This window comes from Rhodococcus sp. NBC_00294 (assembly GCF_036163995.1).
Classification (GTDB): domain Bacteria; phylum Actinomycetota; class Actinomycetes; order Mycobacteriales; family Mycobacteriaceae; genus Rhodococcoides.
On the sequence record NZ_CP108043.1, the window covers coordinates 3,271,450 to 3,328,695 of the forward strand.

A 57,246-nucleotide genomic window follows, 5' to 3' on the forward strand; every position below is an offset into this window, starting at 1 on the left:
CCAGGCCCGCCCACTCGTCGAGCACCGTGAAGAACGGCGTACCGGCGCCCACCAGAACGGGATGCGTCATGATCACGTACTCGTCGATCAGCCCGGCCCTCATCGCCGCCGCGGCCAGTGTGGCGCCGCCGATGTCCATCGGGCCACCGTCGCCGGCCTTCAGACGGACGATCTCCGCCACGGCGTCACCTGTGACGAGCCGCGCGTTGCCCTCCACCGCGTCCAGGGTCGACGAGAACACCACCTTGGGCATGTCGCGCCACCGACGGGCGTACTCGACGTGCGCGGGCGTCGCCCCTGGCTGCCGATCGGCCGTCGGCCAGTGCGCGTTCATCGCCTCCCACAGCCTCCGCCCGTAGAGCGTGAGGCCCGTCGAGTCGACGCGGTCGGACCACCACTGGAACGCCTCGTCGCTCGGCACGCTCCAGCCGAGGTCGCCATCGGGCGCCGCGACGTAACCGTCCACACTCGTGTTCATCGCGAATCTCAGTGTGCGCATGACGTTTCCCCGTCAACGGCGCACATCGAACACCTGCTTCTGGACACCGTTGCCGTAGACCTCGTGCTCGACGAGCGTCAGCACCGTGGTGTCCTTGTCCGTGTCGCTGAACAGGCGCAGTCCGGCGCCGAGCAGCAACGGGAACACCAGCAGGTGGTACCTGTCGACCAGCCCGGCGTCGGCCAACGCACGTCCCAGCGTCGCGCTCCCGTGCACGAGGATCGGTCCGCCCTCGGTCTCCTTCAGCGCGGCGACGTCGTCGAGTGATCGAAGAACCGTTGCAGGCCAACGCGAATCATCATCGTCGAGCGTCGTCGATACCACGTACCGCGGCATGGCGTTGTATCCGGCGAAGTCCTCCATCGTGGGCCACACGGGCGCGAACGCCTCGTAGGACCGGCGACCGAGCAGCAGCGCGGCGGCCTCCCCCTGCTCCCGCCCCTTGATCTCGTACGCGGCCTCGTCGAACTCGACGTCCGTGAAGGTCCAGCCCGCATTGCGGTATCCGGCCTCTCCACCAGGCGCCTCCATCACGCCGTCGAGCGAGACGAACGCGGTGACGATCAACGTGCGCATGTGCACTCCTTCGTTCCCGGTGGGCGCTGGTCGGCCCACGAACACTCTGACCGACGCGCACCCCGAAAGTCATCGGTTGCGCCACACCCCGGATCGCCTGTAGTACTTACCCTTATGGCTAACCATACGGCAGAACTCGACGCCGTGCTCACCGCCCTCGGAGATCCGACGCGGCGAGCAGTCGTCCGGCGTCTCGGTGCCGGTCCGGCAAGCGTCGGTGAACTGGCGGCGCCGTTCCCGATCGCGCTTCCCACCTTCCTCAAACACGTCCGCAGTCTCGAGTCGAGCGGGCTCATTCGCACGGCCAAAGTAGGACGCGTCCGGACGTGCACTCTGCACAGGGAACGACTCGACCTCGTCCAGGACTGGCTCGACGATCAACGACACCTCTGGGAGAGCCGCACGGATCGGCTCGAACAACTCGTCACCTCCCCGACTCCGACGGAAGAAGACTCATGACCGCGCTCCCGATCGATCCTGCCCTCGACCTCGTACTCGATCGCGTCATCGCGGCTCCTCGTCACCGCATCTGGGAGGCATGGACGAACTCGTCGTTGCTGTCACAGTGGTGGACACCGGCACCCACCGTCACTCGGGTGGACCACCTGGAGGTGCGACCGGGCGGGGCGTTCGTCACCGAGATGAGCGACGACGGAACGACATTCGTGCCCCACACCGACGCCGTGTTCCTCGTCGTCGAGCCCGACACCCGGCTGGTGCTCACCAACACTCTCGACAGCGGGTGGCGCCCCGCGTCGCCGCAGCCGGTCGCGATGTCAGCGGAGATCACGCTGACCGACCACCCGCGCGGCACTGCTTACCGGGCCGTCGTCCGTCACGGAGATCCGACGACACGCGATCGTCACGCGAGCCTCGGGTTCGCGGAAGGGTGGGGCTCGGTCACCGCAGCACTCGCCCGGCTGGTCGAGTAGTCGGGCGGCTGTAGCGTGTCGGGCGTGAACTCCTCTCGTACCCTCGGTGTCCTGCTGGCCTCGTCCGCGTCGCTCGTCCTGGTGCTGTCCGGATGCAGCTCCGACAACGACACGCCATCTGCCGCCACCTCCTCCAGCGCCGCATCCTCGTCCGCGGGGTCGTCGTCGACCGCAGCTGCCGAGTCGTGCCCCACCGCGGCGCCCGAGTCCGGTGCCGCGGCCGAGTGGGACCTCGACGGTGACACGGGCAGCATCGCGGTGACCGGGTCCACCGACGATGCCGCTCCCCTGGTCACCGTCGAGGCACCCTTCAGCGTCGCGGAGACGCAGGTGCAGACATTGCAGGCCGGCGACGGCCCCGTCGTCGCGGCGGACGCCACCGTCTCCGTCTGCTACATGGGCGTCAACGGACGCGACGGATCCACCTTCGACAGCAGCTACGAGCGCGGCGCCCCGGTCGAATTCCCCCTCGACGGTGTCGTGGCCGGTTTCCAGAAGGCCATCGCCGGCCAGACCGTGGGATCGACGATCGGCGTCGCGGTGACCTCCGCGGACGGTTACCCCAACGGTCAGCCGCGCGCGGGCATCCAGCAGGGCGATTCTCTGATCTTCGCGATCAAGGTTCTCGGCGTCAGCTGAGCAGCATGACGAGGGACGTGCCGGTCGACCGCGGACCGCTGTTCGACGGTGTCCGCATCGGCCGGCCGGCGACCGGTGCGTTGATGACGCGGGGTATCGCACGGTGCAGCCTCCCGGCGAACCTCGCGACTTTGTCCGCGCTACACGGAGTGGGGCCGTCCGCGATCAGGCGGTTGGCCGAGGCACGCGACGATCGGCGATGAGGGGAACCTCGCCAGAATCGACGCGGCACTGCGGCACCGCAGGCGGAGACTCCGCACAACGATGCGCGAGAGGAGATCTGGGCGGTTCTGGGCGAGATCCTCGTCGACCGCCTCGTCGCGAACGTGTCGGCCGGCGAGCTGGCGTCGTCGCTGCGTGAAATCGACGAGCTCTGCGACCGAGTGGAGTCGTCGTGGACGGTGATCGATGCTCCCGATCTCGTCGCCGACCTCTGGACTGTGCCGGCGTACCTACGCCACTGCGCACCCTGGCTCGACGACGATGACAGGGCGGCGGTCCGCAGGAACGTCGGGTCCCCCTGGACCACAGCAGATCTCCCGGTCTTCGATGTCGCTCGTCGCCGCCTCGGCGATCCACGGGCGACGGCGATGCGCGCGCGCCGCGCTCGTGCCACGCTCGGTGCGCACCACCGGCGTGGGCGTCCGGCACGCCGACGTCGACGACCTGGCGGCGGTGCTGGACGAGCGGGCCGCGACGAGTGAGGGTGTGGCCTGCGTCATCGGGATGCCGTCTCTACCGGACACCGCGAGGATCCGATCGTCGAGCGCACGATCGGCGAAGGGCCTCGGGTTCGATCTCGTCGACCGGTCGAGTGCGGACAGCGCCGTCGATCGCTACGTGGCGATGACCCGCGCGACCCAGCAGCTCGTCGTACTCCGTTGATCAGCTGTCGAGGGTGATCACGACACGCACGCCCCCCTTGTCGGAGACCACCGCCTGTGCGCTCCCCCGATGCTGGTCCCCCGCGATGTCGACGGTCACCGGGGCGGGATCGGGATGGAAGTTGCGCCACCATGCCTTCTGACTCGGCGCTGCGACCATCACGGTCACCGTCTCGCCCGATCGCCGGTAGGAGACGGGCAGCGAGATCGCACGGCCCGACCGTCGACCGGTATAGGTGATGGTGGCCAGGCCACGCCCGAGAACGGCGGACAACACGGGCAGTCGCATCAACGGTCGAACGACCTGGTTCGCGGCGTTGGCGACGGTCTGGAACGCGGTCATCTTCGTACCCCCTGCGAGCGTTGGATGTCGCCTCGCATCATGCCCCCGCGGGGGCCGGACGACACGCCGTTCGACCGGTGTTCGCGCCCCGTTTCCTGACTCATTCCAGAAAAGTCGTGCATACTGTTCGACGTGAGCCCATCGTCGAACTACCCGGAGATGCTGCGTGGTGCCGCGCTCCGAGTCACCCGCCCCCGTCTGGCGGTGCTCGACGCGGTGCACGAACATCCGCACGCCGACACCGACACCGTCTACGGAGCCGTTCGGGCCACCCTGCCCGATGTCTCCCGCCAGGCCGTGTACGACGTGCTCCACGCTCTCACCACCGCAGGACTGGTACGGCGCATCCAGCCGTCCGGCTCGGTCTCGCGGTACGAGAGCAGAATCGGCGACAATCACCACCATGTCGTGTGCCGCGCGTGCGGCACCATCGCCGACGTGGAATGCGCCGTCGGCGAGGCTCCGTGCCTCACTCCGTCGGAGGCCCATGGTTTCGTCGTCGACGAAGCCGAGGTCATCTACTGGGGCGTGTGCGAGAACTGCTCCACCAGCGTCAGCCCCTGATCTCGAGGCGCGAAGGCGCCGCGGAATCAGTTCATTCATCTTCTCTTGGAGGGAAACTCGTGTCCGAGGACCACACAACACGCGAAAAAGAGATGAACCAGGACCAGCCGCAGGACGCATCCGGCGGCTGCCCTGTCATGCACGACAAGATGCCGATGCCGGTCGAGGGTGGCAGCAACCACGAGTGGTGGCCCAAGGCGCTGAACCTCAAGATTCTGAAGAAGAACCCCGCCGTCGGCGATCCGATGGGCGCCGACTACGACTACGCGGCCGAGTTCAACTCGCTCGATCTCGCCGAGGTCAAGCGCGACATCGAAGCCGTCATGACGAACTCGCAGCCCTGGTGGCCCGCGGACTTCGGCCACTACGGCCCCTTCTTCATCCGCATGGCGTGGCACGCTGCCGGCACGTACCGCAAGCAGGACGGACGCGGCGGGGCCGGAGCCGGCATGCAGCGCTTCGCACCGCTGAACAGCTGGCCGGACAACGCGAGCCTCGACAAGGCTCGTCGCCTGATCTGGCCCGTGAAGCAGAAGTACGGCCGCAAGCTCTCCTGGGCCGACCTCATCGTGCTCACCGGCAACGTCGCCATCGAGTCCATGGGACTGCCGACCTACGGCTACGCCGGCGGTCGCGTCGACGCCTGGGAGCCGGACGAGGACGTCTACTGGGGCCCCGAGCAGACCTGGCTGGGCGACGAGCGCTACGACGGTGATCGTACGAGCCTCGAGAACCCGCTGGCCGCCGTGCAGATGGGCCTGATCTACGTCAATCCCGAAGGCCCGAACGGCAACCCGGATCCCGTGCAGTCCGCACTGGACATCCGCGAGACCTTCGGCCGCATGGCCATGAACGACGTCGAGACCGCAGCACTGGCCGTCGGCGGACACACCTTCGGCAAGACCCACGGTGCGGCCGACCCCGATGCGCACATCGGAGCCGAGCCCGAGGGCGCCCCGATCGAGCAGATGGGCCTGGGCTGGAAGAACAGCTTCCAGAGCGGTGTCGGCGCGGACGCGATCACGAGTGGTCTCGAGGTCATCTGGACCCCGACCCCGACGCAGTGGGACAACACCTTCCTCGAGACGCTCTACGGCTTCGAGTGGGAGCTCTACAAGAGCCCCGGCGGCGCACACCAGTGGCGTCCGAAGAACGGTGAGGGCGCGGACCTGGTTCCCGACCCCGCCGACCCGACGAAGCGTCGCCATCCGTCGATGCTGACCTCGGACATCGCGATGCGCGTCGACCCGATCTACGAACAGATCACCCGTCGCTGGCTCGACCACCCCGAGGAGCTCGCAGAAGAGTTCCAGAAGGCGTGGTTCAAGCTCACCCACCGCGACATGGGACCGGTCAGCCGGTACCTCGGACCCGAGGTGCCGTCGGAGACCCTGCTGTGGCAGGACCCGATCCCGGCCGTCGACCACGAACTGATCGACGATGCACAGATCGCCGAGCTCAAGTCCACCATCCTCGATTCCGGACTGAGCACCGAGCAGCTCATCTCGACCGCGTGGGCCGCAGCATCGTCCTTCCGCGTCAGCGACAAGCGCGGCGGCGCCAACGGCGGTCGCCTGCGCCTGCAGCCGCAGGCGGGCTGGGAGGTCAACGAGCCTGACGAGCTGGCACAGGTCATCCGCGTGCTCGAGGGCATCCAGGAGTCGTTCTCCGGAACGGTGTCGTTTGCCGACCTCGTCGTCCTCGGCGGCGTCGCGGCACTCGAGAAGGCATCGGGCGTCAGCGTTCCGTTCACCCCGGGCCGCATGGACACCACGCAGGAGCAGACGGACGTCGATTCGTTCTCGGACCTCGAGCTGAAGGCCGACGGCTTCCGTAACTTCCTCGGCAAGGGCCAGAAGCTGCCGGCGGAGTACTCCCTCGTCGACCGGGCGAACCTGTTGTCACTCAGCGCACCCGAGCTGACCGTCCTCGTCGGTGGTCTGCGTGTTCTCGGCGCCAACTACCAGAACTCGTCGCACGGCGTTCTGACCGACAAGGTCGGCACACTGTCCAACGACTTCTTCGTGAACCTTCTCGACATGGGCACCGAGTGGGTTCCCACGTCGGAGGACGGCATCTACGAGGCCAAGGATGCTGCCACCGGTGAGACGAAGTGGACCGGCACCCGCAACGACCTGGTGTTCGGCTCGAACTCCGAACTCCGCGCCATCGCCGAGGTGTACGCCTGCGACGACGCGAAGGACAAGTTCGTCCAGGACTTCGTCGCCGCGTGGGACAAGGTCATGATGCTGGATCGCTTCGAACTGGCCTGATCTCGCTCCTGAACACCACACCACCCCCGCACCGAGTCCTCGGTGCGGGGGTGGTGTCGTCTCAGCGTCGGGTGCGGCGGACGGAGATGGGGAGCCCGGTCAGCGCTCTCGCCGCCGAGCCTGCCATGGCCAGATAGCCCGCGGCGCTGCGCCACGACGCCGCCACCGAGAAGACGGTCCTGGTGGCCGCGGGTCCCGGTCGGCGCCCGGCGAACCGGTCGTCGAGCCATCGGAGCGTCAGCGGGACCGACAGCGGCAGCAGCGTGATGTGTTCGCTGGTCCGGTCTCGGATGTACTGCACGGAGGCACCCGCGTCCCGGTAGCGCGTCACCTGCCCGTCGACATCGTCCACGGCGATGATCTGATCGTGCGTGGCCTGCAGGACGAGCAGCGGGAACCCGGGCGCCGAGCGGCCCGGCTGGATCTCCTCGAAGATCGTCACCATCTCCGGACGAGCCATGACGTCGGCGATGGGAATGGTCGAGTAGTCGTCGAGGTCGAATCCGCGAAGCGCGATGATGGCCTGCATCGTGGTCATCTTGTTCGTCGACGCCAGCAGCTCGAGACCCTCCTCGGTGACGAACTCCTGCATGACGTCGTCCAGGGCCGGGTAGGTACGCCGCAGACCCTCGATGACGAGAGTCGGCAGCGCGGCGTAGCGGGTGGCGTTCAGCCGGAAGAACGCCGACGCCGGATCACCCACCGGCGACCCGAGAACGGCTCCGACGACCTCGATCTCGGGTGCGTACTCCCCCGCGGCCTCCGCCGCCCAGGACGACGCGAGCCCGCCACCCGAGTATCCCCACAGTCCGACCGGTGTGGTCGTGTCGAGACCGAGCTCGTCGAACGAGAGCGCGGCCCGGACGGCGTCGAGAGTGCAGTACCCGGGCTCGAGCGGAGCACCCCAATGCCCCTCGGCGCCTTCGTGATCCGGGATCGAGACCGCCCAACCCAGACGCAGGGCGTGCAGGACGAGCAGGAACTCGTACTGCGGCACCGTGCCGCGCGCCCGTGACCCGAGCCGGAGCGCGTACGACGGGAACGATCGACCGGAGACGGCGTCGATAGCGCACTGATACGACAGGAGTGGTCGCGTCGCGTCGGGGACGGCTCCGGCGGGCAGCAAGACCGTGGTGACACTCACGCGTGGCACGCGCTCGAGGTCCTCGGTGCGATACAGCAGCTGCCAGGCCTGCACGCGCTGCCGCACCCGACCGAACACACCGATGCGCACGGGTCTGGTGCGCAGGACGTCGCCGCACGCGGCACTCTCGAAACCGTCGGGCGCGACGTAGAACGGGTCCCGCTCCGGGGTGGTGACCGGGCCCTCGGACCAGTGCTCGGTCTCGGGCGGGCCGCCCCCGTCCCTGTCGTACTGCTCGATGCTCATGCCCACGGTTACCCCTGTCGTCGGGTCACACTAACCTTCCGGCCCGTGAGCAGGACCGATCAGCCCTCGACGGTGCCGGCGCGGGTGGCCGGATCGTCGTCCGAGGCCCGTGCGAGCACCGGGACGAGCGCGTCCACCGCGTACGGAAGGCTGAGGGGGCTGGCGAAACCGAGTGCGGCCGGCACGGTGGTCCCGAATTCGCCGACGTAGACGGTGCGGTCCTCCTTCACCACGTTCAGGCTCTGCAGCAGCGGATCACCGGCGACGTCCTCGGGAGTGACGCCCAGCAGCACGAGAGTCTGCTGATCGAGCAGGTCGTAGCGCTCCGGGCTCACCGTTCCTGTGGTCTCGGGCGTCGCGAAGCCGAGGTCGGTGAAGAACCTGTTCCGCGGGTCACCGCTGTCGAGGATGTAGAAGGTGCCGTCGAGATAGAGCGCGACCGCAGCGGTGCGGCCGGCGAAGGACGGGTTCTGGGTCGTGGCGTCTACGAACGTCGCGTCGACCTCGTCACGCACGGCCTCTGCCTCGGCCGTCTTGCCCAGGGCGGTTCCGTACGCGGCCAACTGGTCTCGCCACGACGGGGTCTCCGACCCGTCCGAGCCGGGGATGTCGCCGACCGTCGTGGCGATCTGTCCGAGCTGCTGGTACTCGGACTCCTCGAGGTAGGCGTACGTCGCCATGATGAGGTCGGGCTCCGCGGCCGCGACACCTTCGAGATCGAGTGTGTCGCTTCCCACCTCGGGAATCGTGGCACCGTTCAGCTGCTGCTGGGCCCACGGTCGGGTGGTGTAGTCGTACCCCGTGAATCCGCGGGTGGCCACGGGTGTGACACCGAGAGCGAGCGCGAAGTCCTGGTCGTTGTACCCGGCGGTCACCAGACGCTCCGGCGCACCCTCGACCGTCACGGTCCCGAACTTGTCGGTGACCTCGGCCGGGAAGGCTCCCGACGCGTCCGCGGCCGGCGCCGAGTCCGTGTCCGACGAGCTGCACGCCGCCGTTCCGAGCAGAAGAACGGTGGCCGCGACGGACACACCGACGGAGACGCGCATGAAGAACCTTTCGGGGACGACTGGTGGAGCAGGCTTGCGGTAAGGCTACCCTCAGCTCAACGGGAGAGCTCGAGGGCCTCACCCAGTCGACGCCAGTCGTCCACCGGCGGAACGTTCATCGCGGATCCGAGGACCTGGACGAGGACGCTGGTGGCTCCCGCCTCGATGTGCTCGCGCACTCGGGCCACAGTCGCGTCGAGTCCGCGCGTCACCATCGCCTCGGCGAGCTTCTCGCTGCCGCCGCGGACGAAGTCGTCCTGCCCGAAACCCAGACGCTCCCAGTTGTTCCGGTAGTTGGGCAGCCCGGTGTAGATGTTCAGATGCGCGTGCGCGCGTTCGGCCCACACCTCCGCGTCGGTGTCGGCGACCGGGTCCACCACCGCCGCCTGCTCGACGACCAGTTCCGGGCGCTTCTCGCCGTCTCCGGCATCGAGGATCTCGCGGGCCGTCGCCGTGTGCTCCGGTGTGACGAGGTACGGATGCGCCCCCGCGGTGCGATCGCGGGACAGCTCGAGCATCTTCGGACCCAGCGCCGCCAGCAGTCGTGGTGGGTTCTGCTCTTCCCCCGCCACTGCCGCGGGTGCGTTGTCGAGTGCGTCGAGATACTCCCGCATCGCCGCGACGGGCTTGCCGTAGTTGTGACCGCGCATGCGCTCGACCAGCGGAGCGTGCGACACGCCGAGTCCCAGGACGAACCGACCACCCGAGACGGCATGCAGGGTACGTGCCGCCGATGCGGTCGCCACGGCGTCGCGGGCGTAGATGCTCGCGATGCCGGTACCGACGATCAGCGACGACGAGGCGCCGAGGTACATCTGCGCGGCGGTGAGCGCCTCGCGGCCGTAGGCCTCGCCGAACCAGAGCGAGTGCCAGCCCTGCGACTCCACCTCCCCCACCACGTCGGGAACCGCCGAGGCGGAGACCCCGTCGAGCGTTCCGGTCCAGATGCCGATCGTCGCGTGTGCCGTCATGGCGTCCAGTGTGCCCGCACTCGCACCCTACGAATCCGGGGGACCGTCGACGGTCTGCCGGAGCCGTTCGAGGGTGGCCGCGATGTGGTCGCCGTTGACCGTGGCGCGGTCGCGGACACCCGTCGCCAGTCCGCCGACGCCGACGAACCACCGCGGACGCCGGTCCCACATCCGCTCGGTCACCGTGGTCTCGCCGCCGTCGCCACCGCCGTCGATGTCGTAGCGCCAGTGCGCGATCGGCAGCGAGAACGGGCCGTAATGCACGTCGAAGGCGAAGGTTGCTCCGGGGTCGGCGGCGGTCACGGTGCATGTGGTCGACCATCGATGCATACCGTTGCGGTTCCGACCGACGAAGGACGCACCCGGACGGGCGCCGGAGCTCCCCACCCACCGCATCGAGTGCGTCTCGTCCGCCAGATCGGCGAGTCGGTCGAGATCGGTCAGGAGGGCGTACACGTCCTCGGCATCGGCGCGGACCGTCACGGATCCGGACGCGAGCGGAGCGGTCGAGTCAGGCGTCACCGGTGCACCGTAGCGACCCGACAGCCTCGATACGGGCGATCGACGACGGTGTCGCCTGAAGTCAAGAACGACGGCCCGCCGTCCGCGATGATCGAGACGTTGGTACCGCCGAGCTCAGGAGTTGTCATGTCGTCCTTGCCCCCCTTCCGCTTTCACGGCGCCACCGCGCTCGTCACCGGCGCCGCCAGTGGCATGGGTGAGCAGATGGCCCACGAGCTCGCGCGACGGGGCACCGATCTGATCCTGCTCGACCGGGACGCCGATCGGCTCGCCGACGTCGCACGCGCCATCGAGTCCGCCTCACCGGCACGCAGCGTCGACGTCGTCGTCGCGGACCTCTCCGACCTCGACGCGCTCGGCGTGGTCATCGACGGTGTGATCGAGCGGCACGAGCGCATCGACCTGCTGATCAACAACGCCGGTATCGCGTTCGGCGGCTCGTTCGAGCAACTCACCGCCAAGGACTTCGACTCGGTGATGACCATCAACTTCCATGCGCCGGTCGACATCACCCGTCGTCTGCTGCCGACCATGCGTCGATCCACGGGCGCGCACATCGTCAACGTGTCGAGCCTGTTCGGCATCGTGGCGCCTCCGGGGCAGTCGGCCTACTCGTCGTCGAAGTTCGCCATCCGCGGGTTCACCGAGTGCCTGCGCCACGAACTGGCGCCGACGATCGGCGTGACGTCGGTGCACCCCGGCGGCATCAAGACCCGCATCGCCGAGACGGCCGGTTCGGCCGCCGGTGCGACGGACAAGGAGATCGCGGACGGCAAGGCCACCTTCGCCAAACTGCTCACCTATCCCGCGGACAAGGCTGCACTCCGCATCCTCGACGGGGTCGAGAAGCGCAAGGGACGGGTCCTCATCGCCGCGAGTGCCCACACGGTCGACATCCTCGCCCGCGTGTTCCCGTCCGCTTACTACGCCGTGATGCGCCGCGGCATGTGACGGACGCGCTGCCGCTCTCAGGACAGATCGAGAGCGGCAGCGAGGTCGGTCTCCACCTGGTCCCTCGTCACGCCGAGACCACTGAGCAGCCCCGTCCCGTTCTCGAACTCCAGCATCGCGAGCAGCACGTGTTCGGTGCCGACGTAGTCGTGGCCGAGGCGCAGCGCCTCGCGGAACGTCAGTTCCAGAATTTTCGCCGTCGCAGCATCGAACGGAACGAGTGCCGGCGGCTCACCGTGCTCCCCCGCGGACGAACCTCGTGCCGAGACGGCGGCGCGTACGTCGTCGGGCGTCACCGATTGTGTCGCGAGCAGACGGGTGCCGAACGAGTCGGGGTCCTGCACCAGTCCGATCACGAGATGGTCGGGAGTGATCGACGACACCCGTTGCGCTCGGGCCTCGGTCTGCGCCGCCACCACGATGTTCTTCGCGCGCTCTGTGAAACGAGCGAAACCCTGGCTCGCGTTCAACGCCTCGTCGGCGTGCGGCCTGGCCACGAACTTCTTCTGCACGGCCTGTTTGCTCACTCCCATACTGCGGCCGATGTCGGTCCAGGACGCCCCGGACCGACGTGCCTGGTCGACGAAGTGTCCGACGAGGTGGTCGGCCACGTCGCCGAGGCGCTCGGCGGCGACGACGGCTCGCGAGAGCTGGATCAGAGGGTCGGTGTCGGTGCGGGAGACAGCGACGATCAAATCGTCGAGGCGCACACCGGGCGCGGGATCGGTGTCGGTCATGCGTCGACCGTAGAATGACGACCACCCATCGTCAACCCTGAGTTGACGATGGGTGGTCCTGTGCGTTGCGGGTCAGGCGACTCCGGCGGCGCGTCGCACCGACCGACGCGGCGTTCCCGAGAGGGTCTTGCCGAGGTCGCCCCGCAGCGTGGTGATGGAGTCGAGGATGTAGTTCTGACGCACCAGCCACGGGCCGTGATCGCCCTGCCGGGGAAAGGCGTCGATCGAGCGCTGGACGTAGCCGGACTGCAGGTCCAGCAGCGGACGCTCCTCGAGCGGGCCGTCGGGCTGCGGGACGATGGACGCGAAGTCCTTGTCGTCCATGTAGCCGAGCACGCGGCACACGAGACGCGACGTCAGATCGGCGCGCAGAGTCCACGACGCGTTGGTGTATCCGATGCAGATGGCGAAGTTCGGGACACCTGTCATCATGGCGCCCTGCCACACGAACTGCTTCGACAGATCGACGGTCACGCCGTCCACCTTGGGCTCGATGCCGCCGAAGGCGAGCAGTTGCAGCCCCGTCGCCGTGACGATCACGTCGGCGGGCAACGAGGCGCCCGACTGCAGGTCGATGCCGTCGGGGCGCACGGAGGCGATGCGGTCGGTGACGACCGACGCCTTCCCCTTCTTCATCGCCTTGAACAGATCGGCATCGGGGACGGCGCACAGTCGCTGATCCCAGGGGTTGTACTCGGGCGTGAAGTGCTCGGCCACCAGCTTCTCGTCGCCCAGGATCTTGGTCGAGAGATTGGTGAGGAGCCGCCGTGCCGCCTGCGGACGACGCCGACAGAACTGGTAGAAACCGGTGCTGAACAGAATGTTCTTGACGCGGATCACGCTGTGCGCCAAACCTGCCGGGAGAAGATCACGGATCTTGTCCGCCTGCTTGTCCCGTCCGGGGACCGCGCTGATCCAGGTGGGTGAACGCTGCAGCATCGTGACGTGACCGGCGTCGCGCGCCATCGACGGCACGAGAGTCACCGCGGTGGCGCCACTGCCGATCACGACGACGTTCTTGCCGGCGTAGTCCAGATCGTCGGGCCAGAACTGGGGATGCACCACGGTGCCCTCGAACGTGTCGAGTCCCGGGATGTCGGGGTTGTAGCCCTTGGCGTAGTCGTAGTAGCCCGAGCAGCAGTACAGGAAGCCGCAGGTGATCTGCTGCTGCGAGGTGCCCGACTCGTCGGTCACGTCGAGAGTCAGGGTCCAGCGAGCCTCCGCGGTGGAGAAATCTGCGCCGACGACGCGGGTCCCGTACCGGATGTGCTCGTCGATCCCGAACTCCGCAGCGGTCTCCTCGATGTACTTCAGAATCGAGTGCCCGTCGGCGATGGACTTCGCCTCGCGCCACGGCTTGAACTGGTAGCCGAGCGTGTACATGTCGGAGTCCGAGCGCACACCCGGGTAGCGGAACAGATCCCAGGTGCCGCCCATCGAGGACCGCGCCTCGAGGATGGCCCACGACTTGCCGGGATGCTCCGTCGACAGGCGGTAGCCCGCACCGACGCCGGAGAGCCCGGCGCCGACGACGATCACGTCGAGATGCTCGAGGGTGGTGTCGGTCGGGGACGAGTCGAGTCGATCGGTGGTGGACGTCATGACTCCAGTGTCCTCGTGCCACCACCCGATGGCTTGACACCACACGACAACTAGTTGACTTCAGACGACAGCTGACCCAAGGTGAGCGCTGTGCCCGCCATCCGCTCCGCCGGTCTCCGCGGCTTCCGCGCGACCGTGGCCGAACTGGGCGGGGACGCCGAGGCGTACGCGGTCGCGGCGGGGCTGCCCGTGGACGCGCTCGACGCCGACGACCTCCTCGTCGAGGACGTCGCCATGGCCGCGGTTCTCGAGATCGCCGCGGCGGAGCTGGCGTGCCCCGATCTGGGGTTGCGCATCGCACGGCGCCAGGATCTCGGCATGCTCGGGCCGCTCGCACTCGCGATCCAGAACTCCTCGACCGTGGGCGAGGCACTCGAGTGCACCGAGCACTACCTGTTCATCCATGCCCAGTCGCTCAGCCTGCGTGCCGAACCCGACCCGTACGGGACGCCGGGGATCGTCGCGCTGCGGTACGGAACGAAGCCCGGGGTCGTTGCGCCCGTCCAGGGCACCGACATGGGGCTGGGGTTCCTCCACCGCGCCACCATCGCACTGGTCGGCGGGTCGTACGGACTCCGCTCGGTCGAGCTCCCCTACGTGCCGGCGGCTCCGGTGTCGGTCTACGAGAACTTTTTCGGCGTCGCGGTCAGCGTCGGCCGTCCCGCCGCCGTCCTCCGGGTCCCGGCCACACTCCAGAACCGGCCGCTCCACGGCGGAGACTCGAACCTCAAACGGCTGGCCCTGGCCTTCCTCGCTCGGCAGGGCGCCGGACCCACCACCGAGGTGGCACCGCGAGTGCGCACCATCCTGCAGCAGTCCCTCGGCACCACCCCACCGCATATCGACGGTGCCGCACATCTGCTGAACCTGCACCCGCGGACGTTGCAACGCCGATTGGCCGGGGAGGGAACGTCGTTCGCGGCGATCGTCGACGAGGTGCGCCGCACGGAAGCCCATCGGTACCTCACGACGACGTCGCTGCCGATGAGCCAGATCGCGGCCGCGGTGGGACTGTCCGAGCAGTCCGCCTTCACTCGCGCGTGCCGACGGTGGTGGAACGCGACACCCACCACCGTCCGCCGCGGCGCGCTCTGACCCGACTCAGCCGAAGTCGGTCGATGCCAGGTCTTTCTCGTCGTCGACGATGGCCTTGACGATCCGGTCGGCGACCGCGTCCGGATCGAGACCGTCCGGCATGGTGGGCGCCGTGCCCGCGATCGCGCGCCCGGCCAGACCGGTCTCGGTGTGCGGCGGACGTACGTCCACGACCCGCAGCTTCCGCCGACGCGCTTCCGGTCGAGCCGCCTCGACGAACGCGCTGATGCCGGCCTTCGCCGCGCAGTACGCCGCCATCCCGCCGACGGGCTTCTCCGCGATCACTCCACTGATGCTGACGACGACGCCCCCGGACTCCACCTCGGTGAGTGCCGATCGCACCAGCCGCAGTGGCGCCAGCAGATCCACCAGCAGGAGATCGTCGACGGTGTCGTCGTCCACCTCGGCCGCGGGTCCGAACGCCACCACGCCCGAGGCGATCACGACGCCGTCGAGCGTTCCGGTGTGGCTCTTGGCCGCCGCGATCAGGTCGGCCGGGGCCGCGGGGTGGGTCAGGTCCGACGCCACGAGGTGCGCGCTGCCCAGGTCGACACCGGCCAGCGTCTGCTCCGAGCGGCCGGACGCGGTGACGGTGGCGCCGGCGTCGAGCAGGCGGCGAGTGATGCGCGATCCGAGAGCGCCGGAAGCGCCGGTCACCAGGAAGTGCTTGCCCGGGAGGTCCATGTCAGTTCTCCAATCCGGCGAGTGTGTCGACCACGGCTGCGGTGGCGGACCGGGTCCAGGTCACCGGGTCCTGTCCCTGCGGGCTCACGCACACGGTGTCGACTCCGAGCGCGGCGAACCCTTCCATCTCCCGGAGGAATCCGGCCTCGTCGGCCACCGGGTCGAGCGAGGTGATGATGGTCTTCTCGATCTCCGCGTAGTCGCGGTTCTCGCGCTCGCAGTGACCGCGCAGCACGTCGAGCTTGTGAGCCACGGTCTCCTGGTCGGGGGCGAAGAGGTTGCACAGCGAGGCGTACCGCGCGACGAACGCGAGTGTCTTCTTCTCCCCCGACCCGCCGACCATGATGGGCGGACCCGGACTCTGCAGCGGCCTCGGCTCGCAGAGCGTCTCGGCCAGCGAGTAGTGCGTGCCCTCGAAGGGTCCGTCGTCGTCGCTCCACATCTGTCTGCAGATGCGCAACGTCTCCTCGAGACGCTCGAACCGCTCGGCCGTCGACGGGAACGGCACACCGAGGCCGCGGTGCTCGCGCTCGTACCAGGCCGCACCGATGCCGAGCATCGCCCGACCGCCGGAGAGCACGTCCAGGGTCGTCACCGTCTTCGCCAGGAGCCCCGGATGCCGATAGGTCACGCCCGTGACGAGCAGGCCCAGGCGGATGCTCTCGGTCCGGCCCGCGAGGAAGCCCAGTGAGGTGTAGCCCTCGAGCATGGGGTCCTGCGCCGTCGCCAGATTCTCCATCTGGAACCAGTGGTCCATGAGGGTGAACAACGTGCACCCGCCGTCCTCCGCAGCGCGCGCGGAGTCGGAGAGCAGTCCCGCCGTGGCCGCGGAGCCACCCGGAAGGGTGAAGTAGGGATAGTGGACTGCCAACTGCACGATGGTTCTCCTCGATGGTCGGATCAGCACTCCGCCGACGCGGGGCACTCCCGGGGAACATTCGGAGCACCGGGCACCGTTGGTCCTCGTATGACTGGCTCGAGAACGACACGCACCGTGGTCGCCACGGCCTTCGGTGGACCCGACGTCCTGGCGATCCGCGACGAGGTCGTCGACGAACCGGGTCCCGGCCAGGTCGTCGTGGACATTCGCGCCGCCGGCGTCAATCCGTTCGATCACAAGCTCTACAGCGGCGCGTTCGGGACGGACGAGAGCACACTCCCGCTGCACCTCGGCAGCGAGGCGTCGGGCGTGGTGTCCGCGGTGGGGCGCGACTCCGTCGGACCGGCGGGTCCCGTCCGTGTCGGCGACGAGGTCATCGTTCTGGCAGACGGTGCCTACGCCGATCGCCTTCTCGTCGATGCCGACGCGGTGCTGCCGAAACCGCAGGCGCTCGGCTGGGAGGAAGCGGCCGGGTACTCCCTCACCGCGGCCACCGCGTACGACATGGCGGAGCTCGCGAGCGTCGGGGACGGCGACTGCGTCCTGATCCACGGAGCATCCGGCGCCGTCGGCTCGCAGGCGGTCCAGCTCGCCCTGCACCGCGGAGCACAGGTGATCGGCACCGCGAGTCCCCGCAACCTCGACGCGGTGCGCGCCCTCGGCGCCGTCGCAGTCGCGTACGGCGACGGTCTGCTCGACCGGGTACGCACCGCGGCGCCCGACGGCGTGGATGCCGCGCTGGACACGGCCGGCACCGACGAGGCGATCGACGTGTCCCTGGCGGTCGTGCAGGACCGGACGCGCATCGTGACCATCACTGCCTTCGGTCGGGCAGCCGACGAGGGTTTCCGGTCCGCGGGCGGCGGGAACAACGAGAGCGCCGCAAGGCGCAAGGAGGCGCGTCTACCTCTGCTCGAGTTGGCCGGATCTGTCATCACCGTGACGGTGGCCGGGACGTTTCCCCTCGCGGAGGCGGCCACCGCCCACCGCGAACTGCAGACGCACCACCCGCGCGGCAAGTACGTCCTCGTCCCCTGACGACGGCCTCGCGGAGACGCGCGGGGGTGGGGAGACTACCGTTGAGCTCAGAACGCATAGACATCTAGGAGCGGATACATGAGCGTCGAGACGAACGAGAAGAAGCGCCACCGCGTCGTCGTCATCGGTTCCGGCTTTGGTGGCCTCTTCGGCACACAGGCCCTCAAGCGAGCCGATGTGGACGTCACGCTCATCGCGCGGACCACCCACCACCTGTTCCAGCCACTGCTCTACCAAGTGGCCACGGGCATCCTCTCGGTCGGCGAGATCGCCCCCGCGACCCGCGTCATCCTGCGCAAGCAGAAGAACGCCGAGGTTCTGATGGGTGACGTCGAGACCATCGACCTGACGAACAAGACCGTCACCTCGCGGCTGCTCGAGCGCGAGACCGTGACGCCGTTCGACAGCCTCATCGTGGCTGCGGGCGCACAGCAGTCCTACTTCGGCAACGACCACTTCGCCGAGTTCGCACCCGGCATGAAGACGATCGACGACGCCCTGGAACTGCGCGGACGCATCCTCGGCGCGTTCGAGCAGGCCGAGTTGTCCACCGATCCGGCCGAGCGCGAGCGCCTGATGACGTTCGTCGTGGTCGGCGCAGGCCCCACCGGCGTCGAGCTCGCGGGCCAGATCTCCGAGCTCGCGACGCGCACGCTCGACGGAGCCTTCCGCAACATCGACGCCAAGGACGCGAAGGTGGTGCTGCTCGACGCGGCGCCCGCCGTGCTCCCCCCGATGGGCAAGAAGCTGGGCGAGAAGGCCGCGAAGCGCCTCACCAAGCTCGGTGTCGACATCCAGCTCAACGCGATGGTCAACGGCGTCGACAACGACGGTCTCACCGTCAAGGACAAGGACGGCACCGAACGCCGCATCGAGGCGCAGTGCAAGGTCTGGTCCGCCGGCGTGCAGGCCAGCCCGCTGGGCAAGCAGCTCGCCGACCAGTCCGACGGCACCGAGGTCGACCGCGCGGGCCGTGTCGTGGTGGAGCCGGATCTGACCGTCAAGGGACACCCCAACGTGTTCGTGGTCGGCGACATGATGTCGGTCAAGGACGTCCCGGGTATGGCGCAGGGCGCGATCCAGGGCGCCAAGTACGCGGTGAAGCAGATCAAGGCCTCACTCGACGGACAGAACCCGTCCGAGCGCAAGCCGTTCTCGTACTTCGACAAGGGATCGATGGCCACCGTGTCGCGATTCAGCGCCGTGTGCAAGGTCGGCAAGCTGGAGTTCGGCGGATTCATCGCCTGGGTCGCATGGCTCGGACTCCACCTCTTCTACCAGGTGGGATACCGGAACCGTCTGACGACGGTGATCTCCTGGTTCGTCACCTTCCTGGGCAAGGGTCGGGCGCAGATGGCGTCCACCGAACAGCAGGTGTTCGCGCGCCTCGCGATCGAGCAACTCCACACGCTCGAGCAGGAGAACCGCGTCGACGGCGTGGCGATCCCCACCCGCACGGTCGAGGCGACCTCGAAGGCGGCGGACCGCGAGTCCCGTGCCACGGCCGACGCCGCGGAACAGAGCAAGCAGCTCGACAGCACGGAGAAGCGGGCCGCCTCCGGTGCCTCACCCACACCGGCCGAGCGTCAGGGCGAGGAGCCCTCCGCGAACGACGGAGCGGCGGAGACCGCGGAAGCCAAGCGCGCAGGCTGATCTCCCCGCGCCGAGAGCGCAGCGACCGACCGGGTGACCGGGAGCCGATGGCCGAGCCAGGTGGACAGTGTTCCGCCTCCGGCCATCGGCATCGTCGTCTCCAGACCGGCCTCGGCGTCTCCGGAGGGACTGTCCGCCAGACACTCCGGCCAGGTCAACGTACTGATCGACGCGGTCGGCGCGAAGAGCGCGTCGTGCCCTGCGGCGCCCCTGCCCAGGTCGAGTCGGTGGCGGAGCACCGGACCGGCCACGCCGTCGACTCGAAAGAGACCCGACCACCGGCCGTCCATGTCCCCGGTGCGGCCGATCTGGATTCGTTCGCGCACGGCGGCGCGTACCCGGTCGCCGAGATGCAGCGACACCGACGATCGGTGGTCCGCCGACCCGGCGACGATGGTGGGTTCCGGGTCCACGATCACCTCGGCGCCGTCCTCGACTTCCACGGTCCACGACGCGTGTGACACGTCGGTCGAGCGCCCGGGCAATGCCACCGAGGCGGCGACACTGCACACGTGCAGCCGCGCCCCCGCCTCGACCACGATCCGGACGTCGATGGTGTCCCCACCCAGCGGGGTCGCGGCCGAGCCGACGAGGTGGACGCGGTCGACACCGGTCCGGCGCACGGCGAGCCCGCCCACCGCCTCGATGCGCGGTGACCTGCTCCGCGACGCGACGACGAGCACCGTCGAGCGCAGGGCGCCGTGCGTCGTCACGTCAGGCGGCGACGGCAGCGAGCTGCTCGCGCACCCAGGTGAGCACCACCGTCGCGGCAGGATCCTCCGTGAGCGAGATCAGAGCGGTGGGACGACCCTCACGCACCCGCACCGCGTCGTTCTCCATGACCGTGAGGTCGGCACCCACCATGGGGGCGAGATCGGTCTTGTTGATCACGAGCAGATCCGAGAACGTCACGCCGGGACCGCCCTTGCGCGGCACCTTGTCACCGCCGGCGACGTCCACGACGAAGATCTGCACGTCGATCAGCCCGGACGAGAAGGTCGCGGTGAGGTTGTCGCCGCCCGACTCGACGAGGATCAGATCGAGCGGCGGATTGGCGTCGACCAGGTCGTCGATGGCATCCAGGTTCGCCGTGATGTCGTCACGGATCGCCGTGTGCGGGCAGCCGCCGGTCTGCACGGCCGTGATGCGCTCGTCCGGCAGAACTGCGTGACGGCGCAGGAAGTCGGCATCCTCCGTCGTGTAGATGTCGTTGGTCAACACGGCCAGCGACAGTTCTTCGCGCAGCTGGCGGCACAGCGCCGCCACCAGTGCGGTCTTGCCGGATCCGACGGGACCGCCGATACCCACGCGCAGCGCTTCTCCGGGTGTGCGGACGCGCTTGGGCCGGTCCAGGGCGTGGGAGTGGGGCTCGCCGTCGATGAGATGCGGAGGCATTGGGTGTTCTCTCTTTCTGTGGGGTGATCAGGAGACGAAGAGGGGGCGTTCGCGCCGGACGTGACGTTCGCCGAGGTGGTCCAGCAGCGGATCCGATTCGTCGGACAGAGCCGGGAGCGCGCGCGCGACCGAGGCCGCGATCCGGTCGCACTCGGCCGCGAGCGCCACGGTGCACCCCGCCACGGCGCCCGGGTCCAACGCGAGAAGTCGCTGGGCGGCGATGGCGGCGCCCGTCATGGCCGTGTAGATCTGCACGGACGCCGTCTCGTACGGTCCCGCGCCGGTGACGGCACCGACGACTCCCGCCACGACGGGCAGGTGCGGGCGCCGTCCGACCGCCGTCCAGTCGTGGTCCGGCCATACCGTCTCGGCGAGGCGACGCAACCCCCTCCCCTGGGCGCGGGACGCGGCGCGAGCCGCAGGAGACGGCGTGCGGGCGTCGGTCTCGCGATCGGCGGTGTCCGCGGGCAGGACACCGGCGGCCACGGCGGCAGCGATCGACGCCGCCACGGCGCCGCTGATGCGCATACGCCGCAGCAGATACGCCTCGAGCGTCGGCAGGTCCCGGACGAGTCCCTCGGCGATCGCCTCCTCGACTCCCCCCGAGTGCACGTGCCCACCGATCGGGAGCCGTGAGTCGGCGAGGGTGAGCAACGTGGCGAGGCCGACACCGGAATGCGGATTCGTCATCAGAACAGGAAGTACCGCTGCGCCATCGGCAGCTCCGTCGCCGGCTGCTCGGTCCAGACGTCGCCGTCGATGCGGACGGTGAAGGTGTCCGGATCGACCTCGATGCGGGGAACCGCGTCGTTGTTCACCATCTGTGCCTTCCCGATGCCGCGGACGTTCCCGACCGGAACGAGTCGACGCGCGACGTCGAGGCGATCGGCCAGCCCGTCGTCGAGCGCCTGGGGCGCGACGAAGTGCACGGACGTGGCGGCCGCCGCCTTGGGTGCCGCTCCGAACATCGGTCGCGGCAGTTCCGGCTGCGGTGTCGGAATCGAGGCGTTGGCGTCGCCCATGGTGGCCCACGCGATCATGCCGCCCTTGATCACCAGATGCGGCCGGACACCGAAGAACGCCGGCTCCCACAGCACGAGGTCGGCCAACTTGCCGGGCTCGACGGATCCGACCTCGCCGTCGAGTCCGTGCGCCACGGCCGGGCAGATCGTGTACTTCGCGACGTACCGCATCGCGCGGTTGTTGTCCGCACGGTAGTCACCGGCGAGGAAGCCACGACGCTTCTTCATCACGTGTGCGGTCTGCCACGTCCGCATGACCACCTCACCGATGCGTCCCATTGCCTGCGAGTCGCTGCCGATCATCGAGATGGCACCCATGTCGTGCAACAGATCCTCGGCCGCGATGGTCGAGGGGCGGATGCGGCTCTCGGCGAAGGCGAGGTCCTCGGGAATGGACGGGCTGAGGTGGTGACAGACCATCAGCATGTCGAGATGCTCGTCGAGAGTGTTGACCGTGTGCGGCCGAGTCGGGTTGGTCGAACTCGGGAGCACGTGGGGCTGCGAGGCGACCGTGATGATGTCCGGCGCGTGCCCGCCGCCCGCACCCTCCGTGTGGTACGAGTGGATGCCGCGACCGGCGATCGCGCCGAGGGTGTCCTCGACGAAGCCCGCCTCGTTCAGAGTGTCCGAGTGGAGCGCCGCCTGCACACCGGCCTCGTCGCAGACCCGCAGGCACGCGTCGATGGCGGCCGGGGTCGAGCCCCAGTCCTCGTGCAGCTTGAATCCCGATGCGCCGGAACGTAACTGCTCCCACATCGCGTCGGGTGAGACGGTGTTGCCCTTGCCCAGCAGCGCCACGTTCAGCGGCCACCCGTCCATGGCCTCGAGCATCCGCGCCAGATGCCAGGCACCCGGGGTCACGGTGGTCGCCTTCGTGCCCTCGGCGGGGCCGGTGCCGCCGGCGATGATGGTGGTGATGCCACCGCCGAGCGCCTCCTCCATGAGCTGGGGGGCGATGAGGTGCACGTGGCAGTCGATGGCGCCGGCGGTCAGGATCTTGCCGTTGCCGGCGATGATCTCGGTGGACGGCCCGATGACGAGACCGGGATGCACTCCCGGCATGGTGTCCGGGTTCCCGGCCTTGCCCAGCGCCACGATCCGTCCGTCACGCAGTCCGACGTCGGCCTTGATCACACCCCAGTGGTCGAGCACCACGACACCGGTGATGACGGTGTCGGGCGCACCGTCGGCCCGCGTGGCCCGCGACTGTCCCATCGACTCGCGGATCACCTTGCCGCCGCCGAACACGGCCTCGTCGCCGGCGAGACCCGGCCCACCGCTGCGGTCCTCGGTGATCTCGATCAGCAGATCGGTGTCTGCCAGGCGGATCCGGTCACCCGTGGTGGGTCCGTACAGCTCCGCGTAGCGCGAACGATCGAGGTACGCCATCAGTGACCGTCCCGGGGTGTCGTGTCGTCCAGTGCGCCGGGCGGGGTGAGCGAGATGCCGTGAACCTCGCGGAGACCGCCGATGTCGACGAGCACGACCTCCTGAGCGATACCCGGTTCGAACCGCACCGCGGTGCCCGCCAGGATGTCGAGGCGCTTCCCGTGCGCGGCGACGCGATCGAACGTCAGCGCGGCGTTGGCCTGCGGGAGATGGACGTGACTTCCCACCTGCACCGGCCGATCGCCGTCGTTCACGACGTCGAGAGTGAGCGACGCACGACCGGCGTTGAGCTCGATCGACCCGTCCTCGGTGATGATCTCTCCGGGAATCACGCGCACTCCTTCACGAGATCGGGTCATGAACGGTGATGAGCTTGGTGCCGTCCGGGAACGTGGCCTCCACCTGCACCTCGTGCAGCATCTCCGGGATGCCGTCCATCACGTCGGCGCGGGTCAGCACCTCACGGCCCGACGACATCAGTTCCGCCACGGACCGCCCGTCGCGTGCGCCCTCGAGCAGGTGGTCTGTGATCAGCGCGATCGCCTCCGGATGGTTCAACCGGAGTCCGCGCTGCTGCCGGCGACGCGCCAGTTCCGCGGCGTAGCTGAGCAGCAACCTCTCCTGCTCGTGCGGAGACAATCTCATGGGGGACACTTCCCTTCGCGGCGAACGACGGCGACAGGCAATGCTGGCACGACCTCGGCCGTCGCGCTCGCCGGACGCGCGTCAGGACGCGCCTATCCGCCCCGTGTCCTCGATGTTCTGCAGTCGGACCTGGCCGCGGGCGATGAGACGGTCCGCGGCATCGGTGATGGTGACGGTCCAGATCTGCTGGGTCCGCCCGCGGTGCACGGGCAGTGCCTCGGCGGTGAGCACGCCCTCGCGGGCGGCGCGGATGAAATCGGTGGTGTTGTTGACTCCGACGACGTGGCCGCGATCCCCCAACCACAGGGCGCCCGCCGTGCTCGCCAGCGACTCGACGACGGCGCAGTGCACGCCGCCGTGCACGATCCCGAACGGCTGCAGGAGTTCCGGGCGCACGGTCCACTCCGCGGTGACCCGATCGGGTCCCAGTTCGCGGAACTGCAGACCCAGCACCTTCCCGAAACCGCTGTCCAGCTGCTCTCGAAGTTCGTCCGACACCGACGGTGACACATCGTTCATGGCGTTCAGTGAATCACGTGGACGGACACGAAGCGGCGGGCCTCGCAGTGTGTCGCGAGACCCGCCGGGGCACGGACGCCGACGTCGCTGCAGCCCTCAGGACGTCGGCACGATCCGAAGTTCGTGTGGCTCGGACTATACAGGATAGCCTTGCCTAAGTCACGCAGGTCGCCGTAACCGAACGCGCCACCCCGCGTCGACGAACGCATCGAGGAGCATCTGCCCCCTGCGCCAGCCGCCGTCACGAGACACGCCACCCAGCAACGGAACTCGTGCCGAGGCGCCGAGGACCGACTCGCCCACGATGCGGCTCATCTGCGTGGCGTCCAGAGGACCGAGCGCGGACAACCCTGCCGCGGCGACCTCGAGCGAGCGAGCAGCGCGATGCGCGGTCCAGGCCGCGAGCGCCTCGTCGCACGGCATGACCACCGTTCCCGCGGTCGCGCCCGAGCCGGACACCGAGCGCAGCGCCGTGTCCCGCACGCCCGCCCAGTCGATGCCCACGTCGCTGTCGAGATGGATCCAGAGATTCTCGGGGCCGGGGTCCCACACCCGTCCACATCCGACGAACGCCGCGGCCGACCGTCCCACGACCGCGTGCACGAGTGCGGCCGCCACCTGGTCCACCGCACGACGCGGGTCCGGATGGTCGAGCGACGACCGGCGCAGCAGGGCCTCGAAGCGGCCCGACTCGAGCCCGGTGGCGAACGACCACCAGCGACGCTTGCTCTGCTCGGCCATGTCCGCGACGGCGTACACGCGGGGGGCCTCCGGATCGAGGTGTCGCAGAGCGGTCATGGTGTGCCGGAAGGCGGTGGACACCGCGGCTCGACGATCGTGCGGTGAGACGACGGTGTCGATCGTGACTGTCATCGGATGGAACTCCTCGTCTGCAGGTGCCCGGACGGTGACACGCACCGACCGGTCGAGGCGACCGGTCGAGTCATAAGGTAAGCCTAACCAATACATCTGAGACAACCGGGTGTGGTTCGCATCACCGCGAGACCGCGCCGCCACACGACTGCTTAGGCTTGCGTAACCTTCCATGAGAGACACCACCACACCGATCGAGGAGGACCGCGTGACCGACACCGCGTCCGGACCTCTCGCATCTCACCCCGGCCCGAACGACCTCCCCGAGCCCGGCACCACGGTTCGTCCCGATCGCGACTACTCGATCGCCGACGCGGATCGGCGGGCGCCCGGCCGGGTGACCGTCGCGGCAGCCTCGGCGGTCGACGTCGGTGTCGTCCTGCTCCCCCTCGTGCTCGGCCTCGTCGTCGTCCGATCGCTCGCCGACGACAACGGCGGCGGCCAGGTCGACCGCGCGGTCTTCGGCGTCATCGCGGTGCTCGCGGCCGCGGGTGTGCTGGTGTGGAACCGGGGGTTCCGGGACGGTCGCGCCGGACAGAGCGTCGGTAAGTCCCTGTTCGCCCTCGTGCTGCGGGACGCCGAGACCGGTGACGCGGTGGGCGTCCGACCTGCTCTGACGCTGCGTCGGAAGCCCGGTGTCGAGACGGTCCGGCTCACCATCGCGGTCGCGGAGGACTTCGAACCGGTCGCTCCGGACACCTCCTCGGCAGCGACCCGTCGACGCCGAACCTCCGGACTGATCATCCTCGTCGCCGCCATCGTGCTCGTCGCGCTCATGAGCGTGGCCGTCGGTGCGCGGCCGCTCACCTTCGCCGAGATCTTCCATGCGCTGTTCTCCGCCACCGGGACCGACACCGACGTGATCGTCCGGTCGCTACGCCTCCCCCGCACGATCCTCGGACTCGTCGTGGGCATCGCACTCGGCGTCGCCGGCGCCCTGATCCAGGGCCACACCCGCAATCCGCTCGCCGATGCCGGGTTGCTCGGCCTCAACGCCGGTGCCGCCTTCTTCGTCGTCATGGCGATCTACCTCTTCGGCATCACGTCCCCCGGTGGCTACCTCTGGTTCGCCTTCGCCGGCGCTGCAACCGCCAGCATCGTCGTGTTCGGTACCGCGTCTCTGGGCGGGGCGCGGGCCAACCCGCTGTCGTTGGCCCTCGCGGGAGCCGCGATCGCGTTCTTCCTGCAGGCCATGACCAACGCGGTGGTGCTGCTCGATCAGACCACCCTCGACAGCTACCGGTTCTGGGTCGTCGGCTCCGTCTCGGGACGCGGGCCGGACATCTTCTGGACCGTGCTCCCGTTCATCGTCATCGGGCTGATCATCGCCGTCGCGGGCACGCCGGCCCTCAACACGATCAGCCTCGGTGACGACGTCGCCCGCTCACTGGGCACCAACATCACCCTCACGCGCGTCGTCGGCATCGTGGCCATCACACTTCTGACCGGCGCGGCGACCGCTGCGTGTGGGCCCGTGGCCTTCGTCGGACTGGTGGTGCCCCACATCGCGCGTGCCATCACCGGCCCGGACTATCGCTGGCTGCTCCCGTTCGCCGGCGCGCTGGGCGGTGTCCTGCTCGTGCTCGCCGACGTCATCGGTCGCGTCGTCGTGCGGCCCGGTGAACTGCAGGTCGGCATCGTGCTCGCGCTGATCGGCGCGCCGTTCTTCATCGCCCTGGTACGCCGTCGGACGTTGGTGTCGCTGTGACCGCCCACCCGACCGTCCGTTCCGCGGCCACCGCGCCGTCGGTGGCGGGTCGCCCGGCCTTCCGCATGGGACCGCTGTCGACGGTGCGTCGCCCCGCCAGGGTGCTCGTCACCCTCGCCCTCGCGATCGTGCTGTTCCTCGTGTTCTGTCTGAACGTCGGGCGCGGCGACTACCCGCTGTCGATCCCGGACGTCGTGAACGTGTTGGTGGGCGGCGGCTCGCGGATCGAGCGTTTCGTCGTCATGGACCTCCGCCTGCCGCGTGCCCTCACGGGCGCGCTCGTAGGAGCTGCGCTCGCCGTCTCCGGCGCGTTGATGCAGTCGATCACCCGCAACTCACTCGCGAGCCCGGACATTCTCGGCATCACGTCCGGCGCGAGCGTCGCCGCCATCTCGCTGATCGTCCTGAGCGGCACCAGTACGGCCGTGGGCCTGTTCGCCACGCTCGGCGTGACCCTCGCCGCTCTCGTCGGCGGGCTGCTCACCGCAGCGCTGGTGTACCTGTTGTCGTGGCGGGGCGGAGTGCAGGGCATGCGGCTGGTGCTCGTGGGCATCGCGATCAACGCCATGATGGTCGCGCTGATCGGCTGGATGTTGGTCAATGCCGACATCACCGACGTCACCCGCGCCCAGCTGTGGCTCACCGGTACGCTCTCCGGCGCCACGTGGTCGCAGGTGTGGCCCGTCACCGCCGCCGTGGTCGTTCTCGGAGCGGGCTCGGTGATCATGTCGTTCCGACTGTCCGCCATGCGGCTCGGGCCGGACACCGCCCGCTCGCTGGGCGTGGACGTGCAGCGGTCCCAGGCCGTCCTGCTCGTCATCTCGGTCGCGATGGCCGCCATCGCCACGAGCGTCGCCGGCCCGATCGGATTCGTGGCCCTCGCCGCGCCGCAGATCGCCCTGCGGCTGACCCGGTGCGCCGAGCCTCCGCTGATCGCCTCGGCCCTCACCGGCGCCGTCACCGTGGTGGGGTCCGACCTGGTGGCGCGCACGATTCTGCCGGTCGAGCTCCCCGTCGGCATCGTCACGTCCGTCCTCGGCGGACCCTTCCTCCTCTATCTGCTGGTCCGAGTCAACCGAAAGGCGACAGTATGAGCGTGCACGCGCATCCGGAGATCACCGGAGCCACACCTCCGCACCGTCTCGCCGCGGAGAACATCTCGGTCGGCTACGGCGACCGCATCATCATCGAGGGGCTCGACCTCGAGATCCACACCGGCGTCGTCACGACGGTCATCGGACCCAACGGCTGCGGCAAGTCGACTCTGCTGCGCGCCCTCGGCCGCCTGCTGTCCCCGCGCCAGGGCCAGGTGACGCTGGACGGCAAGGCGATCGGCCACATGAAGACCCGCGACGTCGCGCGCACTCTCGGGGTGCTCCCGCAGTCGCCGATCGCCCCGGAGGGGCTGACGGTGGCGGACCTGGTGGCACGAGGCCGCCATCCCCACCAGTCCTGGATCCGGCAGTGGTCCCGCGACGACGAGTCCGAGGTGGCGCGTGCGCTGAAGCTCACCGGTATCGAGGATCTCGCCGAACGTCCCGTCGACCAGCTCTCGGGAGGACAGCGCCAGCGTGCCTGGATCTCCATGGCACTGGCGCAGGGCACCGACGTCCTGCTCCTCGACGAGCCGACCACCTACCTCGATCTCGCGCACTCCATCGAGGTCCTCGACCTGGTGGACCGGATGCACGACGAGATGGGCCGGACCGTGGTGATGGTGCTGCACGACCTCAACCTGGCCGTCCGCTACAGCGATCGTCTCGTGGTCATGCACGAGGGAGCGATCGTCGCCAGCGGTACGCCGTCCGAGGTCATCTCCGAGAAGATGCTCTTCGACGTCTTCGGCCTGTCCGCGGCCGTCATCGACGACCCGGTCTCCGATCGTCCGCTGATCGTGCCCATCGGCACCCGCCACGTCCGAGCGGGCGCCGGCATCCGACCGGCCTGACGGTCAGCGGTCGATCATCGTCTTCACGAGCCGGACACTCTGACCGAAGGACACGTCCGGCAGGTAGGCCCGTCCGATGGCGTTGCCGATGCTCGGTAGCGCAGCCGGATCGGGGAACGTCATGTACATCGGCTCGTACACCGGCTGGAACTTCGACTTGAACGCCAGCAACGACCGGAAGCCGTAGACCGGTTCGAGCGTGCGGCCCACGACGTCGAGCAGACGCTCGAGCATCCCCGAGAGTGTCGACGTCTGCGCCGTGTCCTCGGTCGGATCGCCCACCTTGGCCAGCGGCGCTCCCGACAGACTGAGGAACTGCGCGCCCTCCTCCTGCAGGGACAGTGCGGCGGACGCGATGAGGAATTCCATCGCGGGCCGGAAGCCCTCGGACCGACGGCGCATGAAGTCCAGGGTCCAGCCCACGACGACGCCGTCGCGGTACACCGGCATCCACGAGGTGATGCCGTGCACGGTGCGCTGCTCGTCCACGGCGATGAGGCACCGGACCTGCGGATCGTCGACCTCGTCCAGGCCGCCGAGCGTGAAGCCCATCTCGGGCATGCCCTTGTCGGCGACCCATTCCTCGGAGATCGCGGTGATCTGGTCCGTGATCGCCAGCGGCGCCGTCGGGAACGAGATCCACTCGGCCTCGACACCGGCCTTCTTCGCCCGGTTCACCGCGGTGCGGACGTCCTGGAACTTCTTGCCAGTGAACGCGAGATCCGCGAGCGGGAGCACGGTCTCCTCCCCCACCTGGATGCTCTCCCAGCCCAGAGCGCCGGTGATCGCCGCGACGTCCGGCGTCACCGAGTAGAAGCAGGGCGACCATCCGTTCGCGGCGGCGTACTCGGAGAAGCCGACGATGGCCGCCTCCCGGTCCGCGGGCGGACCCACCGGATCGCCGGTGGTGAGAGCGATACCCGAGATCACCCGGAACGCGACGTAACTGCGACCGTCGGGCGAGAACCAGTACCGGTTGCCGCGCCACGTCGTCATCCAGGACAGGGCGCTGCCGCTGCTGCTCGTCAGCACCGCCCGGGCGCGCTCGATGGCGTCGGTCTCCACGCCGTACGCCGGTCTCACGAACGATCCCGCGGTCGCGACGACCAGCACCGCCCAGAACACGATGCCCGTCCATTCGTAGAGCACGGTGGCGAGCCAGCTCGTCGGCAGGAAGGGCGGGTCGAACCACTGCAGCAGAACCGGGGGCACGAGCCGCTGCGGGAAGTCGCCGAGCAGCGTCAGCACTCCCGGGCTGCCGTCGAAACCGGACCGGATCAGCGCGCCGACGGCGACGTAGAGAACGGCGAGAACCGCGCCGGCCCCGACCACGGTGGCCCACAGGCGCGTGTACGTACCGGAAGGCGCGGACACGTCGAAGTTCGTGCGCGTGACCACCAGCAGTGCCATGACCGCCAGGGGGACGACGAACGGGACGGCGGTGCGGTAGAGCGTCGGATCTGCGACGCCGTAGAACAGCGTGTCGCCGTTGTCCAGATCGGCGAAGCGGATCAGGTAGTTGGCGAGCGCCAGGGCCAGGAGCACTACCTGCGAGACCATCGCACCGATCCAGGCGAACCGACGCCCGCGGCGCAGTCCGTCGCTGAGGACCAGCAGATAGACCGAGGGCATGACGCTGGCCAGCACCGGTCCCACGCCACCGAGTCGGAGATCGAGCAGCCCGCGTCGGCAGTCGGTGGACCCCGGATCTGCACCACAGACCAGGTTCACCTCGTCGAGCGTCCACTCCTGGCTGCGGAACAGTTCGCGCAGCACGGCGAACGGGCCCACCGCATTGGGCGAGAAGGCAGCGATCATCGGGCCGATCGCGGACGCCGCGACGATGAGGGCCACCAGCACCCGACCCTCGCGGCGGGTACCGGCGAGATGGGTCGCGCGAGAGGATCGTCCGACGATCAACGGACCCGCCACTGCGCCGACCACGACCGAGCCGAGCGCGGTGATGTCGGCGAGATGGCCACCGAACAGGGCCATCACGACGGTCAGCGCCACGAGGCCCACCCGCACCCGCCGACGCCAGAGCGTTCCCATGTTCGCGCTGGCCACCATCAGCGTGCCGAGGATCCAGGCCGTGGGGCCCGAGGTGACACCGAGATGGAGCTGGAAGCCCCACCCCTCGTCGAGCAACTGCCCGAGAGCGGCCAGCGCGAGACCCAGCAGCGAGCCGCCCACCTGGGTCACCAGGACGGCGACCGCGAAGCGCCGGGTACCCATCCGGTGCTCGATCGGCGCGGCCACGACGAGGAACAACGCGGTGGCGACGACGAAGGCGGCCACCCCCACGGCGAACAGCCCCGACGTGACGGGGGTCCAGAGCCGCAGGTTCTCGATCGGAACGATGCCCAGCGCGGTGTGGTGGTCGAGGAAGCTGCGATAGCTGCGCGTGGTGAGGGAGAGCACGATCAGCCCCACCCACATGACGGCCAGCAGTGCGAGGCTGACCGGAGCCCCCTTGGCGCCGTAGGCGATCGTGGACCACAACCGTGCGCCCTGGCGACCGGTTCGTCCCCACCACGCGGCGATGTCGGTCCGCGCACGGGCGACCGGACCCTGCGCGGGAGATCCTGCGGCGGACGGATCGGTCACGACGTCAACCCCAGCCGGGTGCAGAGCCAGTCCAGCTCCAGCTTCAGGCCCGCAGACCACGTCTCGTAACTGTGTCCACCCGGGACCTCGGCATAACGCACGTCCATTCCGGCTTTCTGTGCGGCGGCGAGCAGCTGCTTCGCCGAGTTCTGGTAATCGGGATCACTGGCGCCGACGACGAAGGCGCCGGCGCTGGTGGGGTACTGGCGTGTGGCCATGAGGTTCATCGGGTTCACGGCCTCGAATGCGGCCTCGCTTCCGCCGAACGCCGCGTCCAGCGTGCGCTGCTTGTCCCCCAACGTCGGTTCGAGCTGCCCCGAGAGAACGAGGAAGGTCGGGTACAACTGCGGGTAGTTGGTGGTCATCTGCATGGCGCAGGTACCGCCGTAGGAGAGCCCGCCGATCGCCCAGTGCGCCGGATCGGTGTCCACCTGCAGGGTCGCGTTCACCCACGCCGGCACGTCCTTCGCCAGATAGGACGCCACGTTGCCGAGCGGAGAGTCGACGCAGAGCGGATTGGCGATGGTGGACCCGGTCGCGTCCGCCACCACCACGACGGGTGCGAGACCTGCGTGATCGGCGGCGTAGGCGTCCATCGTCTGGACCAACCGGCCGCCGGTGAGCCAGTCGTCGGGCGCTCCGGGTTGGCCGGCGAGCAGCACGAGGACGGGCAGCAGCGGCCGGCGTGCGGTGAAGTACGCGGGCGGCAGGTAGACCTTCGCGTTCCGAGCGGAGAAACCCGACTCCGTGCCCGGGATCGGCGTGTCCAGGATGCGACCACCGGTCGGCATGTCGGCGGGGGCGGTCCACACGCTCGCGAGAGGTGTACCGGTGATCGGGTCGGCGGTGCGGCCGGTGACGTCGTCGACGTCCACCTCCTGCACGGACGAGATCCCCAGGGCGGTACCGACGGTGGGGTAGGCGTCGAAGACCAGGTTGACCTGCAGCGCGGACGTCGCGACCACGGCCACCGTCGCGATCACGGTCACCACGCGGGTCCACCACCGTGTCGCGGCCAGCATCCGCGGCACGAGGAGGAACAGACCCAGGACTCCGAGACCGACCCAGACGTAGACCGACGTCTCGACGGGATCGGGGAAGACCCGCCAGATCTTCTCGATGCCGAACCACGCCGCCACCGTGAGGACGGCCGCCACCGCGACGGCCACCGGGACGGCGCGGGTGAGGTGCCGCCGACGCCGCGCGAGCACGAGCCAGACGAGCCCGAGCACTCCGACGACCGTGACGACGATCGGGACCGGTCCACTGACCAACGACGTGTCGACGAATGCCACGGCGCAACAGTAGCCGCGCAGTAGTTCTCGACGCGTGTTTCCGCGCCGGTGGACGCGCGCCGACGTGCGACGACCCGCTGCTACACCGTGTAGTACGCATTTGCGTCGGAGTGGCCGTATCATCTGACGAATGGCAGGCCTGGGCGATCTCGAACGAGCAGTGATGGAACATTTGTGGTCGAGTTCGGAGCCGCAGACCGTCCGTCAGGTCCACGAGGCACTGGCGTCGAAGCGTGAGCTCGCGTACACGACGGTCATGACGGTCCTGCAGCGTCTGGCGAAGAAGAAGCTCGTCACCCAGCAGCGGGACGACCGCGCGCATCGGTACGCTCCGGTACATGGGCGCGAAGAGCTTGTCGCCAGCCTCATGGTCGACGCCCTCCAGCAGGCCGACCGCTCCGGCGGACGCGCTGCTGCCCTGGTCCACTTCGTGGGTCGGGTCGGCGCCGACGAGGCCGCCGCACTCCGGGAGGCCCTCGCGGCACTGGAGACGCAGGACGACGGTTCCTCCAACGCCTGACCTCTCGACCCTCGACGCTCCCTCCCACACGACGGTGAGGACATGAACGCACCGACAGCACTGGTCTTCGCGGTACTCGCGTTGATCCTGACGGGACCGGTTCCCGCGATGCTGTCCCGTGCGACATGGCCGCACCGGACACCGCGCGCCGCCCTGGTGCTGTGGCAGGCGATCGCACTCGCCGCGGTGCTCTCGGCCTTCAGTTCCGGTCTCGCGATCGCGAGCCAGCTGCTCGTCCCCGGACCGGACGGCCGGCCCACCACGGCGCCGACGGCCGAGATCGACGCCCTCGGCCTCCCGCTGTGGATCCTCTACGTGACGGTGCTCGCGATCACCCTCGTCATCGGTGCGCGGCTCGTCTGGGCCACGTCCCTGGTGGCGATCAAGACCCGACGGCGGCGTGCGCGACACCGCACGCTGGTCGACATCCTCGATCGCAGTGCGGGCGAGACCAGTGCCCACGGAACCGACGTGCGGGTCCTCGAGAGCCTCGACCCCATCGCCTACTGCCTGCCCGGCCTGCGGCAACGCGTCGTGGTCAGCGAGGGCACGTTGTCCAACCTGGACGACGACGAGCTGGCGGCCATCCTGACCCACGAACGCTCCCACCTGCGCGCGCGGCACGATCTCGTTCTCGAGGCGTTCATGGCCGTCAACCAGGCGTTCCCGCACGTCGTGCGCAGCCGGTCCGCGCTGGGGTCGGTGCAGCTGCTGGTCGAATTGCTCGCGGACGATTCCGCGGTGCGCGTCACGGGCCCTCGTCCCCTCGCCCGCGCTCTCGTGGCCTGCTCCGGATCGTCGGCGCCGCGGGGAGCTCTGGCCGCGGGTGGGCCGAGCACGCTGGTGCGGGTGCGCCGGTTGGCCACTCCCGGTTCCACCCCGGGTGTCGCCACTCTCGCCTATCTCGCGTCGGCGGCCATCCTCGTGGTGCCGACCATCTACGTCGCCGTGCCGTGGTTGACCGAGTTGACGCGCCTCGCACGACACGGTTCGTGACTACTGGCTCACACGAGTCGGCATCGGCACCACTCGTCGCGTAGTGTTACCCGTGGTTCATCAGAACCATCCGTTAGTCGATATGGCACAAATTTCGCCGTCGCTCCGATCCGTCCCCTCGTGGACGCCACGGAGTCATACCGGTGACAAGACACCTCACATTGCGCCCGAGCTCCGCTTGCGCATCGATGACCAGGTGATGTGTGCCCTGGCTCGTCACGCTGCGCGGTGATTCATCGTTGCTGTGCACCGACGCGCCTGCAACCCCGAGAGGTACCACCGCGTTGACCAGCGCCACCCCCGTTTCTGTTTCTGCCACCAGCACTCCCGAGGCGTCCGAGACCACGTTCTCCGACCTCGGACTTCCCGCGGCCATCGTCGCGGCGCTCGCCAAGAACGGCATCACCGTTCCCTCGCCCATCCAGAAGATGGCCATCACCGACGCCCTCGCCGGCCGTAACGTTCTCGGCCGCGCACAGACCGGATCGGGCAAGACGCTCGCGTTCGGTCTGCCGATGCTCGCCCGCCTGGCGTCGACCGGTACCAAGCCCGCCGCGAAGCGCCCCCGCGCACTGGTGCTGGTCCCCACCCGCGAGCTCGCCTTCCAGGTCGTCGACTCGCTGCAGTCCTACGCCACCGTCCTCGGACTGAGCGTGCGTCCGGCCGTCGGCGGCACCCCGTTCGGTCGTCAGGCCGATCAGCTCCGCCGCGGTGTCGACGTTCTCGTCGCCACCCCCGGACGCCTCGGCGATCACCTGCGTCAGGGCACCTGCGTCCTCGAGGCAGTGGAGATCACCGCACTCGACGAGGCCGACCAGATGGCCGACATGGGCTTCCTGCCCGAGGTGCGCGACATCCTCGGACAGACCGCGAACGGTGGCCAGCGCATGCTGTTCTCCGCCACGCTGGATCGCGAGGTCCAGTCGTTGGTCCGCCAGTTCCTGGCCGACCACGTCCAGCACTCGACCGGTGACAGCAAGGCCGCCGTCGAGTCGATGGATCACTACATCCTCAATGTCGGCCGTGGACAGAAGGACATCGTCCTGTCCGAGATCGCCGCTCGCGAGGGTGGCCGGACCATCATGTTCGCCCGCACCAAGCTCGGCTGCGACGGCATCACCGATCGCCTGCGCGCAGTCGGCATCCACGCCGAGTCGCTGCACGGCGGCAAGGCTCAGAACCAGCGCACCCGCGTGCTCGACCGCTTCAAGAGCGGCCGCACCCCCGTGCTCGTCGCCACCGACGTCGCCGCACGCGGCATCCACGTCGACGGCATCGACCTGGTCGTGCACGTCGATCCGCCCGCGGATCACAAGGACTACATGCACCGCGCTGGCCGTACGGCACGTGCCGGTGCGGCGGGCACCGTCGTCGCCATCGCGCTGCCCAACCAGCGCCGCATCATCAGCCGGCTGACCGGCCAGGCCGGGGTGAAGGTCACCTCGGTGGACGTCTCCCCCGGTTCGGTGGAGCTCGGTTCCATCACCGGAGCCAAGGCTCCGTCCGGCGAGCCGGTGCGTGAGGCACCGCGTCGCGAGCGTCCCAGTGGCCCCTCGCGCTTCGGCGCCTCGGGATCCCCGCGCACAGGTGGCTACCGTGGCGGCGACTCCGGCGGATACCGGGGTCGCGACGAGAACCGCACGGGTGGGTACCGCGGCGGTGAGTCGAGCGGTGGCTACAAGGGCCGCGACGAGAACCGCACCGGCGGCTACCGCGGCGGCGAGTCCACCGGTGGCTACAAGGGCCGCGACGAGAACCGCACGGGCGCAACGGCTTCGCGCACCGGCGGGTTCCGCAGCCGTGCTGCGGGCACCGCGCGCGACTGACAGCTCTCCCGTCCTTGTCCGGCCCCGACTTTCGCGTCGGGGCCGGGCAGGGAAAGCTGGGGGAATGACTTCCTCGGATTCTTCACCTCTCGCCCAGATCGGTGTCACCGGCCTCGCTGTCATGGGGTCCAACCTGGCGCGGAACTTCGCCCGCCACGGACACGTGGTCGCGGTGCACAACCGGAGTTACTCCAAGACACAGACTCTGCTCGACGCGCACGGCAGTGACGGCACCTTCGTCGCGTCCGAGAGCATCGAGGACTTCGTGGCCAGCCTCGAGAAGCCACGCAAGGTCGTCATCATGGTCAAGGCCGGCGATCCCACGGACGCGGTCATCGAGGAACTCGCCGGCGTCATGGACGAGGGCGACATCATCATCGACGGCGGCAACGCCCTCTACACGGACACCATCCGCCGCGAGTCCTCGTTGAAGGACCGCGGCCTTCTCTTCGTCGGCGCCGGCATCTCCGGCGGCGAGGAGGGTGCACTCAACGGCCCCTCGATCATGCCCGGCGGCCCCGCGAAGTCGTACGAGTCGGTCGGGCCCCTGCTCGAGTCGATCTCGGCACACGTGGACGGCACCCCGTGCTGCACCCACATCGGCCCCGACGGGTCCGGGCACTTCGTGAAGATGGTGCACAACGGCATCGAGTACGCCGACATGCAGCTCATCGGTGAGGCCTACAACCTGCTACGCGACGCGCTGGGCATGGATCCGGACGCGGTCGCAGACGTCTTCCGCCAGTGGAACGAGGGCGACCTCGAGAGCTACCTCGTCGAGATCACCGCGCAGGTGCTCGCCCACAAGGACGCGAAGACCGGGAAGCCGCTGGTCGACGTCATCGTCGACGCCGCCGAGCAGAAGGGCACCGGTCGCTGGACCGTCAAGTCCGCACTGGATCTCGGAGTCCCCGTCACCGGCATCGCCGAGGCGGTGTTCGCCCGAGCACTCTCGGGCGCGCGCGGCCAGCGCGAGGCGTCCAAGGGTCTGGCGTCGGGAACGCTCTCGGCGAAGCCCGAGGACATCGAGACCTTCACCGAGGACATCCGTTCCGCGCTGTACGCCTCCAAGGTCGTCGCCTACTCGCAGGGCTTCGATCAGATCGCCGCCGGTTCGGCCGAGTACGACTGGAATCTGCACCCCGGCGATCTCGCCACCATCTGGCGCGGAGGATGCATCATCCGGGCCCGGTTCCTGAACCGCATCAAGGACGCCTACGACGAGAACCCGGAACTGCCCGCGCTGTTGCTGGCGCCGTACTTCCGTGACGCCGTCGAGAACGCCGTCGACAGCTGGCGTCGCGTCGTGTCCACCGCGACACTCCTCGGAATCCCGGTGCCCGGCTTCGCCTCCGCCCTGTCGTACTACGACGGACTGCGCGCCGAACGTCTGCCCGCCGCGCTGACGCAGGGTCTGCGCGACTTCTTCGGAGCGCACACCTACGAGCGCATCGACGCCGACGGCAAGTTCCACACCCTGTGGAGCGAGGACCGGTCCGAGATCGAGGCCTGACCTCCGCCGTGAGTTCGTCCGTGCTCGCGGTCGGGCTCTCGCTCGTCGCGGCATTTCTCTTCGCCTGCGCCGCCGTCGCTCAGCAGACGGCGGCGTCGGCGGTCGCGGACGGGGACTCGTTGATCTCGGGTCTCGTGCGCAGCCCGCGGTGGTGGGCCGGGGTGGTCGGCGACCTGGGCGGATACCTGGTGCAGGTGGCGGCCCTGGCCGTCGGGTCGGTGTCCGTGGTGCAGCCGTTGCTCGTCAGCATGCTCCTGTTCGCGCTTCCCCTCGCCGCGAAGTACTCCGGTCTGCGGATGCGGCGCGCCACCTGGATCTCGGCCGTGGGTCTCACGGTCGCGTTGGTGGCGTTCGTCGCGGTCGGCGACCCCACCGAGGGCACCGCCGACGCGCCGCTGTCGGTGTGGGCACTGCCGTTGGCCGCCGTGGTGGCGGTGGCATTGGTCGGCGCCGTCGCCGGTGTGCTCACGCGCGAGCCCGGTCGTGCGGCGCTGCTGCTCGGAGTCGGCGGTGGGCTGCTGTTCGGCGTCGCCGTCGCGTTCACCAAGTACGTCACCGACCTGGTGGAGTCCGATCTGCTCGGCGCCCTCACCGCGTGGCAGACGTACGCGTTGATCGCCGCGGGAGTCTCGGGCTTCTACCTGCAGCAGCGTGCTTTCCAGGCCGGTCCGCTCGCGGCGTCGCTGCCGGCGGTGACCGTGTGCGAGCCGCTGGCGGCGGTGTTCCTCGGCATCGTGGTGCTCGACGAACGGCTCCGCCTCGACGGACTGCGCGGCGTGGTCGTCGCCTCCGCCGTGATCGTCATGATCGTGACCACCGTGGTTCTCTCGCGGGAGCAGGGGCGTGCGGACGACGCCGTCCCGGTTGTCTGACCCACCCTCGACGTCGCCGCCGCAAGATATATCCGTCGGTCGCGTACGCTGGCGTCCCGTGCATTTCCTTCGCGACCAGCGCCCGCCCTACGACCTGACGTACGACGACGTGTTCCTCGTCCCGAACCACACGACGGTCACGTCCCGTTTCGACGTCGATCTGGCGAGTGTCGACGGCTCCGGGACCACCATTCCCATCGTCGTCGCCAACATGACCGCCGTGGCCGGCCGCCGGATGGCGGAGACGGTCGCGCGACGCGGCGGCATCGTCGTCATCCCGCAGGACCTGCCGACCGCGGCCGTCGCCGAGACGGTCTCCTTCGTCAAGAGCCGGAACCTGGTGGCGGACACCCCGGTCGTGTTGACGGCGGAGGACTCGGTCTCCGACGCTCTCGCCCTCATGCCCAAGCGTGCCCACGGCGTCGTCGTGGTCGTGGACGGTGACACGGCCGTGGGCATCGTCTCCGAGGCGGCGTGCACGGACGTCGATCGCTTCGCGCGCCTCTCGACGGTGATGGACAAGGACTTCGTGACGGCCTCCGTGGACACGAGTCCCCGCGAGATCTTCGAGCAGCTCGAGGCCCGGCACGAGAACCTCGCCGTGCTGACCGGACCGGACGGCGCACTCGCGGGAGTGCTCACCCGCACCGGTGCGCTCCGCGCCGGCATCTACCGGCCCGCCACCGACGCCGACGGACGCCTGCGCATCGCCGCCGCCGTCGGCATCAATGGTGACGTGGGCGCGAAGGCCGCCGCCCTGGTCGAGGCCGGGGCCGACGTCCTGGTGCTCGACACCGCCCACGGCCACCAGCAGAAGATGCTCGATGCGCTGGCCGTCGTCGCAGCGCTCGATCTGGGCGTGCCCCTGGTCGCCGGCAACGTCGTGTCCGCAGCGGGTACCCGTGACCTGATCGAGGCCGGCGCGGACATCGTCAAGGTCGGGGTGGGCCCCGGCGCCATGTGCACCACCCGCATGATGACCGGCGTGGGCCGCCCGCAGTTCTCGGCCGTCGAGGAGTGCGCCGCCGCGGCGCGCGAGCTGGGCAAGCACGTGTGGGCCGACGGCGGAGTCCGACATCCCCGCGACGTCGCGCTCGCCGTCGCTGCGGGTGCCTCCAACGTCATGATCGGGTCCTGGTTCGCCGGCACCCACGAGTCGCCCGGAGATCTCCGCGTCGACGCCGCCGGGGTGGCCTACAAGGAGAGCTTCGGCATGGCGTCGAAGCGAGCCGTGGCCGCACGCACCGCGGCGGACAGCGCGTTCGACCAGGCGCGCAAGGGCCTGTTCGAGGAAGGCATCTCCAGCTCGCGGATGCGCCTCGATCCGGAGCGGCCCGGTGTCGAGGACCTCATCGATCACATCTGCGCGGGTGTGCGCAGCACCTGCACGTACGCCGGTGCGCGCTCGCTCGAGGAGCTGCATCGGGATGCCGTGCTCGGCATCCAGTCCGCGGCGGGCTTCGCCGAGGGGCGGCCGCTCCCGTCCGGCTGGTGATCTCGGCCGCACTCGTGCTCACCCCGCCGACTCGGTGATTCCGGGTCGGCGACGATACGATGTGTGCGATAGCGGCGCCCCCGAGCGGGTACTGCTGTGACACGCGCCGATTCTGCGGCGCAGGCGTCGCCTCCACGCGAACGCCACACGACAGGAAGGACACCGGTGCCCGAGGCACCCACGACGACGCCGACCCCCGGGTCCGGCACTCCGTCCCCGGACCGACCGTCCCGAGACCGCCCCTCCCCCGACGGGGAGTCGTCCGGCGGTCTCTCTCCGGAGGGCTCCTCTAGGTCGCCGGGCTCACCCGGCGCTTCCCCGACGACCACCTCGAGTCGCAGCGAGGTGTGTCCCTCGTGACCGTTCTCGTCCCGATCCTGTCCCTCGTGGGCTTCGTCGCGCTGACGGCGGGAACGGCGATCTTCGTTGCCGCGGAGTTCTCCCTCACCGCACTCGAACGCAGCACCGTCGACGCGGCGGCCCGCGACGGTGACATGCGCTCCCGCCAGGTCCAGCACGCGCACAGGACGCTGTCGTTCCAGCTCTCCGGTGCTCAGCTCGGCATCACCATCACCACGCTGATCACTGGCTACATCGCCGAACCGGTGCTGGCGCGGTTCATCACTCCCGCCGCCACGGCGCTCGGTGCGTCCGACTCGCTCGCCGGCGCCGTGTCACTGGTGCTGGCGCTCGTCATCGCCACCTCGGCGTCGATGGTGTTCGGCGAGCTGGTGCCCAAGAACATGGCCATCTCCAATCCGATGAAGGTGGCGCGGGCGACGGCCGGCCTGCAGGCAGGGTTCTCCCTCGTCTTCCGCTGGGCCATCAACGGTCTCAACGGTTCCGCGAACTGGGTGGTCCGCCGCCTCGGCGTCGAGCCCGCGGAGGAACTGCGTTCGGCGCGCTCGCCCCAGGAACTCGGGTCGCTGGTGCGCTCCTCCGCGGAACACGGCTCCATCGACCAGCGCACCGCTCTCCTCGTCGACCGCTCGCTGCAGTTCGGCGAGCGCACGGCGGAGGAGTTGATGACCCCCCGCGTGAAGATCGAGACCCTCGCCGCGGACGACACGGTCGCCGACCTCATCGACACCGCGGCCCGCACCGGGTTCTCCCGGTTCCCCGTCGTCAACGGCGACCTGGACGACACCGTGGGCGTCGTCCACATCAAGCACGCGTTCACCGTGCCCGCCGAGCGCCGCGCCGGAACGACGGTCAGCTCCCTCGCGCAGCGTGTTCCCAACGTCCCCTCGAGCCTGGACGGCGACACCGTCATGGAACGGGTGCGCGCCGACGGCATGCAGGTCGCCATCGTGGTGGACGAATACGGCGGCACCGCGGGCATCGTCACCATGGAGGACCTCATCGAGGAGATCGTCGGCGACGTCCGCGACGAGCACGACACCCGCGAGGTCGACGTCCAACGCGTCGCCGACGGGTGGCTCTGCTCCGGACTCCTGCGCATCGACGAGGTCACCGAGTTCACCGGGTACGCGGCACCCGAGGGCGAGTACGACACCCTCGGTGGCCTGGTGCTGACACAGTTCGAACGCATCCCCGACGCCGGCGACCAGGTCATCCTGCCGCCCCCGAGCGGAGACCTCGAGTCCGACGAGGGCGGCTGGGTCGCGCGCGTGGACGCGATGGACGGGCGCCGGATCGACCGGATCCTCGTACGCCCGGCCGCGGAGGACGAGATCACCCGGCTGCGCGCCGAGACCGTCCGCGAGCACGACCGGGAGGCCCTCGATGGGTGACCTTCTCGCCGTCGGCCTCGCGGTCGTCCTCCTGCTCCTCAACGCCTTCTTCGTCGGTGCGGAGTTCTCTCTGATCTCGGCACGCCGCGACCGCCTCGAGAGTCTGGTGGTGCAGGGCAAGAAACGGGCTCAGACGGTCATCGAGGCCGGTCAGAACCTGTCGATGATGCTCGCGGCCGCGCAGCTCGGCATCACCATCTGTTCGATCCTGCTCGGGCGCGTGGCGGAACCCGCCGTGGCCCACCTGATCGAGCGTCCGTTCGAGCTGCTCGGCGTACCCGACTCCCTGCTGCACCCCATCGGGTTCGCCCTCGCCCTGGGCATCGTGGTGATCCTGCACATCCTCATCGGCGAGATGGTGCCGAAGAACATCGCGATCGCCGGACCGGAAGCGACGGCGATGTTGCTGGTGCCCGTTCATCTGTGGTGGTTGCGCGTCGCGAAGCCGCTGATCTCGTTCTACAACCTGTGCGCCAACGGCACACTGCGGTTGTTGCGCGTCGAGCCGAAGGACGAGCTGGACTCGTCGGTGTCGGCGGACCAGCTCTCCGACATGATCGGCGAGTCCCGCTCGGAGGGACTCATCGACGAGGAGGAGCACCGCCGGCTGACGCAGGCTCTCGAGACGTCGGGTCGCACCGTGCGGGAGGTCCTCATCCCGCTGGACAAGGCCCGCACGGTGGTCTGCGGACCCAAGGGACCCACGCTGGGTGCGATCGAGGAGGCGGTCCGCGAGACCGGTTTCTCGCGGTACCCGGTCCGCGACGAGACCGACGGCATGATCGGGTATCTCCACATCAAGGACGTCCTCGATCTGATGGCGGACCCGCTGGCCGACTCGGGGACGATCATCCCGCGCTCGGACGTCCGCCTTCTGCCGATCATCGACGCGCGCACCCCTCTCGACGAGGCGTTGGCCGGTCTCCGCCGCCGACGCAGTCACCTCGGCGCCGTGGTGGAGACGGGCAAGGGCACCATCGGCATCGTCGCTCTCGAGGACCTCGTCGAGGAGTTCGTCGGCACGGTGCGTGACGGCACCCACCTCGTGGAGGACGTCGTCCCCGGGCCCGACGCGACGTGACGTCCGTCGTGTCGGACACCGATCTCGTCGTTCTCGGACCGGACGCGTGGCATCCTCGGCGGCTCGCTCACGGCGAGCGGGTGGACGAGATGATCGGTGCCTATCTGGAGCGGCGCGCGGTCGGCGAGCCGCATCCGGTGCTCGACTTCCTCTTCACCTACTACAGCCTCAAGCCGGGCCATCTGCGCCGGTGGCACCCCGGTCACGGCTCGGTACTGACCGGGCCGGGCATCGAGGACTACCGCGGACGCTCCGGGTACGTGGACGTCGCCGTGGGCGGGCGACCCGGCGTCACGGTGTCGTCCGAGTTCCTCGACCGGCGGTCGTCCGCGATCGAGTTCGTGAGCACCCTGATCGGCCGGACGGCCACCCGCCCGGCGCAGCTGGGCTGCTTCGGTCTGCACGAGTGGGCGATGGTCTACCGCGGCGGGGACGAGGCTCTGCGTCACGACGTGCCGCTGCGCCTCGGTCACGACGGCACCGACGCAGTGGTGGAGTCGATGCCGTTGCGCTGCACCCACTACGACGCGTTCCGTTTCTTCACCCCGGACGCGGTCCCGCGGAACGCGCTCGAGCTGACGCCGGAGCACCGGCTCCTGACGGAACAGCCGGGCTGCCTGCACGCCTCGATGGATCTGTACAAGTGGGTGGCGAAGCTCGGACCGCTGCTGCCGTCCGAACTGCTGCTCGACTGCTTCGCGCTGTCGATGACGGCGCGCGAACTGGACATGCGGGCGAGCCCGTACGACCTCACGGCGTACGGCTACTCCCCCGTGCGTGTCGAGACCCCGACCGGGCGCGCCGAGTACGTGCGCGCCCAGTCGGCGATCGCGGAACGAGGAGCCGCTCTGCGAGTCGCGATCGGCGGCCTGCTCGCCGGTCTGCGCTGACGGTTCGGGTCAGACGCCCACGGCCGAGAGTTCGGCGAACTCCTCGTCGCTGAGCTCGATGCTCGCGGCGGCGACGTTGTCCTCGAGGTGGGACACCGACGACGTTCCGGGAATCGGCAGCATCACCGGGGATCGACGCAACAGCCACGCGAGGGCGAGCTGCGACGCGGAGACGCCGTGCCGCTGGGCCAGCTCCGTCAGCGGGCTGCCCTCGCCGGTGAGCTTTCCGGTGGCGAGCGGGAACCACGGGATGAAGCCGATGTTCTGCTCGGTCGCCCAATCGAGGAGCTCCTCGGAGGAGCGGTCCGTGAGGTTGAAGAGGTTCTGGACGGACACGATCGGAGCGATCCTCTGTGCTTGTGTCACCTCCTCGACGGACACCTGGCTGAGGCCGATGTGCCGGATCTTGCCCTCGTCCTGCAGCGCCTTCAGTTCGCCGACCTGATCTTCGAGCGCGACGTCCGGGTCGATCCGGTGCAGCTGGAACAGGTCGATGCGGTCCACACCGAGACGGCGCAGCGACAACTCCGCCTGCTGGCGGAGGTATGCGGGACGACCGACCGGGGTCCACTGCCCGGGGCCCTGCCGGGTGAGCCCGGCCTTGGTCGCGATCACGATGTCGTCGGCGTAGGGACGCAGCGCCTCGGCGAGCAGGTCCTCGGCCACCTCGGGGCCGTAGCTGTCTGCGGTGTCGAAGAAGGTCACGCCCAACTCGACCGATCGCCGCAGCACGCGGATCGCCTCGTCGCGGTCACGCGGCGGCCCCCAGACGCCTTCTCCGGGCAGCTGCATGGTGCCGTAACCGAGCCGGGTGATCTCGAGGTCTCCACCGAGCAGGAAGGTGCCGCTCGCGTCGGCGGGGCGGGAAGTCGTCGATGTCGTCATGGCGAGTACGACGCCGTGGGGGTCGCAGGTATTCCTGCTCGTGATCGTCCCGCGCGCCACCACCGGTGGGCTCCGCACTACCACTGGGTAACATCGGGGCGATCCAGCGCGGCACGACGCCGCGACAGGCGAGAGTCAAGTGAGGGGCTGTGATGACGGAACGCGTCCAGGTCGGCGATCTGCAGGTGGCGGCAGTGCTGCACGAGTTCGTGGAGAAGCAGGCTCTGCCCGGCACGGGTGTGGATCAGGATGCGTTCTGGGCGGGTGTGCAGTCCCTCCTCGAGGATCTCGCGCCCCGTAACCGGGCGCTCCTCGAGGCCCGCGACGAGATCCAGGGCAAGCTCGACGCCTGGCACTCCGAGCACCCCGGAGCCGGCTACGACCGCGCGCAGTACAAGGCGTTCCTGAAGGAGATCGGGTACCTGCAGGACGAGCCTGCCGCGTTCGCGATCACGACCGAGGGCGTCGACACCGAGATCACCACGACGGCCGGCCCGCAGCTGGTCGTCCCCGTCCTCAACGCACGCTTCGCCATCAACGCCTCCAACGCCCGGTGGGGCTCGCTGTACGACGCGCTCTACGGCACCGACGCCATCTCCGAGGACGGCGGCGCGGAGAAGGGCACCAGCTACAACAAGGTGCGCGGCGACAAGGTCATCGCGTGGGCTCGCACGTTCCTCGACGACGCGGTGCCGCTGACGTCCGGCTCGCACGCGGACGCCACGTCGTACGTCGTCGACGGGTCCGCCCTGGCGGTCACCCTGTCCTCCGGCGACACCGTCGGTCTCGCGTCACCGGACTCGCTGCTCGGCTACACGGGTGAGCCGTCCGCACCGACCGGCATCCTGTTCGTCCACAACGGCTTGCACTTCGAACTGCAGATCGACGCCGAGAGTCCCATCGGCAGCACCGATGTCGCGGGCGTGAAGGACGTGCTGCTCGAGTCCGCGGTCACCGCGATCATGGACTTCGAGGACTCCGTCGCCGCCGTGGACGCCGACGACAAGGTGCTCGGCTACCACAACTGGCTCGGTCTGATGCGCGGCGATCTCGCCGAGGAAGTGTCGAAGAACGGGAAGACCTTCACCCGCACCATGAATCCGGATCGCGTCTACACCGCTCTGGACGGCTCCCAACTCGTGCTGCACGGCCGGTCGCTTCTGTTCGTCCGCAACGTCGGGCACCTGATGACCACCGATGCGATCCTCGACAAGGACGGCAACGAGATCCCCGAGGGCATTCTCGATGCCGTCATGACGTCCCTGACGGGTAAGCACAGCCTGCGAGACGACGTCGCGCTGAGCAACAGCCGCACCGGCTCGCTCTACATCGTGAAGCCCAAGATGCACGGTCCCGACGAGGTCGCCTTCACGAACGAGCTGTTCTCGCGGGTCGAGGACGTCGTGGGCCTCCCCCGCAACACCCTCAAGGTCGGCATCATGGACGAGGAGCGTCGCACGACGGTCAACCTCGCGGCCTGCATCCTCGCGGCGAAGGAACGCGTCGTGTTCATCAACACCGGCTTCCTCGACCGGACCGGCGACGAGATCCACACCTCCATGGAAGCCGGAGCCGTCGTGCGCAAGGCCGAGATGAAGAAGCAGAAGTGGATCGCCGCCTACGAGGACTGGAACGTCGACACCGGTCTCGCGGCGGGCCTCGAGGGCAAGGCGCAGATCGGCAAGGGAATGTGGGCGATGCCCGATCTCATGCACGACATGCTCGAGCAGAAGATCGGTCACCCGCGCGCGGGTGCGAACACCGCCTGGGTCCCGTCGCCCACCGCGGCCACGCTGCATGCCACCCACTACCACCAGGTCGACGTCTTCGCCCGCCAGGAGGAGATCGCGAAGGCTCGCCGCTCCACGGTCGACGACATCCTCGAGATCCCACTGGCTGCCGACACCTCCTGGAGCGACGAGGACAAGCAGCGTGAGCTCGACAACAACTGCCAGTCGATCCTGGGATACGTCGTCCGGTGGATCGACCACGGCGTCGGCTGCTCGAAAGTTCCGGACATCGAGGACGTCGCGCTCATGGAGGACCGTGCGACGCTGCGCATCTCGAGCCAGCTGCTGGCCAACTGGGTCCGTCACGGCGTCGTGACCGAGCAGGACGTCGTCGCCTCGCTGGCACGCATGGCGCCGGTGGTCGATCGGCAGAACGCCGACGACCCGACCTACCGACCGCTCGCCGAGAACTCGGATTCCAACATCGCCTTCAACGCCGCCAAGGACCTCGTCCTCGAGGGAACCCGGCAGCCGAACGGGTACACGGAGCCGATCCTCCACGCGCGCCGTCGCGAGTACAAGGCAGCGAACCAGGCATCCTGACAGGGAGGCCGGGAGCAGCACGAGAGAGGACGGGTCCCGAGGGTGGGAGAGCATCGTCGCACCGCGTCCACGTCGGGTGGTCGTCGCGGTGTGAGCCGCGGACCCGTCGTGGTCGTCGTCGTTCTCGTGCTGCTCGTCGCGGCCGTCCTGGGCTGGTTCGCCCTGCGCGATCGCATCACCGACGAGGGTGAGCAGGCCGCGAAGGCCTGTGTGGAGGGTGACGCCGTGCTGGCCGTCACGGCCGATCCCGACATCGCCGACGCCGTGCGTACGGTCGCCGCGGCGTGGGACGCCACGGCGCCGGTGGTGCGCGATCACTGCGTCACCACGACGGTGACCGAGACGGCGTCGGACGTCGCGGCAGCGGCCCTCGCGGCCGATCCGTCCGACGCGGCGGCCGGTCCTCGTCCGTCGCTGTGGATCCCGGCGACTTCGGCGGATGCGGCGCCGCTGATCGACGCGCGGCGGGTCGACAGCACCCCCCGGTCTCTCGCCACCAGTCCCGTCGTCCTCGGCGTCGCGCCGACGCTCGCCGACACCCTGGGAGCGGCTGCCGTGGGGTGGGCCGACCTGCCTCGTCTCGCCGCCAACCCCGGGTCGCTCGACGCCATCGGCGCCGTGGGCTGGGGATTCCTGCGACCGGCACTGCCGGCGGGGTCGACCACCACCGCGGCTCTGGTGTCGGTGGCTGCGGCGGTCGTCGATCCCACCGCCTCCACCGCGTCGCTGACCGCCGATCAGGCTGCGTCCGCGCCCGTCGTGTCGGCGGTCTCCGCGCTCTCCCGCGCGGCGACGGACGCGACTCCCACACCGCCCGCCGATGCTGCGGCCGCTCTCGATGCGATGGTGCAGGGCGACGACCCCGCGGCCGCCCCGGTCCACGCCGTCCCGGTCACCGAACAGCAGTTGTACGGCCGGATCACGGAGGGCCAGCAGCTGGCCGCCTTCCGCCCGGCCGGTTCGACGCCGAGCGCCGACCATCCTGCAGTGGTGCTCTCGGACGGTGATGCGACCGGACGCGCGGCTGCGGCCGCGTTCGCGGAGTTCGCCCGCGGAGCCGATCAGCAGCAGGCGTTCCTGCGACAGGGATTCCGCGTTCCCACCGCCGACGGAACCACCGAGGCGACACCTCCGTCGGTGGCGGGACTGACGTTCCCGGCGATCGGTCAGCCCGCCGCGTCGCCCGAGCCGGCGGCGCGCACGGCGGTGCTCGACACCCTCGCGTCACCCACCCGCCCGTCGAGCACCACCGTCCTGCTCGACGTGTCGGGATCGATGGAGTCGATCGACGGGTCCGCCACGCGCCTGACCAACGTGACGTCCGCCCTGCGTCAGGTGATCGGCGCGGTTCCCGACACCAGCCGGATCGGCCTGTGGACGTACAGCCGGGCACTGGACGGATCACGGCCGTACCGGGTGGAGATACCGCTCACGGAGGCGAACTCCGAGTCCCGCGCCGCACTGGACAGCTCTCTCGCCGGTCTGTCTCCCGCCACCGCCACCTCGACCTACGCCTCCGTGCAGGCGGCCTACGAATCGGCGGTGCAGAACTGGTCGGGCGACGGGACCAACTCGGTTCTTCTCGTCACCGACGGCCCGAACGACGACACCTCGATCTCCGCCGCGTCCTTCCTCCAGTCGATCGCGGCCGCATCGGACCCTGCACGTCCGGTCCGCATCGACGTGGTGTCGCTGACCCAGAACTCGGACATCGCGACGCTGCGCAGCCTCGCGGGCCAGACCGGAGGCGACCTCGTCGAGGTGTCCTCCTCCGACCCCACACTCACCGCCACGCTCGACCGATTGTCCTCCGACCGGTGACGATCTCCACCGAATGCCGAAGGGCTTCCCCGTGATTCGCATGCTGACGTTCGCCGTGCTCCTGGCGATCGTGACGTTCGTCCTGCACCGCCGTCTGGTGGTGGCCACCGGACTCACCGGCGCCGCGCGCCTCGCCGCAGATGCCGTTCTCGTGGTGTTCTGGGCCGCCGCGGTGGTCGGGATCGGCAGCGGTGAGGTACTGGATCCCTCGTGGGCCCGCTACGTCGCGTACCCGGGTCTGACCTGGCTCGCCGCACTCCTGTACCTCTGCCTCGGTTCCCTGCTGATCGCCGTGGGCGCCCTGGTGGTGCGGATCGGAGCGCGTGTCGCCCACCGCGACGGGGTGTCCGCACGGCGCACCTTCGTGCGTCCCGCCACCGCCGTTCTCGTCCTCGGCACCGTGGTGGCCGTCGCGTACGGAGTCGTCGCGGCCGCCACCCCGAAGGTGACCCGGACGACAGTCGAACTCGCAGCACTGCCCGCGTCGTTCGACGGTGTGCGGGTGGGACTGGTGTCCGACCTGCACGTCGGCCCGGCGCGCGGCGAGGCGTTCGTGCAGGGGGTCGTCGACACCCTCATGGCGGAGAAGCCGGATCTCGTCATCATCGCCGGGGACCTCGTCGACGGAACCGTGGACCTCGTGGGCCCGGCACTGGCTCCGCTGAGCGAACTGTCGGCGCCCCTGGGTGTCGTGGTCACCAGCGGCAACCACGAGTTCTATGCGGGCGACGGCGGCGCGTGGCTCGACCTGTACGACTCGCTGGGACTGCGGGTCCTGCGCAACGAGACGGTCCCGCTCACCCGCGGCGTCGACACGATCGACCTGGTCGGCATCGAGGACCTCACGGCGCCGGAACCGTACGAGCCGGATCTGGCGGCAGCCCTCGAGGGCACCGACCCGGCCCGTTTCCAGCTGCTCTCGGCGCACCAGCCCAAGCAGGCGACGCAGGCGTCCGATCTCGGTGTGGACATGCAGGTCTCCGGCCACACCCACGGCGGACAGATCTGGCCGATCGTGTATCTCGTACCGCTGCAACAGCCCTCGGTCCAGGGCCTCGACACCATCGGCGACACCACGCTCTACACCACCCGCGGCGCCGGCGCCTGGGGTCCCCCTGTACGCATCGGCGCGCCGCCCGAGATCTCTCTGCTGGAGCTCCGGACGGCGCGCTGATCACATCGCGTCAGTGTCAGTAGGTCAGGCGAAGGCCTCGATCGGCGGGCACGAGCACACGAGGTTGCGATCGCCGTGTGCGCCGTCGATCCGCCGCACCGACGGCCACACCTTGGCGCGCGAGGTGCCGGCCGGGTAGACGGCCTCCTCGCGCGAGTACGGGTGCGTCCAGTCCGTGACGAGGCAGTGCGCCGTGTGCGGCGCGCCCCGGAGCGGGTTGTCGTCCACGGTCCACTCCCCCGACGCCACTCGTTCGATCTCCGCGCGGATGGCGATCATGGCGTCGACGAAGGCGTCGATCTCGTCGAGATTCTCGCTCTCGGTCGGCTCGATCATGAGGGTGCCCGACACCGGGAAGCTCATCGTCGGTGCGTGGAAACCGTAGTCCGCCAACCGCTTCGCGACATCGTCGACCGTCACCCCGGTGCGCTTGGTGATGGGCCGCAGATCGAGGATGCACTCGTGCGCGACCATCGAGCGATCGCCGGTGTAGAGCACCGGGAAGTACTCGTCGAGTCGGCGGGCGATGTAGTTCGCCGACGCGATCGCGGTGAGGGTCGCGCGCCGTAGACCGGCGGCACCCATCATGCGGATGTAGGCCCACGTGATCGGCAGGATGGACGCCGAACCGTACGGTGCGGCCGCGATCGCACCGGTCTCACCGAGACCCTCCACGAACGGGTGTCCGGGCAGGAACTGCGCGAGGTGGGAGCGGACGCCGATCGGACCGACGCCGGGGCCGCCGCCGCCGTGCGGGATGCAGAACGTCTTGTGCAGGTTCAGGTGGCTGACGTCGCCGCCGAAGCGACCGGGGCGCGCCACGCCGACCAGAGCGTTGAGGTTCGCGCCGTCGACGTACACCTGGCCACCCGCGTCGTGCACCGCGGCGCAGATGTCGCCGATCTCGTGTTCGTAGACGCCGTGCGTCGAGGGGTAGGTGATCATGATGGCGGCCAGCGACTCGGCGTGCTCGGCCACCTTGGCGCGCAGGTCGTCGACGTCCACGTCACCGTTGGTGCGGCACGCCACCACCACGACCTTCATCCCGGCCATCACGGCGGACGCCGCGTTGGTGCCGTGGGCGCTGGACGGGATGAGGCAGATGGTGCGTGCGTCGTCCCCGCGGCTGCGGTGATAGTTGCGGATCGCCAGCAGGCCTGCGTACTCGCCCTGGCTGCCCGCATTCGGCTGCAGGGACACCGCGTCGTAGCCGGTGACCGCGACGAGCCACTCCTCGAGGTCGCTGATGATGCGCGCCATGCCGGGAGCATCGTCCGCGGGTGCGAAGGGGTGCAGGGCGTTGAAGCCCGGCCACGTGATGGGCTCCATCTCCGCGGTGGCGTTGAGCTTCATGGTGCACGAGCCCAACGGGATCATGCTGCGGTCGAGGGCGATGTCCTTGTCGGACAGCGCGCGGAGGTACCGGAGCATGGCGGTCTCTGTGCGGTACCGCGTGAACGCCGGGTGCGTCAGGAACTCCGACGTACGGGAGAGGGCGTCGGGAACGGCGATCGGCGCGGGGCCGGAGGCCGGCTCGACACCGAAGGCCTGCAGCACGGCCTCCACATGAGCGTCGATCGTGGCCTCGTCGCAGGAGATGCCGACGTGGTCGTCGTCGACGAAGCGGAGGTTGATCGCGGCGGTCGTCTTCGCGGCGGCGACCACCTCGGCCGCGCGGCCGGGTACGCGGGCGACGACGGTGTCGAAGTAGTTCTCGTGCACCACGGTGACGCCACCGGCGCGCAGCGCGGCACCCAGCGAGGCCGCGTGGCCGGCGACGCGACGCGCGATGGCGGTGAGCCCGTCGGCACCGTGGTAGCTCGCGTACATCGCGGCGACGACGGCGAGGAGCACCTGCGCGGTGCAGATGTTGGACGTCGCCTTCTCGCGGCGGATGTGCTGCTCACGTGTCTGCAGAGCCAGGCGGTAGGCGGGCGATCCGTCGGCGTCGACGGAGACGCCGACGAGTCGGCCCGGCAACTGACGAGCATGGGAGGTGCGCACGGCCAGGTATCCCGCATGGGGTCCACCGAAGCCCATCGGGACGCCGAACCGCTGCGACGTGCCGAAGCACGCGTCGGCCCCCTGCTCGCCGGGCGAGGTGACGAGAGTGGCGGCGAGGAGGTCCGCGCCGACGGCCACGAGGGCGCCCCGATCGTGCGCCTCGGCGATCACCGACGTGAGGTCGACGATGCGGCCCGATGCTCCCGGCGTCTGCGACACGACACCGAAGAACTCGCCCTCGGGCAGGCCCGCCGCGAGGTCGGCGTCGACGAGCTCGATGCCGAGCGGCTCCGCGCGCGTCGCGATGACGGCGCGGGTCTGCGGGAACAGGTCGGTGTCGAGGACCAGGCGGGCCGACTTCGACTTGCCGGCTCGGCGCAGCAGCGTCATGGCCTCCGCCGCGGCGGTGCCCTCGTCGAGCATCGAGGAGTTGGCGATGTCCATACCCGTCAGGTCGGACACCATGGTCTGGAAGTTGAGCAGTGCCTCGAGTCGGCCCTGGCTGATCTCGGGCTGGTACGGCGTGTACGCGGTGTACCAGGCCGGGTTCTCGAGGATGTTGCGCACCAGGACGGGCGGGGTGAGCGTGGCGCTGTAACCCTGGCCGATCATGGACGTCGCGACGGTGTTGCTCGCCGCCAGCGCGGCCAGTTCGGCGAGTGCCTCGTGCTCGGAGACCGGCGCGGGCAGCGCGTCCAAACCGTCCGCGATGCCGTCGACGGCCGCGTCGAGGATGTCGGCGGGAACCGCGGCGGCAGCGAGATCGTCCAGGCTCGCCACACCGATGACGTCGAGGAGTCGCGCGGTCTGCTCCGCGTCGGGCCCGATGTGGCGGTCGACGAAGGTACGGAGTCCGGAGGTCGAGCGGGGTTCGGCGGTCACGTGATCTCCCGTGGTGGTGGCGAGGTGCACGCCCCACACGCAGGGAGGGACGCCCCTCTCCCTCTGTCGTGATGCCCGAGACCACCGGGCGCCTGAGAGATTCGGCCGCCGCGTGCGGCGCCTTTCCCCGTGGGCGGGTGGACGGTTCCACCACTTTCCAGAGGCGTCGGAGCCCGCACGGTCCCGGGTGCCTGAGAGATTGACGGAGAGGTGCTGCTCCTTCGGCGCTCGTCGGGGTCGGTCCTGTGACGGACCGTGTCCCGGCGAAGCTCTCCCGTGCGGCGTCGACGCTTCCTCAGTATATGGGAGTGCGCGCCGGCGGGTCAGCCGGTCTTGCGGCTCGCGCGATTCTTGCGGCGGGAGGCGAGCTCGTCCTCGGGCGTCGGCTGGCTCTCGCCGCCGTCGGCACGCTCGGCGGGGAAGTCGGCGATGGCACCGGTCAGTTCACGCATGGCTCCGCTGACCGCGATCCCGAAGACGCCCTGTCCGCCCTGCAGCAGGTCGACGACCTCCTCGGCGGACGTGCACTCGTAGACGGTGGTGCCGTCCGAGAACAGCGTGATGCGGGCCAGATCCGCCACGCCACGACGTCGGAGATGGTCGACGGCGACGCGGATGTTCTGGAGCGAGATGCCGGTGTCGAGCAGTCGCTTGACGATCTTGAGGACCAGGATGTCCTTGAAGGAGTACAGCCGCTGGCTGCCGGATCCTGCCGCGCCGCGGATGGACGGCACCACGAGGCCGGTGCGGGCCCAGTAGTCCAGCTGCCGATAGGTGATGCCGGCGATCTGGCACGCACTGGGGACGCGGTAGCCGACCAACTCGTCCGGAACCGAATCGTCGGGGAAGAGACCGGGTTGCACCTCGTCCACGTCGTTCGATGCCAGCAGGCTCATCTGCTCCGGCTCCTGCGGCTGATCTGCCACGTGTTTCTCTCCCTCTCGGATGGTCCGCCTGGAGTCCTCGTCCGCGGACCTGTGCGGTACGCGCGGTGAGAACGACGATGACATCCGTGACGCTCGGCGAGGTCGAGAATACGCCCTCACCGCGGTGAGCGGCACGTCCTTCATCGACCCGAACGCTATGGACCGCGGAGCCGTGAGGCAACGCGCCACGCGGTAAGCCTCAACCTCAACTCAAGGGTGAGACTCGATCGTTATCTAACCGTCGGTCGCCTTGAAGTCGTCCGGCGAGATGGTGTCCAGGAATTCCTTGAACTTCTCCACCTCGTCCTCGCGCTCGTCGGGCATGACCAGACCGGCTTCGGCCAGAACGGGCTCCTCCGCGAAGATCGGCACGCCGGCTCGCAGGGCGATGGCGACCGAGTCCGACGGGCGTGCCGAGACACGCACGTCCTGGTCGAAGACCAGGTCGGCGTAGAAGGTGCCCTCCTGGAGATCGACGATGCGGACTTCCTTCAGGGATCGCCCGAGGGCCGTGACGATGTCACCGATGAGATCGTGGGTCAGCGGACGCGGCGGTTGCACGCCCTGCTGCTCCAGTGCGATCGCCGTGGCTTCCGTCTGGCCGATCCAGATCGGCAGGTACCGTTCGCCGTCCGACTCCCGCAACAGCAGAACAGGTTGATTCTGTGGCTGCTCCACCCGGATACCGATCACGCGCATCTCGCCCATCGCGCCGCCTCCCAGCTGCTGTGACTCGTCGCCCGCGCACTCGACGGGGCGGACGTGCTCTCCAGTGTATTGACCCGCGGCGCCGACGACCGGCCGTGCGAGCGGCCGACGCACGCCCTCGGGACTACTTGTCCAGTATCCCGTGCACCGCGGACTTGACCAACGACGTGTGCAAGGACAGCGACAACGCGGCCAGCTCCCGGACGAGCTCCTCGGCGCGGTCTCGCGCACCCGCGTCACGGCCCAGGGCCACCGGCCCGGCGACCTGAGCCAGCAGGTTCGCCTCGCGGTCCGCGGCGAGCTTGAACGCGCGCAGATGCCGCACCTCGAGCCCGTACTGCGCCATCGCCCATGCGGTGCGCACGAGCACCACGGCTTCCTCGTCGTAGAAGCCGGCCGGACCCGCCGAGACGAGGCCGCTCTTCTGCAGTTCGAGCAGGAACGGCTCGTCCACGCCCGCGCGCTCGAGCAGGTCGGCACGACTCATCCGGACGCGCCGCTCCCCGAGAAACTCGGTGGGCGGAACACTTCCGGGCGCCAGAGCCAGGACACGAGGCCCCTTGGGCGCCGCGGCGACACCGTCGGGACCCACGGAACGGATGCCGTTGTCCAGCGCGTCCAACTGCTCCTTGATGACCTTCAGCGGGAGGTAGTGATCACGCTGCGCCGTGAGGACGTAGCGCAGGCGCTCGCAGTCCTCGACGGAGAACCTCCGGTAACCCGACGCCGTTCGTTCCGGGGAGATCAGTCCCTCGGCCTCGAGAAAACGGATCTTCGAAATGGTGACGTCGGGGAAGTCCGGGCGCAGTCGATCGAGTACGGACCCGATGGACATGCCGCCACCGGACTGCTGCCCGACTGCCGTCATCAGCTACCTGCGCCGGCAGACGTCTCGCCGAGCTGGCCGCCTGCGGACTGACCCTTCGGACCGGTCAGGAACACGAGGCGGAACTTGCCGATCTGCACCTCGTCGCCGTTGGCCAGAACGGCGGAGTCGACGGGCTCACGGTTGACGTAGGTGCCGTTGAGGCTGCCGACGTCGACGACCTGGAAGTCCTCGTCGTCCTGACGGAACTCCGCGTGGCGACGGCTCACGGTGACGTCGTCGAGGAAGATGTCGCTGTCCGGGTGGCGTCCCGCGGACGTCGTGGGCTGGTCCAGCAGGAAGCGAGAGCCCGCGTTGGGGCCCCGCTTGACGACGAGCAGGGCGGAACCGACGGGCAGACCCTCGACCCCGGAGACCGGTGCGTCGGAGGAGCCCTGGGGCGCCGCTGCGGAATCGATCTCGTTCAGGAAGTCCGCTCGGAAGACCGAGGTGGTCTCCGCGGGGGACTCTCCGTAGACGCCGTCGTTGCCGTTATCGCTCACGTTTCTCCTCCTCGATCTGATCGCCCCTCACCCACGAGGCGATTCAGCACATTCTCTTGTCACGCTTGTCTGACGGTTCCGCGGTTCCCGGACCGGGGTGCCGCCGAACCACGTGAGGACCTTACCGACCGTACCTTGCACACACCGTCGCCCGGGCGTGCTTGCCCGCCCGCCGGGCACGGCTGTTACGTGGTCGTGATCGACGCGTACCCCTCGGCGTCCATCATCGCCTCGAGGGCGTCGTCGAGATCGCTCTCGGAGTCGACGGACAGGTCCACGAGCCAGCCGGCGCCGTACGGATCGCTGTTCACCAGTTCGGGGTCGCCGTCCAGTTCACCGTTCACCGCAACCACTTTGGCCGACAGCGGGGCGTAGATGTCGGAGACGCTCTTGGTGGACTCCACCTCGCCGAGCGACTCACCGGCCGACACCGCATCGTCCTCGGTGGGCAGCTGAACGAAGACGACGTCGCCGAGCTGCGACTGTGCGTAGTCGGTGACGCCCACGCGCACGGTGGTGGGGCCGGTCCGCTGGACCCATTCGTGCTCGGCCGTGTACCGCAACTCGGTGGGGATATCGGTCTGGCTCACGTGAACCGGGTCCTTTCGCAGGCGTTGTCGCGGTGCGGACGAGGAGAACCGCACTCGCGCTGAGCGTATTGGCGAGCTTTCCGCCTCCGCAAGGCGGGCGCTCCCCGGCTCATCGTGCGGTGAGCGGGAGGCGTCGGACCGGACCGAGCGCCAGGCCGAGGTACAGCGCGCCCGTGTAGAGGTACAGCGCGGTCCCCCACACCAGCAGGGCCTGCGCGGGAACCGCGATCACGTCGGCGCCGACCCAGTCCACCCGCGCGGCGAGGAGGAACGGCAGGGCGCTCATGAGGACGAACGTCGCGGCCTTGCCGAGGTAGATCACCTCGGGTGGAGCGAGTCCCCGCCGCCGGTAGAGCAGCAGGGTGAGTGCGAGGATGCCGTCCCGCGCGATCAGGACCACGGCCACCCACCACGGGAGGATGCCCGCGAGGGCGAACCCCACGAGTGTGGTGACGACGTACAGGCGATCGACGAACGGATCCAGCAGAGCGCCCAGGGCCGACGACTGGTCGAGCAGCCGGGCGAGCTTGCCGTCCAACCAGTCCGTGGCCCCGCTGAGCAGGAGCAGCAGCAGCGCCCAGCCGTACGCCTGCTCCCCCAGCAACAACCACAGGAACACCGGCACCCCGAGCAGACGAACGACACTCAGAGCATTGGGCACCGTCAGGATGCGATCGCCGACGACACCGGCGACCACGTCGCGAGGGCTGTCGGACGCCGGATCGGTCATCCCCCGAGCTTTCCACACGGGCGCGCCGTCCGGACCCGACGAGCCGCTACCGCCAGGCGAAGACCGGCTGCTCGTAGTCGTGCACGCGGGTGTGCCGCCCACCGAGCACCACCTCGCGGAACTGGTGCACCACCGCGCCCGTGGGCGCGTGCACCAGGCTCGAGCGAAAAGGCCACTGCACCACCGGTCGCGGCG

General features: G+C 69.3%; 55 protein-coding genes, 1 pseudogene and 1 riboswitch (2 of these 57 cut by a window edge). Of the genes and pseudogenes, 26 read left to right on the forward strand and 30 right to left on the reverse strand.

Annotation, left to right across the window (positions count from 1 at the left end):
* Together OHB23_RS15270 and OHB23_RS15275 are read right to left on the reverse strand one after the other, a co-directional pair.
* Positions 1–499 carry the 5' portion of a dihydrofolate reductase family protein gene (locus tag OHB23_RS15270; RefSeq protein WP_328809831.1) on the reverse strand. Its footprint begins 83 nt before the window's first position, so only the first 499 of its 582 coding nucleotides appear in the window; it begins with the start codon at positions 497–499; its stop codon lies beyond the left edge, outside the window.
* 12 nt (positions 500–511) lie between these two features.
* Positions 512–1,075: a dihydrofolate reductase family protein gene (locus OHB23_RS15275; protein ID WP_027505399.1), complete on the reverse strand. Its 564-nt coding sequence runs from the start codon at positions 1,073–1,075 to the stop codon at positions 512–514.
* Between the two features lie 114 nt (positions 1,076–1,189).
* Between OHB23_RS15275 and OHB23_RS15280 the strand changes: the two genes are divergently transcribed.
* The 5 genes from OHB23_RS15280 (at position 1,190) to OHB23_RS15300 (ending at position 3,531) form a co-directional block, all read left to right on the forward strand.
* Complete coding sequence (locus OHB23_RS15280; RefSeq protein WP_056444493.1) at positions 1,190–1,534, forward strand: ArsR/SmtB family transcription factor; 345 nt, start codon at positions 1,190–1,192, stop codon at positions 1,532–1,534.
* Positions 1,531–2,007, forward strand: coding sequence for an SRPBCC domain-containing protein (locus OHB23_RS15285; RefSeq protein WP_328809832.1), 477 nt, complete (start codon positions 1,531–1,533; stop codon positions 2,005–2,007). The genes OHB23_RS15280 and OHB23_RS15285 overlap by 4 nt, the downstream gene beginning before the upstream one ends.
* 15 nt (positions 2,008–2,022) lie before the next feature.
* Positions 2,023–2,646: an FKBP-type peptidyl-prolyl cis-trans isomerase gene (locus OHB23_RS15290; protein ID WP_155956988.1), complete on the forward strand. Its 624-nt coding sequence runs from the start codon at positions 2,023–2,025 to the stop codon at positions 2,644–2,646.
* 5 nt (positions 2,647–2,651) lie between these two features.
* The gene (locus tag OHB23_RS15295; RefSeq protein ID WP_328809833.1) at positions 2,652–2,849 is read left to right on the forward strand and encodes a helix-hairpin-helix domain-containing protein; all 198 of its coding nucleotides are present in this window, start codon (positions 2,652–2,654) and stop codon (positions 2,847–2,849) included.
* 346 nt (positions 2,850–3,195) lie between these two features.
* Positions 3,196–3,531, forward strand: coding sequence for a hypothetical protein (locus OHB23_RS15300; protein ID WP_027505404.1), 336 nt, complete (start codon positions 3,196–3,198; stop codon positions 3,529–3,531).
* Here the strand turns inward: OHB23_RS15300 and OHB23_RS15305 are convergent, their stop codons facing one another.
* Complete coding sequence (locus OHB23_RS15305; RefSeq protein ID WP_328809834.1) at positions 3,532–3,873, reverse strand: nitroreductase/quinone reductase family protein; 342 nt, start codon at positions 3,871–3,873, stop codon at positions 3,532–3,534.
* Positions 3,874–4,032: 159 nt separating this feature from the next.
* Between OHB23_RS15305 and OHB23_RS15310 the strand changes: the two genes are divergently transcribed.
* A complete protein-coding gene (locus OHB23_RS15310; RefSeq protein WP_261778845.1) occupies positions 4,033–4,437 on the forward strand; it encodes a Fur family transcriptional regulator in 405 nt (134 codons plus the stop codon).
* Positions 4,438–4,529: 92 nt separating this feature from the next.
* On the forward strand, positions 4,530–6,710 hold the full coding sequence (gene katG / locus OHB23_RS15315) for a catalase/peroxidase HPI (RefSeq protein ID WP_328811653.1): 2,181 nt from the start codon (positions 4,530–4,532) through the stop codon (positions 6,708–6,710).
* A gap of 61 nt (positions 6,711–6,771) precedes the next feature.
* Here the strand turns inward: katG and OHB23_RS15320 are convergent, their stop codons facing one another.
* Genes OHB23_RS15320 through OHB23_RS15335 form a run of 4 tightly spaced genes read right to left on the reverse strand, consistent with a single transcriptional unit; the run spans position 6,772 to position 10,642 of the window.
* A complete protein-coding gene (locus OHB23_RS15320; protein ID WP_328809835.1) occupies positions 6,772–8,100 on the reverse strand; it encodes a lipase family protein in 1,329 nt (442 codons plus the stop codon).
* A 59-nt stretch (positions 8,101–8,159) separates the two neighbouring features.
* Positions 8,160–9,149 carry an ABC transporter substrate-binding protein gene (locus OHB23_RS15325; protein WP_328809836.1) on the reverse strand — a complete coding sequence of 330 codons (990 nt, stop codon included), beginning with the start codon at positions 9,147–9,149 and terminating at the stop codon, positions 8,160–8,162.
* Positions 9,150–9,205: 56 nt separating this feature from the next.
* Positions 9,206–10,120 carry a TIGR03620 family F420-dependent LLM class oxidoreductase gene (locus OHB23_RS15330; RefSeq protein ID WP_037185417.1) on the reverse strand — a complete coding sequence of 305 codons (915 nt, stop codon included), beginning with the start codon at positions 10,118–10,120 and terminating at the stop codon, positions 9,206–9,208.
* A gap of 27 nt (positions 10,121–10,147) precedes the next feature.
* Positions 10,148–10,642: an SRPBCC family protein gene (locus tag OHB23_RS15335; RefSeq protein WP_328809837.1), complete on the reverse strand. Its 495-nt coding sequence runs from the start codon at positions 10,640–10,642 to the stop codon at positions 10,148–10,150.
* 126 nt (positions 10,643–10,768) lie between these two features.
* On the opposite strand from OHB23_RS15335, the gene OHB23_RS15340 reads away from it, so the two are divergent.
* Entirely contained in the window at positions 10,769–11,593 is an 825-nt protein-coding gene (locus OHB23_RS15340) for an SDR family NAD(P)-dependent oxidoreductase (RefSeq protein ID WP_328809838.1), read from the forward strand.
* A gap of 17 nt (positions 11,594–11,610) precedes the next feature.
* On the opposite strand, the gene OHB23_RS15345 is transcribed toward OHB23_RS15340, so the two are convergent.
* Together OHB23_RS15345 and OHB23_RS15350 are read right to left on the reverse strand one after the other, a co-directional pair.
* On the reverse strand, positions 11,611–12,330 hold the full coding sequence (locus tag OHB23_RS15345; RefSeq protein WP_056444475.1) for a Clp protease N-terminal domain-containing protein: 720 nt from the start codon (positions 12,328–12,330) through the stop codon (positions 11,611–11,613).
* Between the two features lie 72 nt (positions 12,331–12,402).
* Positions 12,403–13,932 carry a flavin-containing monooxygenase gene (locus tag OHB23_RS15350; RefSeq protein WP_328809839.1) on the reverse strand — a complete coding sequence of 510 codons (1,530 nt, stop codon included), beginning with the start codon at positions 13,930–13,932 and terminating at the stop codon, positions 12,403–12,405.
* A gap of 81 nt (positions 13,933–14,013) precedes the next feature.
* On the opposite strand from OHB23_RS15350, the gene OHB23_RS15355 reads away from it, so the two are divergent.
* Positions 14,014–15,027 (forward strand): AraC family transcriptional regulator, encoded by a 1,014-nt coding sequence (locus OHB23_RS15355; protein WP_285184736.1) that lies wholly within the window; start codon positions 14,014–14,016, stop codon positions 15,025–15,027.
* A 6-nt stretch (positions 15,028–15,033) separates the two neighbouring features.
* On the opposite strand, the gene OHB23_RS15360 is transcribed toward OHB23_RS15355, so the two are convergent.
* Positions 15,034–15,711 (reverse strand): SDR family NAD(P)-dependent oxidoreductase, encoded by a 678-nt coding sequence (locus tag OHB23_RS15360; RefSeq protein WP_328809840.1) that lies wholly within the window; start codon positions 15,709–15,711, stop codon positions 15,034–15,036.
* A 1-nt stretch (position 15,712) separates the two neighbouring features.
* Positions 15,713–16,588, reverse strand: a complete 876-nt coding sequence (locus OHB23_RS15365; protein ID WP_056445133.1) for an LLM class F420-dependent oxidoreductase — start codon at positions 16,586–16,588, stop codon at positions 15,713–15,715.
* A 90-nt stretch (positions 16,589–16,678) separates the two neighbouring features.
* Here OHB23_RS15365 and OHB23_RS15370 point away from each other — a divergent pair, with 90 nt between their 5' ends.
* Together OHB23_RS15370 and OHB23_RS15375 are read left to right on the forward strand one after the other, a co-directional pair.
* Entirely contained in the window at positions 16,679–17,629 is a 951-nt protein-coding gene (locus OHB23_RS15370) for an NADP-dependent oxidoreductase (RefSeq protein ID WP_328809841.1), read from the forward strand.
* 78 nt (positions 17,630–17,707) lie between these two features.
* Positions 17,708–19,046: pseudogene (locus OHB23_RS15375) on the forward strand (NAD(P)/FAD-dependent oxidoreductase); the annotation flags it as partial.
* A 169-nt stretch (positions 19,047–19,215) separates the two neighbouring features.
* Here the strand turns inward: OHB23_RS15375 and OHB23_RS15380 are convergent.
* The 8 genes from OHB23_RS15380 to OHB23_RS15415 form a co-directional block, all read right to left on the reverse strand.
* Positions 19,216–19,995, reverse strand: a complete 780-nt coding sequence (locus OHB23_RS15380) for an urease accessory protein UreD (RefSeq protein WP_328809843.1) — start codon at positions 19,993–19,995, stop codon at positions 19,216–19,218.
* A 1-nt stretch (position 19,996) separates the two neighbouring features.
* Complete coding sequence (gene ureG, locus OHB23_RS15385; RefSeq protein WP_027505415.1) at positions 19,997–20,677, reverse strand: urease accessory protein UreG; 681 nt, start codon at positions 20,675–20,677, stop codon at positions 19,997–19,999.
* A gap of 27 nt (positions 20,678–20,704) precedes the next feature.
* On the reverse strand, positions 20,705–21,367 hold the full coding sequence (locus tag OHB23_RS15390) for an urease accessory protein UreF (protein ID WP_027505416.1): 663 nt from the start codon (positions 21,365–21,367) through the stop codon (positions 20,705–20,707).
* A complete protein-coding gene (locus tag OHB23_RS15395; protein WP_027505417.1) occupies positions 21,367–23,088 on the reverse strand; it encodes an urease subunit alpha in 1,722 nt (573 codons plus the stop codon). Before OHB23_RS15395 ends, OHB23_RS15390 begins: the two co-directional genes overlap by 1 nt.
* On the reverse strand, positions 23,088–23,420 hold the full coding sequence (locus OHB23_RS15400; protein ID WP_328809844.1) for an urease subunit beta: 333 nt from the start codon (positions 23,418–23,420) through the stop codon (positions 23,088–23,090). Before OHB23_RS15400 ends, OHB23_RS15395 begins: the two co-directional genes overlap by 1 nt.
* Positions 23,421–23,430: 10 nt before the next feature.
* Positions 23,431–23,733 (reverse strand): urease subunit gamma, encoded by a 303-nt coding sequence (locus OHB23_RS15405; protein ID WP_027505419.1) that lies wholly within the window; start codon positions 23,731–23,733, stop codon positions 23,431–23,433.
* An 81-nt stretch (positions 23,734–23,814) separates the two neighbouring features.
* Complete coding sequence (locus OHB23_RS15410; RefSeq protein WP_222631273.1) at positions 23,815–24,252, reverse strand: PaaI family thioesterase; 438 nt, start codon at positions 24,250–24,252, stop codon at positions 23,815–23,817.
* 159 nt (positions 24,253–24,411) lie between these two features.
* Positions 24,412–25,125, reverse strand: a complete 714-nt coding sequence (locus OHB23_RS15415) for a hypothetical protein (protein WP_156380490.1) — start codon at positions 25,123–25,125, stop codon at positions 24,412–24,414.
* Between the two features lie 172 nt (positions 25,126–25,297).
* Between OHB23_RS15415 and OHB23_RS15420 the strand changes: the two genes are divergently transcribed.
* From OHB23_RS15420 to OHB23_RS15430, 3 genes are all read left to right on the forward strand, one after another.
* Complete coding sequence (locus OHB23_RS15420; RefSeq protein ID WP_328809845.1) at positions 25,298–26,833, forward strand: FecCD family ABC transporter permease; 1,536 nt, start codon at positions 25,298–25,300, stop codon at positions 26,831–26,833.
* Positions 26,834–26,898: 65 nt separating this feature from the next.
* A complete protein-coding gene (locus tag OHB23_RS15425) occupies positions 26,899–27,927 on the forward strand; it encodes a FecCD family ABC transporter permease (protein ID WP_081821226.1) in 1,029 nt (342 codons plus the stop codon).
* Positions 27,924–28,781, forward strand: coding sequence for an ABC transporter ATP-binding protein (locus OHB23_RS15430; protein WP_056444458.1), 858 nt, complete (start codon positions 27,924–27,926; stop codon positions 28,779–28,781). The genes OHB23_RS15425 and OHB23_RS15430 overlap by 4 nt, the downstream gene beginning before the upstream one ends.
* Positions 28,782–28,784: 3 nt before the next feature.
* Here the strand turns inward: OHB23_RS15430 and OHB23_RS15435 are convergent, their stop codons facing one another.
* Both OHB23_RS15435 and OHB23_RS15440 read right to left on the reverse strand, forming a co-directional pair.
* Positions 28,785–31,388, reverse strand: coding sequence for a bifunctional lysylphosphatidylglycerol flippase/synthetase MprF (locus tag OHB23_RS15435; RefSeq protein ID WP_442972987.1), 2,604 nt, complete (start codon positions 31,386–31,388; stop codon positions 28,785–28,787).
* Positions 31,385–32,683: an alpha/beta hydrolase gene (locus OHB23_RS15440; protein WP_027505426.1), complete on the reverse strand. Its 1,299-nt coding sequence runs from the start codon at positions 32,681–32,683 to the stop codon at positions 31,385–31,387. The genes OHB23_RS15435 and OHB23_RS15440 overlap by 4 nt, the downstream gene beginning before the upstream one ends.
* A 130-nt stretch (positions 32,684–32,813) precedes the next feature.
* Here OHB23_RS15440 and OHB23_RS15445 point away from each other — a divergent pair, with 130 nt between their 5' ends.
* The 9 genes from OHB23_RS15445 to OHB23_RS15485 all read left to right on the forward strand — a co-directional run bounded on the left by OHB23_RS15445 (position 32,814) and on the right by OHB23_RS15485 (position 43,630).
* Positions 32,814–33,203 carry a BlaI/MecI/CopY family transcriptional regulator gene (locus OHB23_RS15445; RefSeq protein ID WP_027505427.1) on the forward strand — a complete coding sequence of 130 codons (390 nt, stop codon included), beginning with the start codon at positions 32,814–32,816 and terminating at the stop codon, positions 33,201–33,203.
* A gap of 42 nt (positions 33,204–33,245) precedes the next feature.
* Positions 33,246–34,199, forward strand: coding sequence for a M56 family metallopeptidase (locus OHB23_RS15450; RefSeq protein WP_027505428.1), 954 nt, complete (start codon positions 33,246–33,248; stop codon positions 34,197–34,199).
* Positions 34,200–34,483: 284 nt separating this feature from the next.
* The gene (locus OHB23_RS15455; protein WP_051613283.1) at positions 34,484–36,025 is read left to right on the forward strand and encodes a DEAD/DEAH box helicase; all 1,542 of its coding nucleotides are present in this window, start codon (positions 34,484–34,486) and stop codon (positions 36,023–36,025) included.
* 64 nt (positions 36,026–36,089) lie between these two features.
* Entirely contained in the window at positions 36,090–37,538 is a 1,449-nt protein-coding gene (gene gndA, locus OHB23_RS15460; RefSeq protein ID WP_027505429.1) for an NADP-dependent phosphogluconate dehydrogenase, read from the forward strand.
* A gap of 8 nt (positions 37,539–37,546) precedes the next feature.
* Positions 37,547–38,410, forward strand: a complete 864-nt coding sequence (locus OHB23_RS15465; RefSeq protein WP_231476281.1) for a DMT family transporter — start codon at positions 37,547–37,549, stop codon at positions 38,408–38,410.
* 58 nt (positions 38,411–38,468) lie between these two features.
* On the forward strand, positions 38,469–39,905 hold the full coding sequence (locus OHB23_RS15470) for a GuaB1 family IMP dehydrogenase-related protein (RefSeq protein ID WP_222631279.1): 1,437 nt from the start codon (positions 38,469–38,471) through the stop codon (positions 39,903–39,905).
* A 356-nt stretch (positions 39,906–40,261) separates the two neighbouring features.
* Positions 40,262–41,659 (forward strand): hemolysin family protein, encoded by a 1,398-nt coding sequence (locus OHB23_RS15475; protein ID WP_056445121.1) that lies wholly within the window; start codon positions 40,262–40,264, stop codon positions 41,657–41,659.
* Entirely contained in the window at positions 41,652–42,740 is a 1,089-nt protein-coding gene (locus OHB23_RS15480) for a hemolysin family protein (protein ID WP_056444450.1), read from the forward strand. Before OHB23_RS15475 ends, OHB23_RS15480 begins: the two co-directional genes overlap by 8 nt.
* Positions 42,737–43,630 (forward strand): 3-methyladenine DNA glycosylase, encoded by an 894-nt coding sequence (locus OHB23_RS15485; protein ID WP_442972988.1) that lies wholly within the window; start codon positions 42,737–42,739, stop codon positions 43,628–43,630. The genes OHB23_RS15480 and OHB23_RS15485 overlap by 4 nt, the downstream gene beginning before the upstream one ends.
* A 9-nt stretch (positions 43,631–43,639) precedes the next feature.
* On the opposite strand, the gene OHB23_RS15490 is transcribed toward OHB23_RS15485, so the two are convergent.
* Positions 43,640–44,515, reverse strand: a complete 876-nt coding sequence (locus OHB23_RS15490) for an aldo/keto reductase (protein ID WP_328809846.1) — start codon at positions 44,513–44,515, stop codon at positions 43,640–43,642.
* 152 nt (positions 44,516–44,667) lie between these two features.
* On the opposite strand from OHB23_RS15490, the gene OHB23_RS15495 reads away from it, so the two are divergent.
* From OHB23_RS15495 to OHB23_RS15505, 3 genes are read left to right on the forward strand one after another with little or no spacing between them, the layout of a single operon-like run.
* Entirely contained in the window at positions 44,668–46,848 is a 2,181-nt protein-coding gene (locus OHB23_RS15495) for a malate synthase G (RefSeq protein WP_328809847.1), read from the forward strand.
* 42 nt (positions 46,849–46,890) lie between these two features.
* On the forward strand, positions 46,891–48,669 hold the full coding sequence (locus OHB23_RS15500) for a VWA domain-containing protein (protein WP_328809848.1): 1,779 nt from the start codon (positions 46,891–46,893) through the stop codon (positions 48,667–48,669).
* Between the two features lie 31 nt (positions 48,670–48,700).
* Positions 48,701–49,843, forward strand: a complete 1,143-nt coding sequence (locus OHB23_RS15505; protein WP_222645171.1) for a metallophosphoesterase — start codon at positions 48,701–48,703, stop codon at positions 49,841–49,843.
* A 24-nt stretch (positions 49,844–49,867) separates the two neighbouring features.
* Here the strand turns inward: OHB23_RS15505 and gcvP are convergent, their stop codons facing one another.
* From gcvP to OHB23_RS15545, 8 genes are all read right to left on the reverse strand, one after another.
* The gene (gcvP, locus tag OHB23_RS15510) at positions 49,868–52,729 is read right to left on the reverse strand and encodes an aminomethyl-transferring glycine dehydrogenase (protein ID WP_328809849.1); all 2,862 of its coding nucleotides are present in this window, start codon (positions 52,727–52,729) and stop codon (positions 49,868–49,870) included.
* Positions 52,730–52,897: 168 nt separating this feature from the next.
* Positions 52,898–53,016: riboswitch (glycine riboswitch) on the reverse strand.
* 36 nt (positions 53,017–53,052) lie between these two features.
* On the reverse strand, positions 53,053–53,655 hold the full coding sequence (locus tag OHB23_RS15515) for a MerR family transcriptional regulator (protein WP_027505438.1): 603 nt from the start codon (positions 53,653–53,655) through the stop codon (positions 53,053–53,055).
* Between the two features lie 234 nt (positions 53,656–53,889).
* The gene (locus tag OHB23_RS15520; protein ID WP_027505439.1) at positions 53,890–54,363 is read right to left on the reverse strand and encodes a bifunctional nuclease family protein; all 474 of its coding nucleotides are present in this window, start codon (positions 54,361–54,363) and stop codon (positions 53,890–53,892) included.
* A gap of 124 nt (positions 54,364–54,487) precedes the next feature.
* Positions 54,488–55,231 carry a transcriptional regulator FtsR gene (gene ftsR / locus OHB23_RS15525; protein ID WP_328809850.1) on the reverse strand — a complete coding sequence of 248 codons (744 nt, stop codon included), beginning with the start codon at positions 55,229–55,231 and terminating at the stop codon, positions 54,488–54,490.
* Entirely contained in the window at positions 55,231–55,731 is a 501-nt protein-coding gene (gene garA, locus OHB23_RS15530; protein WP_027505441.1) for a glycogen accumulation regulator GarA, read from the reverse strand. Before garA ends, ftsR begins: the two co-directional genes overlap by 1 nt.
* 185 nt (positions 55,732–55,916) lie before the next feature.
* Positions 55,917–56,321, reverse strand: a complete 405-nt coding sequence (gcvH, locus tag OHB23_RS15535) for a glycine cleavage system protein GcvH (RefSeq protein ID WP_027505442.1) — start codon at positions 56,319–56,321, stop codon at positions 55,917–55,919.
* 109 nt (positions 56,322–56,430) lie between these two features.
* Positions 56,431–57,051, reverse strand: coding sequence for a CDP-alcohol phosphatidyltransferase family protein (locus tag OHB23_RS15540; RefSeq protein ID WP_056444439.1), 621 nt, complete (start codon positions 57,049–57,051; stop codon positions 56,431–56,433).
* Between the two features lie 46 nt (positions 57,052–57,097).
* Positions 57,098–57,246: the final stretch of an NUDIX hydrolase gene (locus OHB23_RS15545; RefSeq protein WP_328809851.1), read on the reverse strand. Its footprint extends 460 nt past the window's final position; only the last 149 of its 609 coding nucleotides appear in the window; the start codon falls outside the window, past its right edge — the gene reads right to left on this strand; it ends in the stop codon at positions 57,098–57,100.

Bases quoted from the DNA above. Each gene is read 5' to 3' on its own strand.
- OHB23_RS15520 (WP_027505439.1), bottom strand. From the start codon at position 54,363: ATGGGCGAGATGCGCGTGATCGGTATCCGGGTGGAGCAGCCACAGAAT.
- OHB23_RS15325 (WP_328809836.1), bottom strand. From the start codon at position 9,149: ATGCGCGTCTCCGTCGGTGTGTCCGTCGCGGCCACCGTTCTTCTGCTC.
- OHB23_RS15415 (WP_156380490.1), bottom strand. From the start codon at position 25,125: ATGACAGTCACGATCGACACCGTCGTCTCACCGCACGATCGTCGAGCC.
- OHB23_RS15340 (WP_328809838.1), top strand. From the start codon at position 10,769: ATGTCGTCCTTGCCCCCCTTCCGCTTTCACGGCGCCACCGCGCTCGTC.
- OHB23_RS15320 (WP_328809835.1), bottom strand. From the start codon at position 8,100: ATGAGCATCGAGCAGTACGACAGGGACGGGGGCGGCCCGCCCGAGACC.
- OHB23_RS15330 (WP_037185417.1), bottom strand. From the start codon at position 10,120: ATGACGGCACACGCGACGATCGGCATCTGGACCGGAACGCTCGACGGG.
- OHB23_RS15345 (WP_056444475.1), bottom strand. From the start codon at position 12,330: ATGACCGACACCGATCCCGCGCCCGGTGTGCGCCTCGACGATTTGATC.
- OHB23_RS15370 (WP_328809841.1), top strand. From the start codon at position 16,679: ATGACTGGCTCGAGAACGACACGCACCGTGGTCGCCACGGCCTTCGGT.
- OHB23_RS15490 (WP_328809846.1), bottom strand. From the start codon at position 44,515: ATGACGACATCGACGACTTCCCGCCCCGCCGACGCGAGCGGCACCTTC.
- OHB23_RS15540 (WP_056444439.1), bottom strand. From the start codon at position 57,051: ATGACCGATCCGGCGTCCGACAGCCCTCGCGACGTGGTCGCCGGTGTC.
- ftsR (WP_328809850.1), bottom strand. From the start codon at position 55,231: ATGACGGCAGTCGGGCAGCAGTCCGGTGGCGGCATGTCCATCGGGTCC.
- OHB23_RS15480 (WP_056444450.1), top strand. From the start codon at position 41,652: ATGGGTGACCTTCTCGCCGTCGGCCTCGCGGTCGTCCTCCTGCTCCTC.
- OHB23_RS15410 (WP_222631273.1), bottom strand. From the start codon at position 24,252: ATGAACGATGTGTCACCGTCGGTGTCGGACGAACTTCGAGAGCAGCTG.
- OHB23_RS15310 (WP_261778845.1), top strand. From the start codon at position 4,033: ATGCTGCGTGGTGCCGCGCTCCGAGTCACCCGCCCCCGTCTGGCGGTG.
- OHB23_RS15280 (WP_056444493.1), top strand. From the start codon at position 1,190: ATGGCTAACCATACGGCAGAACTCGACGCCGTGCTCACCGCCCTCGGA.
- OHB23_RS15390 (WP_027505416.1), bottom strand. From the start codon at position 21,367: ATGACGAATCCGCATTCCGGTGTCGGCCTCGCCACGTTGCTCACCCTC.
- OHB23_RS15420 (WP_328809845.1), top strand. From the start codon at position 25,298: ATGAGAGACACCACCACACCGATCGAGGAGGACCGCGTGACCGACACC.
- OHB23_RS15445 (WP_027505427.1), top strand. From the start codon at position 32,814: ATGGCAGGCCTGGGCGATCTCGAACGAGCAGTGATGGAACATTTGTGG.
- OHB23_RS15430 (WP_056444458.1), top strand. From the start codon at position 27,924: ATGAGCGTGCACGCGCATCCGGAGATCACCGGAGCCACACCTCCGCAC.
- OHB23_RS15405 (WP_027505419.1), bottom strand. From the start codon at position 23,733: ATGAGATTGTCTCCGCACGAGCAGGAGAGGTTGCTGCTCAGCTACGCC.
- gndA (WP_027505429.1), top strand. From the start codon at position 36,090: ATGACTTCCTCGGATTCTTCACCTCTCGCCCAGATCGGTGTCACCGGC.
- katG (WP_328811653.1), top strand. From the start codon at position 4,530: ATGAACCAGGACCAGCCGCAGGACGCATCCGGCGGCTGCCCTGTCATG.
- OHB23_RS15275 (WP_027505399.1), bottom strand. From the start codon at position 1,075: ATGCGCACGTTGATCGTCACCGCGTTCGTCTCGCTCGACGGCGTGATG.
- ureG (WP_027505415.1), bottom strand. From the start codon at position 20,677: ATGCCTCCGCATCTCATCGACGGCGAGCCCCACTCCCACGCCCTGGAC.
- OHB23_RS15305 (WP_328809834.1), bottom strand. From the start codon at position 3,873: ATGACCGCGTTCCAGACCGTCGCCAACGCCGCGAACCAGGTCGTTCGA.
- OHB23_RS15285 (WP_328809832.1), top strand. From the start codon at position 1,531: ATGACCGCGCTCCCGATCGATCCTGCCCTCGACCTCGTACTCGATCGC.
- OHB23_RS15295 (WP_328809833.1), top strand. From the start codon at position 2,652: ATGACGAGGGACGTGCCGGTCGACCGCGGACCGCTGTTCGACGGTGTC.
- OHB23_RS15300 (WP_027505404.1), top strand. From the start codon at position 3,196: ATGTCGCTCGTCGCCGCCTCGGCGATCCACGGGCGACGGCGATGCGCG.
- OHB23_RS15495 (WP_328809847.1), top strand. From the start codon at position 44,668: ATGACGGAACGCGTCCAGGTCGGCGATCTGCAGGTGGCGGCAGTGCTG.
- OHB23_RS15450 (WP_027505428.1), top strand. From the start codon at position 33,246: ATGAACGCACCGACAGCACTGGTCTTCGCGGTACTCGCGTTGATCCTG.
- OHB23_RS15395 (WP_027505417.1), bottom strand. From the start codon at position 23,088: ATGGCGTACCTCGATCGTTCGCGCTACGCGGAGCTGTACGGACCCACC.
- OHB23_RS15360 (WP_328809840.1), bottom strand. From the start codon at position 15,711: ATGGACCTCCCGGGCAAGCACTTCCTGGTGACCGGCGCTTCCGGCGCT.
- OHB23_RS15350 (WP_328809839.1), bottom strand. From the start codon at position 13,932: ATGACGTCCACCACCGATCGACTCGACTCGTCCCCGACCGACACCACC.
- OHB23_RS15425 (WP_081821226.1), top strand. From the start codon at position 26,899: ATGGGACCGCTGTCGACGGTGCGTCGCCCCGCCAGGGTGCTCGTCACC.